Raw genomic sequence first — 54,825 nt, forward strand, 5'->3', positions numbered from 1 at the left:
TGCAGCCGGCGAGAAGCGCGGACGCGGCAGCGAGCGCCTGCAATCGTGCCAGGACAGGTTGTGGTCTCGACATTGGTAGCCCCTCTCAGATGGGCATTCGCCTGGCAGCCCAAACAGTGCAGGTAAGACCATCGTTAGCCCGTGCCGAGCCGCGTGGATCATCCTGCGGGGGTGATATCGGGGGCCGCTGCAGGCACGTATCGGCCCCACAACAGGGGCCCTCCGATCCGCTCCGCCTCGTCGGTAAGCGGGCAGGTTCGGGGCCGGAGGACTCTGTTCCGGCGGGGGGAGGATTGTGGGATGATGCCGTCATGCGCGGCAAAGAACTGATGAATTCGCTGGCTATCTGGAAGCTTGGGGCCTGTTCACATCCACTCGCCTACGGCACGGGCCGGCCGTGAAAACCGCACAGGGCCAGGAACACAAAAATTTGATCGCCCGTGCCCGCTCCGCAGGGCGGGAGGCGCGGAATTCGCTGCCACGCAAGGATTTCGCCGCCCTCACGCTGCCGGAGCGGGACCCTGTCGGAATCCTGGAAGGTCAGCATGCCACCCGTCTGGCTGACCTCATACCGGTGCGAGTGGGGCGGATGCTGGAAACGCCGTTTTCCTTCTACCGCGGTGCCGCAGCAGTCATGGCCCATGACTTGGCCGAATCCCCGGTCACGGGTCACACGCTTTGCTGGATAAAGGACGTGAAGGGTGATGACGGGCGGAAACGGGACTTCTACATCGGCCAGTTCCGTGACATGAAGGGCTCCTTCACCCTGGCGGAGATGAACGACCAGGAGACCTCGGACTACGGCAGTCTGTGCGGGGCCTACTCGCACGGGCCCACTCGCAAAGCCCCGGCAGCGCCTTCCTTCACGGGTATCTGGGCGGCAGCGAAGCCTTCGACGATGCGCTGGCAGATTGAGCCAGAAGCTTTGCGGACCAAACGGAAGCCGACCATGCCGCGCTGGAACAAGCGGTCCAATCGGGGCGGCTGCCCGCTGAACGCGGCGTGTAGCGTCTGGGAGGAATGGCCATGACTTTCTGGGACTTCTTTTGGCTCATGATTTCGTTTCTACTCTATGTGTCCTATCTGGTGGTCCTCTTTCTGATCGTCAAGGACATTTTCGCTGATTCCACACGTACCGGATGGAGCAAGGCAGTCTGGGTGCTGGTTCTGCTTTTTCTGCCGGTTATCGGTGGTCTGGCCTATCTGATAGCCCATGGGCAGTCCATGTCCCTGCGGCAGGCGGCCCGGAACGATGTGGCAAGGGAAAATCTCGACGACTACGTCCGCCGGATGGCCGGGACCAATCCCGCCGAACAGATCGCCCAGGCCAAGACCTTGATGGACGACGGCGCACTGACGGCCGAGGAATTCACCGCGCTCAAGCAACGCGTGCTTCGCCTGTAACGCGGTACGCCGGACATCGGCGGACGCCTCACCCGCGGGAGGTGATGCGCGGCCGCCTTGCCCGGTGCTGGAATTGTGAGGATACCCACCTGAGCAGAAGGAGAATGACATGTGCCGCTGGCTCGCGTATTCGGGTTCTCCCGTGCGATTGGAGGACCTCCTGTACAAGCCCGCCAACTCGCTTGTGATGCAGAGCAAACACGCCCGTATGGGAGTTGAAACCACGAATGGGGACGGTTTCGGCGTCGGCTGGTACGGAACCGCGCCGTTTCCCGGCGTCTTCCACAGCACGGAGCCTGCGTGGCATGACCGAAACCTACGTGAGCTAGCAGGGCAGGCCTCGGCCGGCCGCGTCTTCGCGCACATCCGGGCCACGACCGGCACGGCTGTCCAGCAGACGAACTGCCACCCGTTCCGCCACGGCCGGTGGCTGTGGATGCACAACGGTGTCCTCACCGACTTTCCGAAGATGAAGCGGGATCTGGCCATGGCCGTCGATCCGAGCCTCTTTCCCGAGATCGAGGGATCGACGGACTCGGAAATGTTCTTCTACCTTGCGCTGACCTTGGGCCTGGAGCAGGAGCCACGGGCGGCGGTCGCTGCGGCGGTGGGACTCATCGAAGACGTCGGACGGCGTCATGGCATCGAACATGGGATTCAGATGACGGTAGCAACTACCGACGGCGACACCACGTGGGCGTTCCGCTACTCCAGCGAGGGCACGCCCCGGTCACTCTTTCACAGCACCGACATCGCAACACTTCGCGCCCAGTACCCGGACCACCCGCTGCTCCACGATCTCTCGGACGATACCCGGCTGGTTGTATCCGAACCGCTGGGGGATCTTCGCGGGGCCTGGCAGGAAGTTCCGGAGTCCACCTGCGTTGTGGTGCACGGGGGCGGAGAAGACTTGTTCGCGTTTGCTCCGTCAAGAGCGTAGGGCCGGGATCGGTTCACGACCCCGGGGCACCGGATCATCGCGGTGAACGGCGAGCGCCTGCGGGTTCCTCAGGGAAGGGGGCGGGTTGGAGTCAAATCCTCCGGCGGCCCGCCCGTCACGGAGCCGGTTGCCGGGCCGGAGCCGTTTGCCTGGCCGGCAACGACGGCAGGGCGGCACAGCAGCTCAATCAGGAGAATCACCAGCACCGCAAGGACCGCCGTCCAGATGGCAACGGCCGCCGTCGGGTACTGCCAGAGGATCAGGACCAGCACGGCGACGCCGATGATGACGGCTTCAAGGATCCGCCGGTAGCGGGCCAGCCAGTGTTGCCATGGTCTGGCCTGCCCGGCGCCGACCTTTCCGGTCAGGTAGTCCCCGGCCCGCGCAAGTCCTTGCCGGACGGCCTCGGCCGGGCGCGAATGGCCACTCAGGAATGCGGCTACAGCGATCAGCAGACCCACCACAAAGACAAACCGCACACCGGTTCGGAGCGGTGTCAGGAGGGTATCAACGAGGCTTTGAGCTGCCGCCGGGGAGACTGTGGCCGACGGGATGGTACCCAGAAAGATGTCCAGCCCGATGGCAAGCCCGAGGGCCAGCACTGCCATGGCCACTGCCAGGGCCAACCCCACGCGGCTCGTCGTACGCCGTCTCCAACCCCGCGGCGCCACCGCGATGGCGCCGACGGCGCTCAGCACTGTCACCCAGGCCAGTATGGGGGCCGTCCTGTCCAGCGTACTGATGGCTTCGGTGGCCTTCAGCAGTTCGGGAGACTGCAGCAAGGTGATCTGCGCATCAACCTCAGGGATCCTGGATGCTATGTCCACCCCCTGCTGGACAAGGATGGTCTTGACCCGGGCAATGATCTCTTTGGTGGAGATCGTCACGGTGCCGCTCTCATCGATGGCGACGGTGCCGCCGGTGTTTCCGGTGGCAAGGTTGACGATTCCCTGGTGCGCGACCCGGTTGACCTGGATCCACAGATCCTGGAACTGTGGGCTGGCGACGAATTTGGAGACGGCGGAATGGATGAGCGACTTGGTCTGCTCAGCAATAGCGGGCGCCAGCCCCGAGATCACCGCTGCGACCCGCGGTGCGACGTTGCCGAGTTCCGTCATGGCATCCCGGGTGATGCCTTCAATGTCCACTGCCTCGGTGATCTGGGTGGTGACCTTGTTGGAGATCTCCGCCTGGATGGCAGGGTCCGAGGCCAACGGTGCGACTGTGGCCACGTAGCGACCAGTATCGAGTATTTCGCTTCGCAGATACAGGGCGGGCACAGCCGCGCAAGCAAAGACGGCAGTCAGAACGACGAGGACGATCGCAACTATGCGTCGAGCCAAACCTGCGCCCCCTCCGGGAGGTCTAAGGCTTGTCGTTCTGGCATCGTCGCGTTCGAGCTCCAGCCGCGCAACTTCGGCGCGCAACCGCAGTATTTCCTCCTGCTCAGGGCTGGCCGGGATTCCGGGGGCATCATGGAGTGACATGAGCGCACCCCGCCTGATTGGCGTCTTGTCGCGTGGGCTCGACTGTCGAGCCCAGGCGGACCGGATGAGCCGGCGCCGCCTTCAACGCGTTGATAACGGCGAAACTGCGGGATCGCAACACGGGAACCACCTCCAACGTCTGGGTTTGCGGTGAGGAATGCCTGGCTTTCCCAGGCTGATTTCACATCAGGAGCCGGGCCTTCGCTGTGGCGAATTCGTCATCAGTGAGGAGTCCCGCACTGCGCAGATCGGCGAGCCGAGAGAGCTGGTCCGCCAGTTCCCCTCCGCCTGCCGGCGGGGGAGGGGCTGGCGCGGACGGAACGGGCGGGGTCCGGGCACCAGGGACCGCTGTTTCCTGTTCCCGTCGGGCTGCTGGGCGATTTGCTGCAGCGGCTGTCACCCGTGGAGTGCCCGATATAGCAGCCGTTCGAGAAACCGTTCCGAGCAGCCCGGGGCGGCCGCTTCTGGCAAATGGCATGAGATCGTTCCCTTTGTCGGTATATCCCGTTCAGCTTGTGGTGACGCCATCTGCTTCGATGGCGATGACTGCATCTTCCTGCGGAATTCTCGCCTGCAGTGCCGTCACACCACCTGAGCGCCGCACCTCCTCTGAAAGTCGCTGTGCCCAGCGGTGTTCGACGACGGCGACCAGCGCTATTTCGTTGTCTCCGATTGTTTCCGCTGCCAGCTCAAGGTCGGCGTCGTTGAGAAGAGTCAGCGGCCGGGAATCACGGATCATGCCGGACCACGCCGCTGGCAGGTCATCCTGCAAGTCACGGACGTGCACAACTCCCTGCCCATCCCGGCTGACCAGGGCCAAATCCGCCAAGGCCACCGCACCGGACTTAACCGTCTCGCTGAGTGCTTTGATGACGGAGGCGTCAATGGTTGGTTTCGGAAAGGCACAGATAATCACTTCCAATGGGCCGATCTTCATGCGAGGCTCCTGTTCCCTGGCGGGCAGTCGTGACAATTTTCATTGTCCACGTGGCGTGCGGGCCCAACCCCACCCGCCCAGGGTGATCTGGCGCCCCGGCGCGAGAAACTCCGCTCGCAGCGAGTGCGGGCACCGAGGGCAGCACCCGCCTCCGGGGGTCTGGTCCGGGTGGCGCAGCCGACGTCGCCGCGCGCATTTCACGGCCCCCGTCAATCCCGCGGCAGCTGCACTCAGCGCACAGCGCTCCGCTCATCCGTTCGGGGTGAGCCCCGGCATTACCCGTGCAGCCGCTTTCCTGCCGCGAAAAAGGCGACCTTCGCTATCAAGACGATGGCACCCATTCCAGCGATCATCTGAACCGTCACGACTGCCCGTGCTAGCTGACTGACCGGCGTAATGTCGCCGAACCCCACCGTGGCGAACGTGACCGTGGTGAAGTACAGGGCGTCCGTCCGGCTCAACGGTTGGGTAAAGGCCGACGGGTCCGTCACAGACATCGACACGTACAGCAAAGCGAAGAGACACAGGAACATCAGGATGGTCTCAACGACTGCCTCGGCCGCGCGGATCTGGGGTACTTCGGCGGCGACGATCATCCGCAATTGCAGGGCCCAGGAAACCAGAAACGCGAGTACAACAAGGCCGAGCCGGATCCACGCCCCCGCGGGGCTGCTCTCATTGAATCCGCCTACCGGAAAGGCAAAGTAGAAAAAGAGGATTGCTGCCAGAAAAACCGCCAGCCGCAGGACGGCGACGAGGACAACGTGTCGTCTGGCGGCTTTATCGAGTTCACGGACAAAGACCGGATTCTTTCGGCTCCCCTGCTTAGCGGCCATGACCTGATGGTACTCCCGGGCGGACGCATAGTTCCCGGGCCCTGCGGCACCTAATTCCGGGTCTCTGCGGTACCGCTCGTTTGGCCGGATTTGTGGCTCAGAGGGTGCCATACAAGGACCTTATGCCCCTGTTGAACCCAATTTGGCGCTCCTACGATAAAGACGTGGGACTGACTCGAGTGTCATTATCCGTGCCGGGTCCGCAGTCGAAGACCCGGCCACCTTTACGCGGTCTTGGGGCGTTGGCGCGGCCTCGGCTGCACGGCGCTTTGACTGCAGCCGCCGATGCCCACCGGCTGACCGTCGTCGCGGCCCCGGCCGGCTACGGCAAGACAACCTTCTTGGGCGACTGGGCCCGCGACTGCGATCTGCCCTGCGCCTGGCTGTCGCTCGACCGGTTCGATGCCCAACCGGCACGGCTCTTCCAAGGGGTAGTCGGGGCTATCCAGGCCGCCGCCAGCCAACTCCCCATGCCCGGCAACAACTCTCTGCTGGCCCTGGATCCGAGTCTCGCTGACGATCGGGCTGCGTCTTACGACCTCCTGCTCGGCGCCCTTGAACAACTCACGGAGCCGATGGCGCTGGTCATCGACGATGTCCATCTGGCCGGGCCGGAACTGTCCGGCGGGATCGTCGGGGTGCTCGCCGCTTCAGCCCCGCCGACGCTGCGGCTGGTCCTTTCCGGGCGGGGCCATCCATCCATCCAGTTGGAACGGCACAGGTTCGGGGAAGGTCTCGGGCAGCTCGGTTCTGCTGAGCTCGCCCTAACACAGGATGAAGTTGCCCAGCTTGCCTCTTCGCTGGGACAGGACGCTTCGTTCGATGCTGAACCTCTCTGGAGGGTGACTGCCGGATGGCCAGTCGCCGTCCACGCAAGCCTTACCGCCTTGGCGCAGGGCCGTCATGTGCCGGGCAGGACAACCAACACTCCTCCCGAGAACCTGCCGCTTTCCGACTACATTGCCGAGGAAGTGCTGGACCAGCTTGACGAGCCGCTGGCAGACTTCGTCCTGCGCGCAACAACGTGCGACTGGCTGGGCCGCCGGCTCGCCGTCGAACTTCATGGCCAGCCCGACGGCGGCCTGCTCCTAGAGTCCTGCCTCCGCAACGGTCTGTTCATCGAGGAGTACGAATACCGCGACTGTGAATCCATGTACCGGTGGCACTCCCTGTTCGCTGCGCAATGCCGGCGAATACTGGAACGGAGGGACCCGCTTCTTGCCGAACGTCTCCACCGCATCGCGGCGCGGTACTACCAGGACACGGACGTCTCGGAGTGCGTGAATCAGGCGCTGCAGGGGCAGGCGCCCCGCCAGGCCGTTGTGTCAATCGGAGGGCACTGGCTGGAGCTCCTGCTGCAGAACGGCGCACCCGCCCTTGAGCAAGTGTGTCTGGACCTCCCCGCACCGTGGAGTGCAGACGCCGAGATGCTGATAATCAGGTCCGTCTGCCGGGAACTTGACGGCGACAGCGGCGGGGCCTCGGAACTCAGGCAGCGTGCTATGGCGCGTACGGGTGAACTGGATGCCGCGCGGCGCGGCATGCTCGACAGCTGCCGTGGCCTTTTCGAGCCGGTGCCGGCCACGGCCACCGGCCGGCTGGACTTGCGCCTCGCGGCCGAAGACGCACGGGCACTTCCCGAATTCCCGTCGGAAGCACACCCCGGCACCTCCTCCACAGGCATGTTCCTGCTGGCCCAGGCCGAGTTCAGGCTGCACCGCGCCGGACACCAGGCGACCGTATTGCTCGAATCGGTCGGAGCCGACGTCAGCGGTCAGCAATCGGAGCAGGCGGAAATAGTCGCCGATGCGGATTTGGCTTTGGCGTCCGCCGTCACCGGCGATCTCGTGACTGCCGACGAGCTTGCGACGCACGCGTTGGAGAGGGCGGATGCCTGCGGCTGGACTTCGCAGGACCGAATGGCGTCTGCCTGGCTGGCGCGCGGCATCGCGTATTACTGGCGGGACGAGCTGAAGGGTGCCCGGGCCCATCTAGTCAAGGCCCTGCGACTCGGGGACAAGCTGTCCGCGCTCTGCGCCCTCGGTGTTGTCTATCAGGTTCTGGTTGACTGCGCCTCCGGCGACGGTACGCATCTGGCGGACTCCAGCGCTGCGCTGGAGTCCCTCCACGATCGGGGGCTTTATGGTGTTTCGTGGAATGACTTTTACACCATTGCCCGGGCGAAGCTCGCCGAAGCCAGAGGCGACCTGGACAGCGCGCTTGCTATCGTCGAGCCAATGGGAGCCGGCGGGCACGCGCCGCTGGTGGAAACGCTGCTCGCGGAACTCCTGCGTCGCGGCGGCGAGATCAGCGCAGCCCAGCGCTGCGCCAACGAACTGACCAGTCAGCACCGCAACCGCTACCTCGACACCAGCATGAGCCTGACCGAGGCGCTCCTGGCCCATGGGAACCGGGACGAGGCCAGGACTCACGAGCGGATAGAACATGCTGTCTATCGCGCGGAGCCCCAGTCCATCCTGCGCCCTTTCACCGAGCGGCGGGATGACATCGCGGAGCTGTTGATTCGGCACGCCGTGTGGGGCACCACCCATGAGTCGTTTATCGCGGCCCGAATGGCACACCACGCGCAAGGCCACCCGCACCTCCGGACACGGTCATACTGGACCCTCACCGACCGGGAACGCGAGGTCCTGGCCTATATGCGTTCAGTCATGACTGCGGCCGAGATCGCCGAAGCCCTTTTCATTTCGGTGAACACCGTCAAGACTCACGAACGGTCCATCTACCGCAAACTCGGTGCAGCGGGACGGCGCGATGCACTGAAAACGGCGGCGGAACGCGGGATCGTCTAAGCCGCGCGGCCCAGGTTGCCGGCACGGAATGTCACCCGCTAGGGGTGATGGCCGTCACCGGCAAGGGGCCAACAATCGTGGTACTGGCCCACATTGAAGTCACGTCAACGTTCACGCGTTCCGCCGCAATATTGAGAGCAGGGAAGTCAAATGAGTTTCTGGGAGAACTTTTGGGATATTTTCTGGTGGTTCTTCACCGCATGCGTGTTCTTTGCGTACCTGTTTGGGGTATTTGCAGTCATCGGCGACCTCTTTCGCGACCACGGGCTGAGCGGATGGTGGAAGGCGGTCTGGATCTTCTTCCTGTGCTTCCTGCCCTTCGTGACACTGCTGGTCTATCTGGCCGCCCGCGGCGACGGCATGGCCGAGCGGTCGATCGAACGCGCCCGTCGGGACCAGGACGAAGCTGATTCCTACATCCGCAGGGTCTCTGCCGCGAGCCCTGCCGACGAGATTTCCAAAGCCAAGGCTCTGATGGACGCGGGAACCATCAGCCCGGAAGAGTTTGCGAGGATCAAGACCAGGCTTTTGATCTGACGGCGTGCTTGAGGTGCTCCCGAACCCGGGGGACCGTCGTTTTCCCGGCAGAAGGGCCCCAGGTAAGTGCGCGACTTTCTTAACGACTCCGAAACCATCGCTTTGCTCGCGCTGGCGGTCCATATTTTCCTGGTGGCCATGGCCGCTGTCCTCGTCTCGATGAACCGTCGCCCGTCGTCGGCGATTGCCTGGGTGCTCGCTATCATTTTCATACCACTGCTCGGGGCAGTCGCATATCTCTTTGTCGGATACTCAAAACTGCCCAAGCACCGCCGCGACAAACAACGGGAGGTAAATGACCTGGTCCTGGCACGGACAGAGGGGAGTCCACTGGTCAGCCGTGGAGTTGACTGGCCCGAGTGGCTGCATTCGCTGGTGGCATTGAACCGGAACCTGGGGGCGCTCCCCATGGTCAAAGGCAACAGTGCCGAGCTCCTGCCTGACTACAACGGCACCTTCGATGCCATGATCGCGGAGATCGAGTCGGCCGAGAGCTACGTGCACGTGGAGTTCTACATTCTTGTCCTCGATTCGACCACGGAACCGTTTTTTCAGGCGCTGGCCCGGGCCCGGGCGCGGGGCGTCGCGGTGAGAGTGCTCTCTGATGACCTGGCGGGCCTCATGTTCCCGGGTCGCAAGGAAACCATCAAGTACCTCCGGGATGCCGGGGCGGAATATCACCCCATGCTGCCGCTGCGGCCGTTCCGTGGCCAGTGGCAGCGGCCGGACCTGCGCAATCACCGGAAGATCCTCGTCGTCGATGGTCGCGTCGGATTCACCGGATCGCAGAATGTCATCGACGCCAGTTACCTCAAGAAGGGCAACGTCAAACGCGGGCTGCAGTGGCACGAGCTGATGGTGCGTCTCGAGGGGCCCGTTGTCCGCGAGCTGGATGCGGTCTTCGCTACTGACTGGTACAGCGAAACGGGTGTCCTTTTGCCGTTGGATTCGCCGTCTCGAGTGCTCGACCCAGGGTCAACTCTCATCGACGCACAGGTGTTGCCCAGCGGCCCCAGCTTTGACAATGACAACAATCTGAAGCTCTACGCCGCGCTCATCCATAAGGCGGAGCGCCGTGTCAGCATCACCAGTCCGTACTTCGTGCCGGACGAATCCATCCTGATGGCCATCGTTACGGCCGCAGCCCGGGGACTCAGCGTTGAGCTCTTCGTTTCTGAGGTTGGAGACCAAAGCATGGTCTACCACGCGCAGCGTTCGTACTACGAGGCGCTGCTCCGCGCCGGCGTCAGGATCTACCTGTACCGGGCCCCCCAGGTGTTGCATTCCAAGCATTTCACCATTGACGAGGAGGTTGCGGTGATTGGGTCCAGCAACATGGACGTCCGGTCGTTCAGCCTTAACATGGAGGTGTCGGTCCTGGCGCATGGGCGCGGCTTTGTGGACGCAATCCGCAGGATTGAGGACGGGTACCGGGTCAACAGTTTCGAACTCCAACTCCAGGACTGGGTCCGGCGGCCGGTAGCCCAAAAAGTGTCCGACAATCTGGCCCGCCTGACGGCATCCCTCCAATAGCGCCGGAGCGGCTCGGGCCGGATGGCGCCGCGCCTACCGGGCTGCGTCGGTGAGCAGCTGCCGGAATTCCGCTTCCGTGTTCAGGACCAGTTTCTTGCCATTGAGGAAGAAGGTCGGTGTGCCGGTGACCCCCAGTGCCGTGCCGTCCCCGGCGTCCTTCCGGATCCGTTCCTTGGTGCCCTCGTCCGCCACTGCGGCGTCGTACCTGGCCAGGTCGAGCCCCAGATCCTGCGCATAGCCGCGGAACACGGCGGCCTGGGATTCCTGCTTCCCGCCCCATTGTGGTTGCGTCTCGAAGAGTTTCGCTGCCATCTGCTCGTATTTGCCTTGCTGCGCGGAGGCCTCCACTGCCAGGGCGGCAGTCCCGGAGTTGCGGTGTCCGGGGAGGGGGAAGTAGCGGTTCACGAACGTGATCCGGTCACCGTACTCCTTTTGAGTTCCTCGACGAGCGGGTGGGCGGCGCGGCAGGATTCGCATTCGAAATCCAGGAACTCGACCAGTTGGGCCTTTTCGACTGCTGGGGAGGTGAGACGGTGGCTGTCCCCGCGGACCAGCTGCGCATCGGCGGCCGGCTGCGAAGCTTCTGGTGCGGGCCTGCTGGTCGTCAGGGCCGCGGACCAGACGAGACCGGCAGCGACGATGGCCGCCAGCAGGATCCAGAGAACCAGGCGGACCTTCTTCGCCGGGTCACTCGGGGTCGGGGTTGGTCTTGTCGGGGTCTGGGTCATCACGTGCGGGCTGCTTTCCTGGTCGCGGTGGGCGGTGGGCGGTGGGCGGCGGGTGTCGTTTGAGGCTGCGGATGCAAAGGGGCGTCTGCGACGCTGGATTGCTAGCCGGCGCTTCGTGGCGCAAACATGATCACGGCCACGCCAAACAGGCAGACCACGGAGCCGATGATGTCCCAGCGGTCGGGCCGGAATCCATCGAACATCATGCCCCACGCGAGCGAGCCGGCCACAAAGACGCCTCCGTACGCTGCGAGGATGCGTCCAAAGTGCGCGTCGGGCTGGAGGGTCGCCACGAAACCGTAAGCGCCCAGTGCGAGGACGCCCAGCCCGGCCCACCACCAGTCCTTGCCTTCGCGGACCGACTGCCAGACCAGCCAGGCGCCGCCGATTTCCGCTGTGGCGGCGAGCACGAACAGCAGAACCGATTTTGCGATAGTCACGCCACCATCATGGCAGGGGGCCTGCGGGCCGGTAGCAACTCACGACTCCGGCGGCCAGTTCTGAGGGTCATTGAGGACGCATCCCAGGCGGCTGCATTGCCGGGCACTCACCCTCCAGTCGGGCTGGCTGGAAGCCGCAGCGCGCTCGTCTTTCCAGGTCGGGATGACCCGCGAACCGCACTCCCGGCAAGGCGCCTCCACGTGGGCGCGCCTCTGCGCTTTGTTCATAATTCCCCCCAAGAAACTCACCAGAATATAGCCCTAAATCGAACGAATGTACAAACTAACGGTCCGCTGGCGGCGATCGGGAAGCCGTCAACGACCGATCGTTGCAGGGTGTAAAGTATTGAGATTGTCGTGCGGGGAATACCCGGGCGGTTCCGTCTGTTGAACAGCTATCCGACACGCAATCCGAAGAAGAGAGAATCACGGCAGTGGCAACCGATTACGACGAAGTACGTTCCGACGTCAAGGAATCGCAGGACAGGTCCCTTGAGGCACTGCAATCTGCGAATGCTCCGGACGCCCGCAGCGTGGCACGCGAGCTGGACGAGACGGATTCGCTGGACGACTCGATCGTCCCCGGCGGAGAATTTGTCGCCGAGGAACTCATCGTCCAGGTCATCCCCCAGGCGGAAGATGAATTTACCTGCTATTCCTGTTTCCTGGTCCGGCACCGGTCCCAAATCGCGCGGGAAAAGAACGGCCACGCATACTGCGTGGACTGCGAGGGCTAGTATCAGCTGACAAATCAGCTGCAGCGCCGGCAGCGCACTCTGTGACGGGACCACGGGAGCACCTACAATCGGCGCATGGCTGTACTGGACTGGCTGCTGGATTCCGATCCTTCCGTTCGATGGCAGGCGCTGCAGGATCTTGCTGGCGCGCCTGCCGACGTCGTGGCCGCGGAGCGCGCAAGGGTGGTGGCCGAAGGATGGGGCGCCCGGTTGCTAGCTCTGCGCGGCGAGGACGGCCAATGGTCCGGGGGAGCGTATTTTCCCGCGCAGGGCGGCGACTCCGACGTCGGGCCCTCTGACGGAGCCGACGCGACGGACAGCCCGGAGGATTCCGGCGGCCCCGAAGGAGCCGGCGAAGGGGTGCAGCCCTGGACCGCCACCACCTACAGCCTCCTTCAGTTGCGTGACTTCGGCGTCGACCCCGACAGCGAACAGATGCGCCGGGCCGTGGCCCTTGTGCGGGACAACTGCCGCTGGGAGGAGGGCGGACAGCCTTTTTTCACCGGCGAGGTCGAGCCCTGCATCAACGGCATGGCCGTCGGGCTCGGCGCCTACTTCGGCCAGGACGTCAACGGCGTGGTCGCCCGTCTTGGCAACGAGCAGCTCGACGACGGCGGGTGGAACTGCTGGGCGGAGTACGGCGCCGTCGTGTCCTCGGCCGCGACCACGATCAACGTGCTTGAAGGCCTGCTGGCGCACGAGCAGTCAACCGGCGGGTCCGCGGAATCCCTCGAGGCGCGGCGGCGGGGCGAGCAGTATCTCCTCGAGCGACGGCTGTTCCGCCGCAAAAGCACCGGCGAGGTCATTGATCCGGCGTGGCTGGAGTTCTCCTTTCCGACGCGCTGGCATTACGACGTGCTCCGTGCCCTGGAGTATTTCCGGTCCGCCGGCGGACCTCCCGACCCGCGCCTGGCCGAGGCAATCGAGCTGCTACGGTCCAAGAGGCAGACCGACGGCACATGGCTGCTGGAAAACACCCATCCCGGGCAGGTCCACTTTGAGCTTGAAGACGGAGACGGGCGGCCCAGCCGCTGGAACACCCTGCGAGCGCTGCGGGTCCTGCGGTGGCACCAGGACGGAGCGAGCCCGTAGCCCACACTCCGGGCACGTGACCGCCGCCGTTTCCGGTCGGACTATGCTGCGCCGGTCCATCTGGGCGATGATGCTGCCCGTCGGATGGTCTTGGCGCGGGTGTGGAAGGCGTCGGCCCGCTTAGGCCAGTCGTGGCGGGCCTGCGGGGCCCCGACGCCAGGCGCTGATTCCTGGACCCGGCCCTGCGCTCCGGCCTCGGAGCACAGGTCGCTGATCAGCCCCATCCCGGCGCACTCCCGCACGGCGGCGATGCCAGCCACCGCGGCTGACTTGTCGCGGAACGCCGCCGACACGGCCATCACCGTGCCGTCCGGTGCCTTGAGCCGGAATCGGAACTTCGACTCCGCGTCAACAAACAGTTCAAATGTTCCGGCCATTGCCATCCTCCCGGTTCGGGAAAGCCTGCCCCTCGGCGGCACTACCGTGGATCAGGCCGGGACGCATCACTGCGTCCGTGTCCCGGTGCTCTCGTCGACCGATCGCTGAAGATCAGTTCATCTTGTGATATCCAGTCTGTTGCCGGCCGCCGGGACCCACAAGACAAGGCACGTAAGCCCTGGGTAAAAGCTGTGCAACAACGGCTCAGACGTATTTGGTGAACCAGGCCAGCGTGTCATTCCACGCGGCGGTGGCCTGCGCTTCGACGTAGCGCGGCCCGGTGTCATTGTGGAAGGCGTGGTCGACGCCGGGATAGACGGTGAGCTGGTGCCGGACGTCCGTGGCGGCCAGGGCATCCCTCAGCGCCGGCAGTGCGCCGGTGATCCGCTGATCGAGTTCGGCGTAGACCCCGAAAACCGCCGGCTTGATGGCAGGGACTTTCGCCAGGTCGGGGGAAGGCCCATAGAAGGCCGCCGTCGCCTTCAGCCCGGGAAGCTCCGTCGAGGCCTGCCAGGTGATGCCGCCGCCGAAGCAGTATCCGGTCATGGCGATCCGCCCCTCTTCGACGAACTCCTTTGTCTGCAGGTAATCAAAAGCCGCCGCGAAATCGGCGACATGGCGCTCGGCGCCGGCCGCCGTCAGCGCTCCGGGGACGGCATCGCGGTCCATCCCCGCGGTCCCGCCTTCCCGGCTGAGCAGGTCCAGCGCGAGGGCAGCGTAGCCGGCCTTCGCGAAACGCCGCGCCACGTCCTCAATGTGCGGGGTCAGCCCGCGGTTTTCGTGGCAGATCAGGACCGCAGGTCCGGCGGCCCCCGCCTCCGGCCGGGCAAGGTAGGCGCTGATTTCGGTTCCCCCGGCAGGGAACCGGACGGTCTCTGTCACGATGCCCGGCGCTCCCTCGGGAACCGAGAGCGGGCTCTTAGCTCCGGGCACCGGGCCCAGGGACGCGGTGCCCGTCCCCATGCCCGACGTCGACGGGCTGGGAGTGGGCATGGGGTCGGTGCTGCGCGGGACTTCCTCCGGCGTGCAGCCCACCAGCAGCATCGCCGCCGAGGCTGCGGCCATGCTCCCGGTAATGAAAGCCACCCGGCGCGTGAACGTCCGCTGGCTCAGGGCGCCCGCGCGGTAATCGTCGAAGAATTCCTCGATCAGGTATTTTTCAAACTTCCCAAGCTTGGTCATGAAAGGCCTCCTGGAGTGTGGGCACATCCTCCTCCGAAGTCCCTCATCCGGCAAGGGGAAACCGGCAACGGAAATCCCGGATGGGGCGGCCGCCTACGTGCGGTCCAGCTTTGCCTGCGTCGATGACCAGCCTTGCTGGTGCAGCCGCTCAAAACCGTCGAGGAGGAGGTCAAGGGCGAATTCGAACTCGAACTGGTCGTCGCAGCCGTGCCCGACCACCGACCCTGCATCGTGGTCCATCGACGTGGCAATCGCGACGATGTTCGGATAGCGGGCCGCCATCTGCTCGAGCATGGCGGTCCGGGCTTCCGGTGGAATCTCCGCCGGGGACCCCGCCGTCGGGCCCGCCGGGGCGTCGAACAGCTCCTGGGTGAACCCCCACATGCGGCCGCCGATGGCATGCATTACGTGGTGCGTGAGGTCGGCGGAGAAGCCGCCGGCCAGGAACATGCCGGTGAACGAGTCCATGTAGCCAAGGACGGCGGGCGCCTTGTTGGTCCGCGATTCGATGGCCTGCCGGGCCCAGGGGTGGCGCTGCAGAGCCTGCCTCGCCGACAGCACCCTCAGGCGGACGGCGCTCTTCCAGTCCAGATCCGGCGCCGGGGGGTCGATCTCGCCGATAAGGGCAGCGACCATACCGTCGAGCAGTTCGTCCTTGTTGGCGACGTGCTTGTAGATCGCCATCGGCACCACCCCGAGCTCCTCGGCGAGGCGGCGCATGCTGAGCGACTCGAAGCCCGCGGCATCAGCGAGTGCGACGGCGGCCTGCAGCACGCGCTCCCGGTTCAAGGGCGTGCGGGCTGTGGCCTCCAGCTGCTGGGTCATCCCGACAACCTTTCCCTAGCGGCACCCTCTTGACAAGTGTACGCCGTACACCTACGGTTGGGCCAATCGGGTGTACGCCGTACACCAGCTGAACTGAGGACCAGGCCATGACAGAAAAACCCAGCAATGCCCTCCAGCCCACCGGGCACCCCAGGGAACGTGGCGGACCCTCGTGGGCCGTACCAGTCGCCCTGATCCTCCTGAGCCTCATTCCGGTGATCGCGGGGGCGTCGCGGATGACGGAGCTGGCCGGGGGAGCCGCCCTCACGCCACAGAATGCAAGGTTCTTCGCCTCGCCGGTTCCCGTCGTGGTCCATATTTTCAGTGTCACCATCTACAGCCTGCTCGGGGCATTCCAGTTCGTTCCCGCGCTGCGGGGCAGGCGCGGCTGGCACCGCGTCGCCGGGGGCATTCTCATTCCCGCTGGCCTGTTCGCCGCCCTCTCCGGATTGTGGATGTCGGCCTTCTACCCCCTCCCGGACGGCGACACCGACGTCCCGGTTCGGCTGCTCTTCGGCTCGGCAATGCTGGTCAGCATCGTCCTTGGGGTGATCGCGCTCAAGAACCGGGATTATGTCCGGCACGGCGCGTGGATGACGCGAGGTTATGCGATCGGCGTCGCTGCGGGAACCCAGGCCCTGGTGATTCTTGCCTGGATACTGCTCGTGGGAACGCCCGATGAGCTGACCCGGGCGCTGCTGATGACGGCGGCCTGGGTGATCAACGTGGCCGTGGCAGAGTACGTCATCCATCGGCGCGCCCGACTCTCGACCCGCGCGCACGGTCCTGCCGTCCGCTCCGTCCAAACCGTGCGCTCCGTCCGCTCCGTTCGCTCCGCTGCGGGGGTGGCCCGATGAAGGCCGCCGTGTACCGGCAGTTCGGCCCTCCGGACGTCGTGCGGGTCGAGGAGATAGCCAAGCCACTGCCCGGCAGCAACGAGGTGTTGGTCAAGGTGCATGCGAGCACGGTGAGCGCCGCAGACCACCGCGCGCGCGGCCGCGATGTTCCCCGCGGGCTGGGTTTGCTGGCCGCGCCGGCGCTGGGCATCTTTCGGCCGCGACGCCGCGTGCTGGGCATGGACGTCGCCGGCGTCGTCGAGGCCGTCGGTGCCGATGTCAGCAAGTTCCAGCCGGGCGACGCGGTGATCGCGATGCTCGGCGCCAGCTTTGGCGGGCATGCCGAATATGCGTGTGTCCCCTCGGAAGGCGCCATCACGGCCAAACCCCGCAACATGACGTTCGAGGACGCCGTGACACTCGTTTTCGGCGGCCTCACCGCGCGGGTCTTCCTCGGCCGCGCAGGCGTCAAACCTGGCGACACGGTCCTGGTCAACGGAGCCTCCGGCGCCGTGGGAACGGCCGCCGTGCAACTCGCGAAGCAGCTCGGTGCGCATGTCACGGGCGTGAGCAGCGCAGCCAATGCTGGTTTGGTGGCGTCTCTGGGCGCGGACCGGGTGCTCGACTACTCCGCCGTCGACGTCACGACGGAGGGCAGGACTTACGACGTCGCCATGGACTGTGTCGGCAATCTCCCGTTCGAGCGGGCCGCGGCAGCGATCAACCCCGGCGGGGCACTGCTGCTCGTCGTCGCCGACCTTAAAGCGATACTGCTGGCCCCCTGGCGGAGCCGGGCGAGCGGCAAACGCGTCACCGCGGGCCGCGTTCGGTACACGGCCGAGGATCTGGCGTTCCTCGTCCGCCTTGCGGAACAGGGGCACTACCAGTCGGTCAGGGACCGCAGCTACGACCTTGCCGACGTCGTTGCAGCGCACCGCTTCGTCGACGCGGGGCGCAAGAGGGGCAACGTGGTCCTGCAGATGCCCGCCAGCACAACAGCCCGAGTGTCTTAATTCGACATGCTAATGCCCCACTCCAGCCACAACTCCGTAACATAGGAGAAAGTACAGCCGCCAGCTTGCCAAGCTCATCGAAAAGGACTATTAAGGTGCCCCTCGAATCATTGCCCGTCCTGGACCTTTCCCAATTGAGTGCAGGCCCGGAGGAGGCCTCGCGGTTCCGCGATGACCTGCGCAACGCCATGCACGAGGTCGGCTTCCTCTACCTGGCCGGCCACGGTATTCCGCAGGAGCTGACGGATTCCATCCTCGACGTCTCCCGCCGCTTCTTCGAGCTCCCCGACGAGCAGAAGCTCGCGGTCGAGAACGTCAACAGCCCGCAGTTCCGGGGTTACACGCGGGTCGGCGGCGAGCTCACGGACGGCGCCGTCGACTGGCGGGAGCAGATCGATATCGGCGTCGAGCGTGCTGTCGTGCATCCGGGTCCGGGCGTCGCCGATTACTGGCGTCTCGAGGGGCCCAACCTGTGGCCGGACGCCCTCCCCGAAATGCGGGACATTGTCCTGGAGTGGACCGAGCGGCTGAGTGACATTTCGCTGACCCTTCTGCGTGCCCTGGCGGTGTCCCTTGGGGCGCCCGAAAACACGTTCGACGAGGCATTCGCGGCGCGGGCCTTTCCCCTCCTGAAAATTGTGCGGTATCCGGGGGAGTCCAACCCCGAGCCCAAGCAGGGGGTGGGCTCGCACCGCGACGGCGGCGTCCTGACGCTGCTGCTCGTGGAGCCTGGAAAGGGTGGGCTGCAGGTCGAGTATCAGGGGCAGTGGATCGACGCCCCGCAGGTGCCGGGAACGTTCGTGGTCAACATCGGCGAGATGCTGGAACTGGCAACCAACGGGTATCTCAAAGCGACCCTGCACCGGGTGATGTCGCCCCTGCGCGGTAGCGACCGTATATCGCTTCCGTTCTTCTTCAACCCGGCGCTGGACGCGACCATGCCGCAGCTCGCGGTCAGCCCGGAGTTCCAGGCCAAGGCCCGCGGCCTGTCCGTCGATCCGACGAACAGCCCCATCCTTGAAACCTACGGCGACAATGCCTTGCGCTACCGGCTGCGGGCCCACCCGAACGTCGTCGCCGAGCACCACTCGGACCTGCAGAACAGCTGAGCCGCCCGCTCACGCCGCCGCCGGCTCGATCACGGTGAGGACCGACGCCGGAAGCGGCGCCCCGGAATGCCTGGTCCAGTCAAAACGGGTCGGGAGCCATTGCCAGCGGTGACGGGTAGGCTCCATGTCCTAGAGAAGGTCAACACGTCCTTGGGGGAACCTTGTTCAACCGCATCCAGACCATGATCATGCTGGGACTAGTCCTGATTGCCGTTGGGACGGCCGTCGCCGTTGCCGTGCGCGTCGTGTCATTTTCACGCTACATGCGCCTTGAGGATCTGGGCCTGGATGTGGATCCGGCCTTAGGGACCGGACTGTTCAGCCAGATCGTTGCGCCCACCACGGCCGAACGGACGATGTTCTACGCCGCTGTTGCCCTCATCCCGGTCGGTCTGGTGCTGCTGATCCTCGCGTTGCGCAGACGGCCGCTGGCCGGCGGATGACCGCTGAACCGGTCCACCGGGGGAAGCAACGCGGGGTCAATTCCAGCCCATCCTGCGTTTGGATTATGGGCGCGAGGTGACCCCGCGTTGCTGTGGGGTTGCCCCCGGTCAGCGGCTTGGTCAGCCTTGGGTGATGGTCAGCGGCTTCTGCGGAAGGACGCACGACACTCGATCGAGACCGCCGTCGGCGCCTGCAGCCCGGTTGTTCCTGCCGGTGTCGTCGCACCAGTCGATGTTGAAGGGCATTGCCGTGATGGCCGACTGTCCCGCAGCGGTCCGGGTGGGGACTTCAAAACTGTAGGTGAAGCCCCCTGCATCGCCCATCGGGGCGGTCGCCGTCATCACCTCCACGCCGGCGGCATCCGTCATGGCCACCTGGATGCGGGCGTTCGCCCCGTAGCGCGGGTTGCAGACAGCATCCGGAGCCGTCACGGTCACGGTGTCGCCTGGTTTCGCGCTCGAGGGCGCCACGGAAAATGCCGGCGGGAAACAGGGCAGCTCCCCGTCTCCGGATGTTGAACCCGCGCAACCGGAAACAGCGACCACCAACAGCGCCAGGCACCCTCGGGCGACGACCAGACCCGGGACTCTCCGGCGTCGGGCATGACCGCCGCCGGAGGTGGCGAAGGCGTCGGCTATGCCCATGCCTCCCGTAAACGCGACGAACCAATGGGACGGCGCCGCGAGGACGATCAAAGCCAGGTAGCCGGCGATCACATCGCTCGCGCGCGGAGTTTTCGTGAGGATTGTTGCTATCAAGGCAACGGCAGCCAAAGCGACTCCGACAGCACTCCAGGCGATCACCCGGGGCGCGCCCAGGGACTCACCGGCGTCGGCAAGGGCTGCGTATATTTCGGCAAGCGTTGCACCCGGGACCGCGGCCAGAGGATTCCACACCAGTGTTTGGAACGCGCCGGCGATCGAATAGGCGGCCAGCGCCGCGGATCCTACCCCCGCCGCAAGGACGGCCCTGCCCTTGGGAACATCTCCCCCGTGAACCATGGACAGAAGCTATCACCCGCCGGCAACCTGTTGTGACGCGGAGCCCGGCCCCGGGCCTCCCCGTGAGAACTGCTCGGGATGCGCCCGCAACGTCGGAGCCAGCCTTCCGGGCAAAATGCTGTCCTTGATTTCGCACAATGGTTATCCTGTCGATTATGGACGTGCTGGCAGCCCGCGGTACGGGCCCCCGCTAATGGACTCGACTGGCCACGGCCAGCCGGCCGCGGCGGAGAGGGACTGGCCGCCCGGACCGGTGGTGCTGGGAGTGGCCTGGGAACCGTCTGACTCCCTGATCCGGGCCGGCGCCAGCCTGGCTGCAAGGCTGGACGCCCACCTCATTTGCGCCTACGTGGATCCGGCCAGTTACCTCACGGAGTGGGAACCCGCAGCCTCAAGGACAAGCGCATCGCTGGATCCGGCCGTCAACAATGAGACGGACTTTCCCTCCGGCCACGTACGGGACCTGCTCCAGGCCATTCTGGGCCCGCCGGGCGAGGAATGGTCCTTCCGGGTGCTGAACGGCGCCGTCGCCCAGGCCCTTGGGCGGCTGGCGGCAAGCACGGATGCCTCGCTGCTGATCGTCGGGGGACAACGTCCCGGACGGCTCCATGCCGTGGAACGGATGCTGGAGGGATCTGTCGAAGCGGAGTTGTCCGGTCTGCAACACAGACCCGTGCTGGTCATTCCACCGCCGCGCCGCTAACGCCGGGGGTCCAGGTGGCCGCCTATTTCCAGCGCAGCGGCTCGGGCGGAGACGAGTTCCACGTGCGGAAGAACCGCTCGCGGGATTCCTCGCCGGCCGCTTGTTCCAGGGCATGCAGCCGCCCGTAGGTGAACGCACTTTTGCCGCGGTGGGTGGCGGCCAATTCACGCAACAGCTCCTGGGTGACGACGCTGTCATGGTGATCGCCCAGGCTCTCCTGGATCTCTTCGGCTGCCCGTGCAAGTCTGGTGGCCCGTTTCCCGAATATCGGGGCAGCCGCTTCTGCCGCGTAGCGCAGGCGCTTGGCGCTCTTCCGGACTTCATGGAGTGCGGCGTCCGCGGCTGGACTTTCGGAATCGGCGTCAAGGGCAAGCACCTCCTTCTTCAAGCGTTTGCGCTGCTTCGACACGAGCCGGCCCACTGTCTGCAGGGCTTCCTTCCCGGCAGTCTCGGTCAGCGGCGGGTCCGCCAGGAAGGCATCCAGCGCATCGAGCAGCCGGAAGTAGCGCGCACTCTTCAGCGCAGTCAGACCCTTCGCGCGGGCGTCGTGGGCCGCGGCGTCGAAGTGCTCCTTGATCTGCCGCGCCGCCGGACCCAGCAATAGCTCCGGCGGCTCTGCGCCGACCAACTCCAGCAGACGGGCCTCCATGACCTCGTTGTCCCGTGCCTCACCCACGGTGCCGGCTAGCCATTGGAGTTCTGAGCGCAGCGAGCCGGTGACGTCGCTGTCGGCAAGGTTCCGGAAGGTAGCCAGTGCGGATCGCATCCGGCGGGCGGCCACCCGGAGCTGATGGACGGCGTCCGGCGCGTTTTCCCGGACCCCTGGGTCATGTTTCTTGAGCGCCTCGACCTGCTGAGCCAGATAGGAAAGGAGCACCGCGGACGCCGGTCCCTCGGGTTCTGGTCCGGGGGCAGGTTCACTAACGGCGGGATTCTGCTCGCCCAAGCCGCGGGCGAGTTTGGTTGGCATCGCCGACTTTTGGCGGCCTGCCTCGGCGAGCAGCGCGTCGGCGCCCCTGAGCAGCCGCTTGTGGCCGTCGATCAGCTCGATTTCCCACTCCCGCCACGTCGAGTGTGCCTGCGGGTCCAACAGGGTCTGGGCATCCACGCGGTCATCACTGAAGTCGGCCAGGGCGGTTCCATCTGATGCGAAGAGTCGCCGCGTGGTGCGCCGGGTGTTCAGCCTTGCCACCGGAACCAAGTCCTGGTCCCTCGTATGGACAAGGACGAGTCTTCGTAGCCGCCGAGGCACCGACTCAGGATTCTTGCCGAACGGCACCGTGAATTCCTGACGTTCCCCAACCGCCACGGGGAGTTTCAAGTGCCATCCGTCGTCGTGTCCGCCGGTCCGCCGGCGCAAGGTGATCCCGCGGGACGCCAGTGCCAGACCGGCTGTATCAAAGTAGACGGCGTCAAGGGATTCGTCCTCGGGTGGCCCGACCTGCTCCACCCCCGGCAACGACTCGAGGACCGGCAGTTCATCGTTCTCGCCGGCGTCGTATTTTCGCTCCACCTCGAGCATCTCGGAACCGGCCATGGGCCAGACTAGGCCCCCTGGAGCAGGAACCGCATGAGTCAAAGGTCCCGGAATCGATGCGAGGCAGCGTTCAGCGACGAAACGACCGAGGACGCCTCACCGGCAGGCGGGCGGAACACGGCGTCCGGCTTTGTGGGGACAATGGATGTGTGACTACTCCGGCTGTTCCGCTGCCCCCTGCTCCCGCGCCGTTCAGGCTGGAGGTCATTGGGTCCGGCCTGGCCTTCGGGCCCTCGCTCGGCGATCTGGCCGAGGCGTTACAGGCCGGCGGCCCGGGCGCGACCGCCGTGGTGCAGGCGCCGCCGGGCACGGGCAAGACAACGCTGGTCCCTCCGCTGCTGGCCAACCTCGCCATCGATGCAGCAGGGCAGCAGGGGCGCGCGGCCGGGTCACGCATCATTGTCACCCAACCGCGCCGGGTGGCCGCACGCTCTGCAGCCCGGCGGCTCGCTGCGCTGGACGGCAGCCGGCTGGGGGATCGGGTCGGATACACGGTCCGCGGCGAACGCCAGGCGGGCCCGGGCATGCTGATCGAATTCGTCACCCCGGGCATCCTCCTGAACCGCCTGCTCGCGGATCCGGGACTGGAAACCGCCGGTGCCGTCATCCTCGATGAAGTCCACGAACGCGGCCTCGAAACCGACCTGCTGCTGGGCATGCTCACCGAGGTCCGCCAACTGCGGGGCGACCTCGCACTCGTCGCCATGTCCGCGACCCTGGACGCGCCGCGGTTCGCCGCCCTCATCGGAGCGGGCAGCGACGCGGAGGACCCCGGCGCAACGGGCCCCGACGCCGGCCGCCCGGCGCCGGTCGTCGACTGCCCGTCCGCGCTGCATGCGTTGGCGGTGGACTGGGCTCCGGCCGCGGTGCCACGGCTGGATGAGCGCGGGGTGACGCGGGCCTTCCTGGACCATGTGGCCGACACGGCCGCCTCATCGCATGCTGCAGCACTCGTGTCGGGCCTGGACATTGACGCCCTGGTGTTCGTCCCGGGGGCGTGGGAAGTGTCCTACGTCGCGGCCCGGCTGCGCGGCCGCACACCCGCGGAGGTCCTGGAGCTGCACGGGCAGATCGGCGCGGCAGAGCAGGACCGCGCCGTGTCCGGCCGGGAACCCGGCGGCAGCCCGCGGATCATCGTGTCAACGTCGCTCGCCGAGTCGTCCCTGACCGTCCCGGGCGTCCGGCTGGTCATCGACTCCGGGCTGTCCCGGGAGCCGCGGCGGGACGCGGGCCGTGGAATGTCCGGGCTGGTGAACGTGTCCTGCTCCCGCGCTTCGGCCGAGCAGCGCGCCGGGCGGGCTGCCCGCCAGGGACCGGGACGGGTGGTCCGCTGCTACGACCAGAAGACGTACGGCGCCGCCCCGGCGCACCCGACGCCGGAGATCGCCGTCGCGGACCTCACCAGCGCCGCCCTGGTCCTGGCGTGCTGGGGATCGCCCTGCGGCCGCGGGCTTTCACTGCCGGACGCCCCGCCACAGTCGGCGATGGACGAAGCCGTTGAGGTGCTGCGGGAACTCGGCGCGGTGGCACCGGACGGCCTGGCCACGGATCTCGGCAAGGCGCTGGCCAGGGTACCCGCTGATCCCCGGCTGGCCCGGGCCCTGCTGGACGGGGCAGCCGCCGTGGGGGACCGCACCGCCGCGGAAGCCGTCGCGCTCGTCGCCGGGGACCAGCGCGCGCCCGGCGCCGATCTGCCCCGCCTCCTGGCCGGCCTGCGCACGGGCAAGGATCCGGCGTCCCGGCGCTGGGCGGACGACGTCCGGCGGATGGAGGCGATCGCACGCCGGGAGCGCTCCGGCGTCGTATCCCCACCCCTCACGGCAGCCGTCACCTCCCGCGACGCTGTCGGCGTCGTCGTCGCCCTCGCCTTCCCGGACCGGGTGGCGCGCAGGGTCCCCGGAGAAGGCCCGGAACGCTACCTGCTCAGCTCCGGGACCCGGGCAGGGCTCCCGGCCGGAAGCTCCCTGTCCGGGCACGAATGGATCGCCGTCGCCGAAGTCTCCCGGGCCCAGGGGCGCGACGCGGCCGGGACGGGAGCTGTTATCCGCTCGGCAGCACCCCTGACAGCGGACACGGCCGAAGCCGCCGCCCGGCACCTCCTGAGTGACACCGTGGAGGCCATGTTCAGCCAGGGCCGGGTCACAGCCCGGAAGGTGCGCCGGCTGGGCGCGATCGACCTTTCCTCCACGCCGGTGCGTCCCTCCGTCGCTGAAGGACGCGAGGCAGTAGCCCGGGCGCTGGAAAAGGAAGGGCTGGGAACGATTGGATGGTCGACGGCGGCCGACGCCCTGCGCCGCCGGCTTGCCCTGCTGAACCGGGAACTCGGGGATCCGTGGCCGGATGTGTCCGAGCCGGCGTTGCTGGCCCGCCTCGGTGAGTGGCTCGCGCCGGAACTCGAGGCACTGGCCGGCGGCGCTGCCACGGGCGGGATTGACCTGGCCGATCCCCTGCGGCGTCTGCTGCCGTGGCCCGACGCCGCCCGGCTCGGGGAGCTGGTCCCGGAACGGCTGGAGGTGCCGAGCGGTTCCTGGGTCAGAATCGACTACCCCGACGTCGGTGATGACGGCGCCCGCCCGGTGGTCGCCGTCAAGCTCCAGGAGTGCTTCGGCTGGGACCGGACGCCGCGCCTCGTGGCCGGAAGGGTGCCGGTGCTGTTCCATCTGCTGTCGCCGGCCCGGCGGCCCCTGGCCGTGACGGATGACCTGGCGTCGTTCTGGTCCGGGCCCTACGCGCAGGTCCGCGCCGAGATGCGGGGCCGGTACCCCAGGCACCCCTGGCCGGAGGATCCGTGGTCCGCGCCGGCGACCTCCAGGACCAAGAAACGGAGCTGAAGCGGGGGCGGCTGTTACGTGATTGTGACGCGGCTCACCGCGTGTCGGGTATCCTAGAGGAGGTCATGCAGTCGGCCGCACATGCTCCACAGGGGAATTTCTACATGACTAGCAAACTCGGCATCACCGTCGCCGTTGACCTCAGTTCGGAATCCGCAGTCGTATCACCGTTGGGCCAGCTCACCGTTCGCAACGTCCCAAGCCTTATCGCAGTTGCCCGCCGGACAGGATCATTTGGGTATGGCCTCGGCGTCGTCGTGGACCTGCGCAGCCTGACCGCCGCCGACCCTGAAGCCGTGACGATGATCCGTGATTCGGGATGGCAGGGAACCCATCTGCTCGAATCCGGCCCCGCCGGCCGGGTGCGCGCAGCATGAGGCCGGAACTGGCCCTCGGATACGGTTCCTTCGCCCACGCCCACGGCGCAGACCTGATGTTCGACGCTTTCCGACGCTGGCCCTTGGTGCCCTCCGCGCAACTGGTGCGGCTCCGCTCGGCGCTGCTGCAATGCGTCGAACTCGCCTCACCGGACAACGGCAGGGACCTGTCGGAGTCCGCCGGAAAGCTGTTGCGGCTCGTCACCGAGGAGCTGGACCGCCGCCGCAGCGGCCACCCGGCCGGTCCCGCGCAGCTGCCGGCAGGATTTCGGCGCGCACGGCGCCGCCCTCACGCATAGATGGTCGGTATGGCGGGTTCGCCCCGCTGGAGCCGGTTCACGACGGCGGGCAGTTCGGCCATGGTGTCGGCATGCCGGCTCCGGGCCCGCACCACGGCCCCAGGTCCGGTCCATCCGGGAAGGAGCTCGCCGGCCCGGATGAACTGCTGCAGCAGTGGCCTGCCGCGGGGTTCCTCCGTTGGCGGGTGGCCAACCCCGAGGACCTCGTGGGTGGCCGTGCCGGAGCCGTCGAGCCGGCGTACCGCATGCTTCCGGCCGCCGACGTTGATCTTGTTCCTGGAGCTCTTGGCGACTGCGATGAACTCCCCGGCGTCGTTGGTGCGGCTGACCAGCTTGTAGACCATGCCGGCGGTGGGGGCGCCGGAACCCGTGACCAGTGCCGTGCCGATGCCGTAAGAGTCAGCCGGCGCGGCCTGGAGCGCCGCCACGGAATATTCGTCGAGGTCGGACGTGACGACGATCTTCGTGTGCACGTTGCCCAGGTCGTCCAGCAGCTCACGGACCCACCGGGCCTGCGCCAGCAGATCCCCGGAATCGAGCCGCACCGCCCCCAGCTGGTCGCCGGCGAAGTCGACGGCGGTCCGGACGGCCGCTTCGACGTCGTAGGTGTCCACCAGCAGTGTGGTCCCGGGTCCGAACGAGTCCAGCTGCGCCCGGAACGCGTCGCGTTCGGTGTCGTGCACGAGCGTGAAGGAGTGCGCCGCCGTGCCCACCGTCCGGAGGCCGAAGCGCCGGCCGGCTTCCAGGTTCGATGTTGCGGCGAAGCCCGCGATGACGGCCGCCCGGGCAGCCGCAACGGCGGCTTCCTCCTGGGCCCGGCGTGAGCCCATTTCGATGCAGGGCCGTCCGCCGGCCGCGCTGACCATCCGGGAGGCTGCCGAGGCGATGGCACTGTCATGGTTGAGGACGGACAGCACAAAAGTTTCCAGGATGCAGGCCTCGGCGAAGGTCGATTCCACGATCAGGACGGGGGAGTAGGGGAAGTAGGCCTCGCCCTCGGGGTAGCCCCAGATATCGCCGGAGAACCGGAAGTCCGCCAGCCGGGCCAGGGTGGCGGCATTGACGACGCCGGTCCGGTCCAGGAACTCCAGCTCCGCCGGGCCGAAGCGGAAACTGGCGAGGCCCTCAAGCAGCCGCCCCGTTCCGGCCACGATCCCGTACCGGCGTCCGTCCGGCAGCCCGCGGGCGAACGCCTCGAACACGGTCCTTCGCTCCGCGGCCCCGGAGTGGAGGGCCGCCTGCAGCATGGTCAGTTCGTAGTGGTCGGTGTAGAGGGACGAACTGGGGCGGTCCCAGGCCGGCGAGGTGTCCATGATTCACCCTAGTCCTCGATGGCCGGGCTCTTCAGTTGTCCCGGGTCTTCGAGTACCTTGTCCCCATGGCCAAGGACGAAGCCACCATCACGGTTGACAGCCCCAGCGGACAGCGGAACCTGCGGATCTCCAGCCCCGGCAGGGTCCTGTGGCCGCAGCTCGGGCTCACGAAGCTGGACCTCGCCCGGTACATTGTCGACGTCGGGGACGCCTTCCTGGCGGCGAACGGCAACCGGCCCGTGACCCTCCAGCGTTTCGGCGGCACGATCGAGGGCGAACAGTTCTTCTCGAAGAATCCGCCGCGGGGTGCCCCGGACTTTGTGCGCTCGGTGATGGTGGTCTATCCCAGCGGGCGCTCGCACACGCAGCTCGTGATCGATGAGATTGCCGCCGCGGTCTGGGCGGTGCAGATGAACACGGTGGTCTTTCATCCCTGGGCCTCGCGGACCGGCAACCCGGACAACCCGGACCAGCTCCGGATCGACCTCGACCCGCAGCCGGGTACCGGATTCGAGGACGCCGTGCCTGCCGCGCAGGAACTGCGCTCCGTGCTGTCCGAGGCCGGGCTGGAATCCTTCATCAAGACCTCCGGCAACCGGGGGCTGCATGTGTTCGCCCCGATCGAGCCCGGCCGTGAGTTCCTCGAGGTCCGGCACGCCGTGATAGCCGCCGCCCGCGAACTGGAGCGGCGGATGCCGGACAAGGTCACCACGGCCTGGTGGAAGGAAGAGCGGGGCACCAGGATCTTCGTCGACTTCAACCAGGCGAACCGCGACCGCACCATGGCCGGGGCCTACAGCCCGCGCGCCCTGGCCGGTGCCACAGTTTCCTGCCCTATCGGCTGGGATGAGCTGGATCACGTCACCACCACGGACTTCACCATCACCACGGTGCCGCAGCGACTCAAGGCCACCGGCGACCCGTGGGCCCAGATGCATGCGAAGCCCGGCACGATCGGCGTCCTGCTGAAGTGGTGGGAGCGGGACGTCTCGGACGGGCTGGGGGAACTGCCCTTCCCGCCGGACTTCCCGAAAATGCCGGGCGAACCGATGCGGGTGCAGCCCAGCCGGGCCAGGAACAAGCCGTAGGGCGGGTCACACGCCCAGCAGGCGCTGGCCGTTGAACCAGCAGACCATCCGCAGCCAGTCGTCGTCGAGCCGGGGCTCCTTGTCACGGAGCCGTTCCAGCGCCTCCAGCTGATGGGCGTAGGCGTACGGGATGTTCGGGAAGTCGCTGCCGAGCACAAGCCGCTCCGGCAACGCGGCCAGCCGCGGCAGGAGCTCGGGCGGGAAGGGCGCGGCGGCCTCGAAGAAGTCCGTGAAGACCATGGTGGTGTCCAGGTGAATGCGGGGGTAGGTCTCGGCCAGGTCCAGGAACTCGCCATACTCAGGGGCCCCCAGATGGGCGACGACGGCCGTCAGCTGGGGATGTCGGCGCATGACACCCTCAAGCTTGTCCGGGCCGGTGAAGCCGGGACGGGGAACCGGGCCGCTGCCGACATGCACGACGACCGGAACGCCGGTCTCGGCCATGAGCCCCCAGACGGGGTCGAGGACCGGCTCGCGCAAATCGAATCCGCCCACTTGCGCGTGGATTTTGAAGACCCGGGCGCCGCGGTCCAGTGCCGACCGCACCTGATCCAGGACACCGTCCTCGGGAAAGAACGTGGCGCTCGGGACACAGTCGGGCTCTGCTGCAGCCAGTTCGAGGGCAAAGTCGGTGAGCTCCGCCGCCATGCCCGGGCGGTGCGCGTAGGTCAGTGCGGTGAAATGGCGCAGCCCCAGCTGCCGCAGGCGGGCCAGCCTGCTCGCCTCGTCCGTGCGGTAGGTAATGGGCCAGGGGCGCCCGATGAGGGGGCCGGCCTCGTCGAAGTGCGCCCACACCCGGCGCAGCATCCGCTCCGGAAGAAAATGCGTGTGGATGTCGATCAGGCCCGGAATCCCGAGCCGGCCCCACCACTGCGGCACGTCAGCGTCCCGCATCGTTTCCGCGGGCACGTCAATTGGGTTGTTCACGCCCACAGTCTGCCACGCCGAGCGGTGCGCCGTGCCGTGCGCCGGGCAGTGCGCCGGGCAGGCGCGCCAAACGAGCGGTGCGGCACCGGCCTAGGCTCAGTTCAGCGCCGGATACGTCGCCAGGATGTAATCGGTGGCTGCCGGACCCGTCATGCGGAGCCGGCTGCGGCCGGGAGTGACGCGATGGGCCTTCAGGGCAGCCCAAAAACCCGTAACCGGGTGCGGTGCGGCGTTGTGCAACATGCACCAGCTGATGTAAAGACCGTAGAGCTGGTCTTTCCTCAGCGAGTTGCCGTCGTCGGTTCCTTCGATGGTTGCCTCGGCAAGGAAGCGGTCGATGTGGGCAGAAGCAGTCAGTGAAGCGGCCATGGTTGGCTCTCTTCCGTGCTGTGCGGTGAATGCTGCCGTGCGGCTACAGCAGCGTTTTCTTCGACGCCGTGCACAGGGCGACTAAGGGGTTGGCCCGAAAGCCAGGAGCCGGTGTCATCCCGGCAGGTCTACACTGTAGATATTAGGCGTAGACTACGTGTTAGGCAAGTGGGGCCGCGGTCGCGGCGCCTGGCCCGAAGCTTGAGGAAGTGGCACGCACACCATGACAATCCCGCAGCAAACCGCAGGCGACGCTGCCGGCAGTGGTGCCCGGAAGATCCGCCTCAGCCGCGAGGTTGTTCTCGCCGCCGCGCTAAAAATTGTCGACGACGAGGGGCTGGAGGCGTTGACCATGCGCCGGTTGGGGCAGGCCCTGCACCGGGACCCGATGGGGCTGTACCGTTACGCCGCCAACCGCGCCGCGCTCCTGGACGGCGTCACCGAGCTCGTCCTGGACGAGCTGGCAATCTTCGGCGACGACCCGGACTGGCAGGGACAGCTTCGACGCATCGCCCACGACCTCCGCCTGCTCGCTCTCCGCCATCCCAATGTGGTCCCGTTGCTGGTGACCCGACCGCTCTCCACCCCGCTGGGGCTCCGTCCGCTGGGCACCCTCCGGCCGCTGGAGCAGATTCTGGGTTTACTGATCGACGCCGGCTTCACGGCCTCCAATGCCCTGCACGTCTACCGGGCGTACTACGGTTTTCTCTACGGCCACATCCTCAACGAACTCCAGGAGTTCATCGTGGACCCCGACGAAAACGAGGCCCTGCTGCGCCTTGGCCTGCACCGCCTTCCGCCAAAGGACTTCCCGCGGCTGCGCGCACTGGCTCCCCAGCTCGCCGACTATGACGGAGCCGCGGAACTGGATGAGGGGATAACGATCCTTCTGTCCGGGCTCTCGGCCCACCTTGCCTCCCCGCCGATCAAGAAGGACTGAGGGCACGATGTTCATTCTCTTCGGACTCAAGACAGTGCAACACGCCCTGCGCGGCCGTCCGGCCAGTTGCCGGCGCTGCGGGCAGTTAGTTCACCACGGCCTGGAAGAGCGATCCACCAGGTTCACGCTCTTCTTCGTCCCGGTGTTCACCACGTCGCGGTCCTACCGCATCACGTGCTCGAATTGCGGAACAGTCAACAGCCTGGCGCGGCGGCAGAAGAACTCCCTGGCACGCTAGTGTGAGCGCTGCACGGGTGTGCACAGGTGTGGCCCGGCGGCAACTGAGGGCATTGCCGCCCGGAGGAGTCAGCGGCGTCGGAGGGTGCGCAACACGCCGCGGACCGAGTATCCGACGGCACACACGAGCGGCACCAGTCCGGCGAGGATAGCGATGCTGTTGGGGCGGAACGACGCCTGCCCGTCCCGCCCCCTGCAGTACACGCCCAGCGGGAGTACAAAGCCGCCACCACCGCCTCCGGCAGCTGGCCCTTCGCTGGCCCCGGCAGCCGCACCGGCGGGGCCAGGCCCGGAGTTTCCGCCGCCGCCGAAGCCAAAGGAGACCAGGGCCACCGGGATCAGTTCTTCACCGTCCACGGTCACCGCCGGTCCATAGGCCCTGGACACACCCACGTTCCTAAACGTCTCCGCGAGAGACGACAGTGCTTCAGTCATGCCACGACCATAGGTGCCCTGCGCGGGCGAGCGCCAGAGGCGTTGGCCCCGGAACCGCAGCGCGGCAGGGCCATCCGTCCCCTGTTCGCCTGCGGACCGCCGTATAGATTGGAAGCGGACTAAGGCGCCGGAAGAAGGGCCATGATCATGAGCGATAAGACCGGCGTGGCACCACGCCTGGCGGAAGTGCTCTCCGTCGTCCTGGGCACGGCGGAGATCCCTGTACGGCTGAAGGCCTGGGACGGTTCGGAGGCCGGACCTGCCGGCGCGCCGGTCATCGAGTTCCGCTCGCAGCGGGCGCTCCGCCGGATGCTGTGGTCGCCCGGGCAGCTCGGCCTCAGCCGCGCCTACGTTGCCGGTGACATCGACGCCCCGGGCGACGTTTTCGCGAGCTTCGCCGCTCTGAGTTCCACCGGCAAGTTCACCGAGCCCGGGCCGTTCCGGCGTCCCACTGTCCGCGAACTGGCGAGCATCCTGAAGAACGCCGCCCTGCTCGGTGCCCTCGGTCCGAACCCGGCGCCACCGCTGGAGGAAGCCAGGATCGTCCGCGCCGGCCGGCGGCACACCCGGACGAGGGACGCTGCGGCCATCTCGCACCACTACGACGTCGGCAACAACTTCTACGCCCTGGTCCTCGGCCCGTCGATGGTCTACTCCTGCGCGGTCTGGCCGGACGAAGGCACCGGGCTGGAAGCCGCGCAGGACGCCAAGCTCGATCTGGTCTGCCGCAAGCTGGGGCTGCAACCCGGCATGAGGGTGCTGGATGTCGGTTGCGGCTGGGGGAGCTTCGCCCTGCACGCGGCGCAGAACTACGGAGTCGACGTCGTGGGCGTGACACTCTCGGGGGAACAGGCGGCCATGGCGGGCAAGCGGGTGGCGGACGCGGGCCTGACGGACCGGGTGGCCATCCGCGTCCAGGACTATCGCGACGTCGTTGACGGGCCGTTCGACGCCATCAGCTCCATCGGCATGTCCGAACACGTGGGCCGCGAAAAGATGCCCGGGTACGTCGCGGGGCTGCACGGGCTGCTCCGGCCAGGGGGCCGGCTGCTCAACCACGCCATCTCCTGGAACGCGGGGCCCACTGCTCCGGATCCGGACTCCTTCATCCCCCGCTATGTGTTCCCGGACGGCGAGATGCTGGCGCTGGCGGAGATGGTGGGAGCGCTGGAATCCGGCGGACTGGAAGTCCTCGACGTGGAGGCCCTGCGCCGCCACTATGCCTTGACCCTGCGGGCCTGGATAGGGAATCTGGAGGAGCACTGGAGCGAGGCGGTGCTTCTGGCCGGTGAGGGCCGGGCCCGGGTCTGGCGGCTCTACATGGCCGCCAGTGCCCTGGGCTTCGAGTCCGGAATGACCGGCGTCAGCCAGATCCTGGTGCAGCGGCCCGGCGGCGACCAACCGCCGCTGCGCAGGACCGCCTGGCTCTGACGCCGCGGATGCCTGTGCCTCAGGCGGGACGGTGCGCGGCGATGAAAGCCGCGGCGGATTCCGCCAGTGATGCCCCGACCTCTTCCGTGCTGCGCCGGGTCCCCTTGACGTCGAAGGTGTGGCCGCCGCCGCCGCGCCACTCCAGGGTTGCAGTCGGACCGATCCTTGCCGCGACGGCTTCCAGCAGTTCCGGCGTGGCAAACGGGTCGCGCGTGCCTTGCAGGAAGAGCATCGGCAGGGTCAGCCCGTAGAGGTGCTCATCGCGGAGCTTCTCCGGCTTGCCCGGGGGATGCAGCGGGTAGCCCAGGTAGATGAGTCCGGCCGCGGGCATCCCCTCGGCGACCGCCATCGCGGCCATCCGTCCGCCAAAGGACTTGCCCCCGGCCCAGAGCGGTTCACCCGCCGACCGGGCAGCGGCGTCGGCCATGGCCGCGCGCCAGGCCGCGATCGCTGCCGGCGGCTTGTCGGGGAACTTCCGCCCGGCTTCCCGGTAGGGGAAATTGAAACGGAGGGTGGCGATGCCCAGCCCGTTGAGGGCGCGGGTAAATCCGGCCAGGAAGGGGTGTTCCATGCCGGCCCCCGCCCCGGGGGCGACCACCAGGGTCGCCGCCGGCGTCCCGGGACGGGCGTAGAGGCCCGATATGGCGGACTCACCCACGCTGATGGTGACGGGCAACTCGGGGATGGTCATACCTCCATCATGACGCCTGGACCGGGTGCGGATACCGCCGTGCGATGGCTAGGCTGTCGTTATGAGCAACACCGAGGTGGCACCCCAGGAGATCCTGTGCGAAACGGATCACAGTTGCGTGGGCGTGGAAGTTCTGGTGCCCCGGCAGGTCCCGCTGGGCGGGCCGCGGGCCATGGATGTCAGACGGACGCTGCCGCAGCGCCAGCGGAGCCTCATCGGCGCCTGGTGCTTCCTTGACCACTACGGCCCGGACCGGGTCGGTGAATCTGGGGGCATGCACGTGCCGCGCCATCCGCATACCGGCCTTCAGACGGTCAGCTGGCTGTTCACCGGCGAGATTGAGCACCGCGACTCTGCCGGGTTCCACGCCGCAGTGCGGCCTGGTGAGGTCAACCTGATGACCGCCGGGCGAGGCATCAGCCACTCGGAATTTTCGACCCCACAGACCGACGTGCTGCACGGTGCGCAGCTGTGGGTGGCGCTGCCGGACAGTGTCCGCCAGATGGAGCCCACGTTTGAGCACTACCGCCCCGATCCGCTGTCCGGACCAGGCTGGGTCATGCGGGTGTTCCTGGGATCCATGGCCGGGTCCACCTCGCCGGTCACCACCCACACACGACTGCTCGGCGCTGAAGTACTGCTGGACGCGGGGGCGACCCTGACCCTGGACACCGAGCCGTCCTTTGAACACGGGCTACTGGTTGACGCCGGAGCCCTGATGGTCGACGGCCACCCGGTCGCCAAGGACCACCTCGCCTACCTGCCGGCCGGGCGCACCTCCCTGGCACTGGCTGCCGGCGTCGAACCGTTGCGCGTGCTCCTGATCGGAGGCGAACCCCTGGGCGAGCAGATCGTGATGTGGTGGAACTTTGTGGGACGCAGCCATGAAGAAATCGTCGCGTACCGGGCGCAGTGGCAGGCGGAAATCGGAGCCGAGGAGGCGCCCGCTGCTGCCGGGACGGGATCCGCAGGCCTGCGCTTCGGCACTTTCCCCGCGGGTGAACCCGCACCGCTGCCGGCACCTGCGCTCCCGAACGCCCGGCTCCGGCCCCGGGACTGAGGCCCGTCGCTGGGCTCCATTCGGCCTCTGACCCTCGGGAAACCGGATCCCAACGAGAACCGGAGAGGTGCCGGGTTTCTCCGCGGCGACCCCAACCAAGCAACGCGGGGTCACATCGCGCCCATAAAGGGGCTCCGGAGGGGCCCGGAGTCACCCCGCGTTGTTCCGGGGGCGGGACCGGGTCCGTGGTGTCGTGCCGTCTAATGCATTGGCGACGGGTCCACGTGCGCCCTCGTCGGCCGCGACGGCGCCATCTCCTGGCTGTGCATCCCGGAGTTCGACAGCCCGCCCTTCCTTGCCGGAATCCTTGACCTGGAGAACGGCGGCCGTTTTGAAATCGCCCCGGTCTCCATCCGCTCCGCGGCGCAGCGTACATGGAGGACTCCAGCGTCCTGGTCACCACGCTTGCCTCTGACCGCGGCACCCTCCAGATCACCGACTGCCTGACCCTCCGCTCCGGCGCCGACCTGGTCGAACCCGTGCCCGCGGCCGCAGCGAGCTGCTCCGGCACGTCCAGGCGGTGGGAGGCGACGTGCGCCTCCGTATCCGGCTGGTGCCCATGGCCGGCGCCACCTTTGACGAGCTCGCGGGCTGCTGGCGCTTCGACTGGGACAGCGGCCGTGTGTCGGAGATGTATCTGTGGTCGTCGGTGGAACTCACACCGGACGGGCGCGGACTGTCAACGGAGCTGACGCTGCGGGCTGGGGAGACCATCACGGCCACCCTGCACTGGTCAGGGCAGTTCCGTCTCCGGTAGCATCCGGATCCGAGGAAGCTCATCGGCCAGACGATAGCGGCCTGGCTGCGCTGCGCCTCCGCACTGGACTGCCAGGGGTCCCAGGCGGACCTGATGAAGCGCTCGGCGCTGACCCTCAAGCTGCTGGGCCACGCAGAGACGGGCGCCATCATGGCGGCCGCGACGTCCTCCCTGCCCGAGCGGCCCGGAGCACCGCGCAACTGGGACTGCCGGTACACCTGGGTGCGGGACGCGTCCTTCTCGAATTATGTGTTCCGGTGCATCGGCGACCGCAGCGACGCGGAGGTCTTCCTCGCCTGGGTGCTGACGAATGTGGACAGGGATGGCGCACTCCACGTGATGTACGCCTGGATGGCTCGCAGCCGCCGGAGGTGGTCCAGGACCCGCTGCTGCGCGGCTACCGCGGGTCTGCCCCGGTCCCATGGGGGAACGGTGCCATCCACCAGCAGCAGCACGACGTCTACGGGGAGATCATCGATATCGCGTACCAATGGTCGAGCAGCGGCGAGCGCGTGGACGCACGGCTCTGGGCCGCCTGGTTCCCATCGTTGAATTGGCGATCACCAGCTGGCGGAACCCGGACAGCGGCCCCCGGGAGATCCGGGCCATGGGTCGCCCGTTCACCTACTCTGCTGCGCTCTGCTACGTTGCCGTGGACGGGGCCATCCAGATTGACCACAAGGTAGGCTGCCCTACCCGAAGGGGAGGTGGGAGGCCGCGGCGAGGGAGAGCTGCGTGGCCACGCTGACGCAGTCACGGAACCCGGAACTGCAGACCTTCACCGAACACCTCGGCGGCAGCGGCGGCGTCGACGCGGCACTCTTGACGCTGCCGGTCCGCAACGTCATAGGCTTCGACGATCCGCGGAAGGTCGCCACCGCCGAGGCCGTCGCCGAGGGCCTGGACGTCGGGAACGGGCTGCTCTACGGCTACCTCCCCGAGGTGTCCCCGGACGGACTCCCAGGAGGCGAGGGCGCATTCCTGCTGTGCGCCGCCCCTCCAGCCTGCCCTTCGGCCGGTGGCGGGAGCCGGGCCCCCGAGGCGAGGAGGGCCTCGATCGCCCGCGCGGGTCCCGGGCGTGAGGGCCAACATGCCTGCCCCAGGCGGCAACCCAGGCCGCGGAGCAGAGCCAGTTGCCCGGGATCCTCGATGCCTTCGGCGATCGCCTCCAGGATTTGAGCTAGTACGACAGTCCCACGATGCCCTCGAGCCGGGCGGCGGTCGTCGGCGTCCCCGGAGAGGAAGGAGCGGTCTCTCGAGGATGTCCGCGGGCAGGTCGGCCAGCGTGCTCAGCGACGAATAGCCGGTCCCGAAGTGGTCGACGGCGATGCGGACCCCGAAGCTCTTCAACCGGTTGAGCGCGGCCATGCCCCCGTCGACGCTGCTGGCCACTGCCGTTTCGGTGACCTCCAGGACGACCTTGTCCGCCTGCGAAGCGGGATCCCTCAGGATGGTTTCAATCGCCGCCAGGTTCGGGGGCTGGGCAGCTGGAGGGAAGAGAGGTTGATGGAGACCCACAGGTCTCCGCAGTGGCTCATCGCGGCCCGCCAGGAGGCGGCCTGGCGGCTCGCGGTGCCCAGTACCCAGCGGCCAATCGCTTCCCTGTCTCCGGTCTCTTCGGCCAGCGGCATGGCTACCGCGGTGGCAAGTTCCGCGCGGAGGGCTGCGCGCTGCGCCATCCTGTTGTACCTTTGGCATCGAAGCGCTGGTAGCGTCCCTTGCCGCCCTGCTTGGCCATGTACATTGGCGAAGTCCGCCTGTCGCGAGAGCTCGGCGGGCTCTCCGGTTTCGGGCTGACGAACCCATACTCACTGAAACCTTCAAACGCACCTCACCGACAGAGAACGGTGGCCGCAGCGCGTCATGAATCCGTTCCGCGATAGCGGCTGTGACCGATCCGTCGGCGTCGTCCGCGACGACGATCGCAAACTCATCCCCGCCGAGGCGGGCGGCGAGGTCGTGGGCCCGCACGCAACCCTTTAGACGGCCGGCAAGCTGGACCAGGAGCGCGTCGCTGCCTTCGTCCCCGAGTGAGTCGTTGACGTCTTTGAAGTCGTCGATGTCAATGATCAGCAGGCCCTCGCGCCGGACCCTGCGTCCGGCGGCGGGCTTGAAGGAGGCCGCAAGTCGCTCCGTCAACGCCGCACGGTTTGCCAGCCCGGTCAGCGGATCAGGGGAGGCGCGGTGGGTCAGCGCCTGGTGGCTGTCGAGGACCGCGGCGGCCATGGAATTGAACGCCCTGGCCAGTTCGCCGAGTTCGTCGTGTCGGACGACGTCGATGCGGTGGCTGTAGTCTCCGGTTTGCAGTTTCAGAACGCCGCTGTGCAGGCCCTCGATGGGCCGGATCAGGAACCTGACCATTCTGCCGCGGACGTACACGACGCCGGCCGCCGCCAGCCCGAACAAGGCGCTGCGGGCGGCGATGACCATTGCTGGAGTCCGGCACTGGAGGCCAGCCCGGATTCCAACGACTCCAGGGCTGACCCCTGGATCCCGTCGAGCAGGGAACGGACGCCGCCGCCCGGCTCCGCGAGACCCGGAGACTCCGCCACCTGGTTTACCGTGAGGGCCTGCAGCTGGCCATCCCACAGGCCGTGTTCCGCGAGGCCGTTCTGCCACTCCGCGCGCGCCTGGCTCGCGGCGGCGCTCATGTCCCGCTCAGCCGACAGGAACCGGATGGCGTCATCGAAGCGGCGGTCAAGCTCCTGCCGCTGTTGCAGGAACGCCGGGCGGTCGACCCCGGCGCCGGACAGGAGCCCGTGGCCGGCCAGTTCGTGGGAGTCGAGGGCGGAGCGCAGCTCCGCGCCCGTATCCGACACACCTTGGAACTGGGCGGCGGTTTCCTGGACCTGGTCAGCGACGCCCCTGACTCCGACAATTGTTGCCAGGGCCCCCACGAGCAGCGCCACCAGCATCAGGCCGAAGGCCCTCGACCATTCCGTTTTGAGACTCCAGCTGCGCGCCGGGCGTGGGGTTCCGGTGCCAACGCCAACAGCTCCGGTCCCGGACGTGGCGGTGCCGGAGCTGTCAAAAGCAGAAGAGGAGCGTATCGGAACGCGCCGGGCAGGGCATGCGCGGGCGGCGTTCTGGCGGAAATGTGAAGCGGGCCGTTAGCTCATGCAGTCAGCGCAGTACGAATGCCCTGCCTTCTCGCGGGCGAGTTGCGAGCGGTGCCGGACGAGGAAGCAGGAGTAGCACATGAACTCGTCGTCCTTCTGCGGGATGACGGTGACCGTCAATTCCTCGCCGGACAGGTCGGCGCCCGGCAGCTCCACACCTTCGGAGGTGTCAGCCTCATCGAGCTCGCGGGTTACGCTGCGGGCGTCCGGAGCGTTCGCGGAGCGAAGAGCCTCCAGCGAGGCGTTGCGTGATTCCGCAACGTCGGATCGGACTTCGTCATAGTCGGTTGCCACCTGGTAAATTCTCGATTCCGTTGTTCTGGGTTTCCCGGAATTGAACGGTACAGCATCTATCCGTTAATTGGCTGGGTGTACAGGGACGGCGCGCAGTGACGCTCATGACACCGGTAATCACAACAGCGAAGCCCACGCAGCCGGTGTGTGGCTGCCGCCGGGGCCGTTCAGGTGTTCGATGATCTTCGTCCGGATTTCACGTGCCGTTCACGCCACGGTCCTAGGCTTATTCTTCAAGCATCGTCCGCCAGAAGGGATCCGTGATGGCCGATATCGCCGCAGTACTCGGAAGGCTTACGCCAGAGGAATTTGATGGCCTCCGGGCCCTCGGCCCGGCAGGGCACCTGCCGAGGCAGCTCACCGACGCCCTCGACCGTGCGGCCGGCGGTCCGGGCGCGGGCCGTGGGTACTACGTTCCCACCGGCAGCGTCAGTGCCACGGGCGGGCCCCACTTTGTCCTGCGCAGCGACGTCTCCGGCTGGTTGTTCGGTTCCGCTGCCCCGGTGCCACACGCCCACGGCGACGTTTAGCCGCCGGGGCTGATTTCCACCAGGGCGGTTCTGCTAGCTGGCGACCCGGATTAAGAGCGGATCCATCGGCTGCCCGGCGGCATACTGGCCGTCGAAGAGGTCGGACCCTTCCGGCGAGACGACGACGTCGACGTGTTCCCAGACCAGGGAGCCGTCGTCGTGCCGGGGTTGCGACGGGCTGAGGAATGCGACGGCGGTACGGTCCTGGCCGCCGCCGTCGCCGGTGCTGATGGAGAGCACGCCGCTGCCGACCGTGAAGGTGATCCACGGGTCCAGTAGCCGGACCAGCAGCATCCCGTGGTGGCCGGCGAGCCGGACGTCACCCCGGAAGCGCAGCACGCCGGTGCCGCGGGCGACGTCGTAGTCGGAGGATTCGGGGCTGAAGCAGAACAGGGATGATCCGGCCACAGTCGCACCCTCGGTCGCCGAAACGGACCCGTCCGGCAGGCTGGTGATGTAGTCGATGAAGCTGCGCTTGATGCCCCAGATTAGGCCCAGCGCAGGCAGCGGATCGGGCGAAGCGGACGCTGGGCTCACGTATGTTCTCCTGTGGCTGAAAGGCTGGTCCTCTGAGCCTAGCGGCGGATTGCCCGCAGGATGAACTGCCGCCCGGGTGGCATGACATCCGGGGTATTTCTCTGAGGGCGTAGGGAGGGCCGGACTACCTCTGACGGGCCGGTGGTTGACTTGAATAATTACCAGATCCAGGAGGTGCGCTGTGGCCACTGCCACCAACCGGGTCCCCGCCTCTGAGGCGTCCGGGGAGCCGCTCGATTCATACTCCGCTACGGTCATCCGCGTAGCCGCTGCTGTGACCCCTCACGTGGCCGCGCTGGAAGTGGGTGGCGCCGGCCGGCACGGTCAGTTCCGCATGGGTGCCGGCTCCGCCGTCCTGTTCACCTCGGACGGGTACCTCCTCACCAACGCCCACGTGGTGGGTGGCGCCCAGAGCGGCAGTGCGGTGTACTCCGACGGGACCCGCACCGCGGTGGAGGTGGTTGGCTCCGACCCCCTTTCGGACCTTGCTGTCGTTCACGGCAGGGCCCCGACGGCGACCCCGGCGGATCTTGGCGATGCGGAGTCGCTTAAGGTCGGGCAGTTGGTCATCGCCGTCGGGAACCCCCTGGGACTCTCGGGCTCGGTGACCGCCGGTGTGGTCAGCGGACTGGGCCGTTCCATACCGGTCTGGTCCGGCCGTAACAGGCGCGTGATCGAGGACGTCATCCAGACTGACGCGGCACTCAACCCGGGAAGCTCCGGCGGGGCCCTCGCCGACTCGCGCGGAAGAATTGTTGGCATTAACACCGCTGTGGCCGGCGCAGGGCTGGGCCTGGCGGTTCCGGTCAACGCCACGTCGCGGCGGATCATTGCGGCGCTGCTAAAGGACGGCCGTGTCCGCCGGGCCTATCTCGGGCTCGTCAACACCCCGGTCCAGCTGCAGCCCAGTGCAGTGGTCCGGACCGGGCACCGCGAAGGGCTGCTGGTGGTTGAGGTCCTTCCCGGTTCACCCGCCGAGCGGTCGGGACTCCGGGCGGGCGATGTGCTCCTTAACGTGGGCACAAAGCCGGTTTCCAATGCGGAAAGTTTGCAAAAGCTGCTGTTTGCTGAAGCGATTGGCGTACCGCTCGAGCTGGCGGTGCTGCGCGACGGAACGGAAATTCGGGTACTAGCCGTCCCCGAGGAAATGACCGAGAAGTAACAGCGGCGCCGCCGCCTGCGGCCGCCGCAATTTCCCTCACAATTGTTCACGAAGGCGTGATGAAGCCACCTACGAGACACTCTCACGCTTATACGAGTGAAGTTACTTACCCGACATCACCTGTACTCAAATTACTTGCGGCGGATACTTGCCGGCGCCCCGAGATGTACCCGACTTTCCGCGCGGTAAAGGAACGGGTAGGTGCATTCCTTGTTGTGCCCCATTTTGCGTGTAACGGTTTCCCTAGATAGCCGAAGGAAGTGGGTCTCAAGACATCGTTCCAATAATTCCTTCTGGCTCTCCGAAATACGACTAAATGATGCTGGGGATATCGGAGATTATGGTGGACAATTTGGGCGGTTCCACGCCGGCAATTTCGGTTCGACTATTCGGAGCATTCGAGGTCCGGCGAAGTGGCGCGGTACTCAGAGCCGCGGACATGGGAGGCTGCAAGCCGCGGCACATTCTGGAGATCCTGTTGCTGAATCTGGGCACACCTGTTTCCAAGACGCGCCTCGTGGAGCTCCTGTGGGGACCGCAAGCCAGCGACGGCGCGGTCGCCACCCTGGAGAGCTACGTCAGCGGCATTCGCCGGGCGATCCAGCCGGGCAACACCAAGTCCGGTCCCCTCCGCACCGCGAACGCCGGCTACGTGCTGGATCCACAGCTGGTGGAACTCGACCTGTCAGAGTTTCACGGTCTCGTCCGCGCGGCCCGGCAGTCCGCGCCGGCCGAGGCGCACGTTCTCTCAATGCAGGCCCTGGAGCTGGCCGCAGAACCGCTGCTGGGCTTTGAACTCGTCGCCGACTGGGCAGAGGAGGCGCGGACCCGCCACGCGGCCGAGAAAGTCGCGGCCCTGATTCTCGCGGCGGAGACCGCCGCATTCCTCGACAAACCAGAGCTCGCCATTTCGCTGGCACAGACCGCCGTCCGGTCCGAGCCCCTCAACGAACGAGCGTGGACCATCCTTGTCGCGGGATACGAGCAGGCGGGACTGCCCGTGGAGGGCCTGTCCGCCTACGAACGCTGCCGCCGGCTGTTCGACCGCGACCTGGGCTGCGCCCCGGGACCGGCCTTGCAGGCGGCCCACTTGCGATTGTTGCGGCAGCGCGCCGAAGGAAACACCGAGCTCTCGGAAGTCCTGGCGGCGCTGCTGTATCTGGGCGAACGGCTGCACGGACCCAAGTGCACGCAGCTTGCCGCCGAGGAAGCCCGGCGCATGCAGGAGAACGCCGGCCGGGTCCTCGACGCCTTCCTGCAGCAGGCGCTGGCTACGACAGGCTGACCCGGCCTGCCGCCTGATGCAGGCAACCGGCCCGGTTAGTCACCCCGCTTTGACCACCGTAAGCTCGGCCCAGTGGGTGGTGTACCGGGGGACAACATTTCGCGTCTCATAGTCCAGTCCGGCCCACCCCGGGTCCCGGCGTGGCCAAGGCCGATGGAGCCGCGCCCGTAGCGCCGGCTGACCTCCTCCAGCAGCGAGCCGATGCCGCGTTCCTCTTGCGGGTTCTCGAAGACCGCCAGCGGCGACTGGTGTCCGGTGGGGCGAAGATCGGTGACCATGATCCCCGCGCGGACGTACCGGAGGCCGTCGTCGACCTTGGGGAGCAGGGCGTACGCCGCCCTCGCCAAGAGAACCGGGTCAGCGGTGGGCATCGGCAACGGCACACACACCGACGGGTAGGAGCTGGCGTGCCGGCTGTAGTGGGACGTGGCGGCGAACGCGGTCAGCACCTTTGCCTGCAGTTCGTGCCTGGCCAGCCGGGCACTGGAACGAACGGACGATTTCGGAAATTGACGGAGCAGCCAACATTTGGCAGAGCGAGAGCATGCTGGCTCTAGCCGTTCTGCACGACGTCGAAGGTGACGTTGAGCTCCAGCTCACCAATGAAGCCCCGTCGGCGTCCAACATGACGCTGCTCTTCGACGGCATCCTTTCGACGGGGCGCAGGCTTGTTGAGGTCCAGACGGTGTATTTGCACCGCATCACCGGAATCAGAACCCTGACTGAGGAACTGCCGCTTCGCATCTGGGGTGACGACCCACGACAGCCTGAACACGTTGTGATCGAATGTCTGGGACTCGTGGAGCTTTCCTAGAAAGGATCCAGAGCAGCCAGTGGCCTCCGACGTTGAAGCGTCGCTCCGGACACTGTCCCCTAAGACCGGGTCGAAAAGGGGACGAAGTATTCCTGCTGGACCGGCCAGCGGCCCAGCATCTGGGCCGTGCGCAGCGAGGGCAGGTTCCCCGCGTGGATGTGGCCCCAGACGGTGTCCGCACCCGAGCGTTGACCGGTCAGGAACGAGGACTGCACCGCCGGAGCCAAGCCCTTGCCACGCAGACGTTCCGTCAGGAACATGTCCAGCATGCAGACGGCACGTCGGCCAAAGAGCGGCGAGATTGTGGCAGCAGCCAGCCCCGCAAAGCCGTGGTCGTCCCCGAGCGACATCAACAGGCCCTGGTCCGCTGCGTCTTGGAGTCCCTCCTGGTCGGACTCCGAGACAAATGAGGCAAGCTCCGGGGCGTCGGACCGCCACGCTTGATGTTCATGCTGGTAATGGGCGAACACTTCAGCCGCCGCTTCCGGCCAGGAGATCCTCAGGGTCCCGGTCAGGTCCCGGTCGTCCGCCCTTGCCGCCGCGCCGAGGGACCCGGCCATAACTGTTGTCCAGTTTTCTGCGGGGGAGAGCTCGAGCCCGGGCTGCTCCCAGAAGGTGAAACCGCGCGCTCCAACACCGCGGTAGGCCTCGGTAACCTGGGCGGCCACGGCATCAACAGCCTCAGCGTCGCTCACCCGGGCAGTAGTTTTCACCGCCACGAAGGGGAAGCCCGGATCGAGGTTGCGGTATCTGAGGCCTGAAACGACGGTGCGCTCGTCGCTGGCTTCCAGCAGCCGTTCGGTCATGTCCCGGCTGCTGACGCCGACTCCCAGCCGGCCGATCCTGGCCGCCGCGACCTCCGGCGAGGCAAGGGCGGCGAGAGACCCGACGTCGTCGATCTCTGCCTGCGCTGCGTCCCCAGCGTCATACCCGGCAGGAAGATAACCGAGTACCGGGTGTGCAAACGCGGCGAGCTGGTGGTCCGGCAGTCCGAAGGCGTTCATTGATCCCTAGGCTACCCGAGCAGGCCCTTGCCCCAACCGGCCGACGGCATTCGGTTCAGGGCTCCACCACGTCAGCGACCTGAAGAGCCGTCCGTTCAGCAGCCTTCCAAGCGACGAACGCACCAGCCAGCCAGTGACGAAAACCGGACGTGATGTCATTGTCGCCGCCTGGCATGACGCCCGCTTCCCCGGAGCGGCTTCAGCAGATGGTGATGTCGTCTCTACATGGAACCTGCCGACAACCATCGTCGGAGCCTTCGCGATTCTCTCGGTGATCATCGCGGCCTGGGTGTAGCAGATGCCGCGTTGGCCGCCGTCGGCGTGGTCTCGCGGCGCCGTCACCAACCGCCGCGCGTCGGCGTATGTCCCGTTCGGGCATCGTCGGGCATCGCCATTTCGGCCCGCAGGCCCAGGAGCCGGATCGGACGGCCCGCTTCGATTCCGGCTGCGAGGTCCAGGGCCCGCGCAAGGATCTCGTCCCGGTCGAAGGTCTCAGGAATCTTCCTCGCGTGGGTCTTGGTGAGGAACGGCGCGTACCGCACCTTGAGGGTCAGTCCAACTACGGGCCGGCCTTCGGCGACAACATCCTCAAGGACGCGCGCTGTCAGCTCCCGTACGGCGCCGTCCACCTGGGCGGGCTCGGTCAGGTCCCGCTGGAAGGTGGTCTCCCGGCTATGCCCGCGGGCAACCCACGGGGTGTCGTCCACAACGCTGGCACCGTCCCCGCGCCCGAGCTCCGCGTACCAGGGACCCATCCTGGGACCGAACTCCGGGACCAGGTCTTGGGGGTCGGTCGCGGCGAGTTCGGCGACGGTGTTGATGCCAAGTTTGGCCAGCCGGCCCGACACCTTGGTTCCGACGCCCCACAGCTCCCGGGTGGGCCGGCTGCCCATGACCTCGAGCCAGTTCCCGGCGGTGAGACGGAAGACGCCGGCCGGCTTGCCGAAACCGGTGGCGACCTTGGCTCGGACCAGGGTGTCGCCGATGCCCACACTGCAATGCAGCTGCGTTCGTTCGAGGACAGCGGCCTGCACCTGCCGGGCGTAGGCTTCCGGGTTCTCTGTCTCAATGCCGACAAACGCCTCATCCCAGCCCAGCACCTGCACGGTGGCGCCGGGCTGCGCGCGCAGGGTGGCCATCACCGGTTCGGACGCCGCGAGATAAGCCTCGTGGTCGACGGGCAGGATCACCGCGTCGGGTACTTTCCGGGCCGCGATGCGTAACGGCATTCCGGAACCCACGCCGAACGCCCTGGCTTCGTAGGATGCGGTCGACACCACGGCTCGTTCCGTGGGGTCGCCCCGGCCGCCGACGATGATCGGCCTGCCCGCAAGCTCCGGCCGCCGGAGCACTTCGACCGCCGCGATGAACTGGTCGAGATCGACGTGCAGCACCCACCGGATTCCGCTCACGCCACCAGTCTGCCCTAAACATCCCTGGCAAGCATCGGCTCACTACCGAGCTTGGCCGCTGGCCTTCGGTCAGGAGAGCCAGGACGATTCGGCGGCGCCTCCGACCCCTAAGCAGCCGCCGAGTTAGCTTCGTCACGTGACGGTCGTTCCTCAGAAATCCGGGCCCGGCGGGCCCCATACTTGGATTGACCCCGGCGGACTTTGGCCCACCGCCCGGTATGAGGAGGGTCCATGAAAACCTTGAAAATTTTGCAGAGCACCGTGAAAAGCACCGTCACGAACGAGTACTTTCCCTCGGCGGCGGTGTTCGCCGGAGTGGTTCTCTTCTGGGGCATCGGCCTCTTCGGCGGGCTGTCCCTGCTCAGCAACCACCAGACGCTGCTGACCACGCTCAGCTGGTTGCTGTTCGTCTACGCCGCGGCGGTTCTCACGCCCCTCGCGGGACTCGTGGCGGCAGTGGACCTGTCGCGACGCTGGCTGCGAAACCGGGCGTCCGGCGTCGCCACCTCCGCCGAGACCGCGTAGCCGCCAGGGCGCCTATTCGAACCGGGACGGGTCGCCCATGCCGCGCCGGACGATTTCCGCCACGCCGCTGGAGTAGTCGATCACGGTCGTCGGCTCCGCGCCGCAGTCGCCGGAATCAATGACGGCGTCCACCACGTGCTCGAGCCGTTCCTTGATTTCCCAGCCCTGCGTGAGCGGCTCTTCCTCATCCGGCAGCAACAGCGTGCTGGAGAGCAGCGGCTCGCCTAGTTCGGCCAGCAACGCCTGGACCACCGGGTTGTCCGGGATACGCACACCGACCGTTTTCTTCTTCGGGTGCAGCAGCCTCTTGGGAACCTCCTTGGTGGCAGGCAGGATAAAGGTGTAGCTCCCTGGGGTGACGGCCTTGATGCTGCGGAACACGTCGTTGTCGATCTGCACGAGCTGGCCGAGCTGGGCGAAGTCCTTGCAGACCAGGGTGAAATGGTGCTTGGCATCAAGGTGGCGGATGGCCCTGATCCGGTCCAGCGCTTCCTTGTTCCCCAGCTGCGCGCCGAGCGCGTAGCAGGAGTCGGTGGGATAGGCGATCAGCCCGCCGGAACGGACGATCTCCACGGCCTGGCTGATGGAGCGCGCCTGCGGGTTTTCGGGGTGAACATCGAAGTATCTCGCCATGGGACGAGCTTACGCCCGACGGCGGCCCGACCGGCCCACTTGCGGCCCGACCGGCGGCTCGGAGTCCGCCGGCGGCTGAGGCTCGCGGAAGCACGTGCTGCACACCCCGGACGGCCAGCGCCGTGCGCGTCCATGGCGACCAGCATGAAGGCCAGGGCGGTCATGGTCAGCGCGTTGTAGAGCAAGCTGGCGCGGATGGCCCCTCCGGCGCGGCTGCCTTGCCCCGACCCGGCGTCGGGTGCATGCGGCCCGGCGGTCACAGGGCGGCGTGAGACCGCACGGAGGGCGGATCACCATGCGGCCAAGTTGAAGAACAGGATCTGGGGGAGTGCGGGCCACTGGAATCCGGGGACGAGCATCGACACCATGGCGACCAGCATCGCGGCATGGAGTGCGAAGCCGACCCGGGCGGCCGGCGGCGACTTACGGCCGGCACGGACCGCCGCGTACAGCGAGGCTGCCAGCAGCATTGCCGCCAGCGCCCAGCGCAGGACATCGGTTCCGATCACGGTGCCCGGTCAATGCTGCTCGTCGTGGTGGATCCGCTCGTGGAGTTGCCGGAGCGGCTCCCCGCTGCCGCTCCACTGCTTGGCGATGAACTCCGCGGCGATCGACACCGCTGTCTCCTCGGGGGTCCGGGCGCCAAGGTCCAGGCCCACCGGGCTGTGCAGCCGCGCCAGTTCCGCCTCGCCCAGGCCGGCCTCGCGCAGTCTGGCGATCCGGTCCGCGTGGGTCCGGCGCGACCCCATGGCGCCGATGAAAGCGATCGGCGGGCCGCACAGGGCAACTTCCAGCAGCGGTATGTCGAACTTCGGATCGTGCGTGAGGACGCACAACACGGTGCGTTCATCCACCAGGCCCTTGTCCAGCTGCTCGGCGAAGTAGCGGTGCGGCCAGGCGTTGATTACCTCCGCCGCATCGGGAAAGCGTGCGGGGGTGGCGAACACTGCCCGGGCATCGCACACCGTGACGCGGTAGCCCAGGAACGCGCCAAGCCGGGCCAGCGCCGCGGCGAAGTCGATCGCGCCGAAGACCAGCATCCGCGGCGGCGGGGCATAGCTCGCGAAGAAGACCCGCATGCCGGTGTCCAGCCGCTCCCCGTCCGGGCCGTAGCTCAGGACGCCGGACCGGCCCGCGGCGAGCAGGCCCTGGGTGTCATCGCCCACGGCCTGGTTGGCCCGCTCGGAACCGATGTTCCCCTCGAAGCCGTCCGGCCGCACGACCAGGTGCCGTCCCAGCCAGTTGCTGTCCGGGTGTTCGATCACCGTGGCGACCCCGACGCGCCGGTCCCCGGAGATGTCCTGCCGGACGGCGTCGAGTTCCTGGAAGCTGTGCCGGGACACCGGCTCGACGAAGATGTCGATGATTCCGCCACAGGTCAGGCCGACGGCGAACGCGTCGTCGTCGCTGATCCCGTAGCGCACCAGGACTGGAACGCCGTCGGCCTTGACCTGGGTGGCCAGCTCGTACACGGCACCCTCGACGCAACCGCCGGAGACCGAGCCGACCGCTTCGCCGCCGGCGGTGACGAGCATCGACGCGCCGGGGAGCCGGGGCGCTGACTTGAAGGTGCTCACCACGGTGGCCAGGCCGGCGGTGTCACCCTTCTGCCAGCCCGGCATCATGGCTGCCAGGACATCACGCACGGTCGGTCTTCAGCCTTCCGATCGCCCGGACCAGCCGGAACGCGGAGCACCGGCCCGCCCAGTAGGAGAGGCACGCCACCACCGCCACGAGTGCCAGGACCTTCCCGGGGCTGGACAGCTGATCCGCCGCGATGCCCTTTGCCAGGCTGAGGGCGTCCAGGCTCCCGGCGAGGGCAGGCGCCGGGGCGGGCGCGGGAGCAGCCCGGGGTCCGGCGGGCGGGGACATATGGGGAGACACCTGCGGGGCCGCTGCGGGTACGGCGCTCGCCGGCACACCGGGAAGTTCCGTCGCCGGGGCCGGGGCTGTCGCCGCCGCGACCTTGGCCGCGGCGGCTTCCGCCTCCGCCTCGGCGTCGAGCCCGGCCGCGGGCACGGGTTCCGGCAGGTCGCCCGTCTCTGACGTTCCGGCGGCAGGCGCGGTGATCATGGCTTGCAGGTTGCTGGCGAACAGGGCCATCATCTGCTCGGTGACACTGCCAATGACGCCCTTGCCCATCGCGGCGGCCTTGCCGGACAGCGACAGCTCGGCGTTGACGGTGCCGCGCGTGGTGCCGCCGGCCTCCTCCGTCAGCTGCAGGGTGACCGTGGCCTCGGCGGTGCCCTGGCCGCGGGTCTCCTGGGCTTTGCCGCCGAGCACGGCGCGGTGTTCGGCGGCGTTGCGTTCGATCACGTTCAGCAGCCCCTTGTACTGCATGTTCACCGGACCCAGCTTCACGGTCATGCCCACCTGGTAGGCGTCGTCCGAGAGCTTGTTCAGGATCCGTGCACCGGGCACGCAGCCGGCCACACGTTCGAAGTCCATGATGGTGTCCCAGACGGTGTCGATCGGTGCGACGACCGAGAAAGTGCTGTTGATCTGCATTAGGTCCCTCTTCCCTTGCGTGATGACTGGCCGTTGAGTGATGACGGGCTGTCGCCGCGGATTGCGGCCGCGACCTCTGCCAAAGCGGTGTAGCTGTGTCCGCTGACGAAGGCGTCGCAGTACGGCAGGGCCGCGGCCATGCCGCCCGCCAGCGGCCGGTAGTGCGGGGCGGCCTTGCGCGGATTGACCCAGATGATCCGGTGCGCCAGGCGCCGCAGCCGCGCCATCTGGGCCGCCACCTGTCCGGGGTCCTCCTGTGCCCAGCCGTCCGAGAAAATCAGTACCACCGCGCCCCGGGCCAGTCCCCGGCGGCCGTGTTCGTCGACGAAGAGCCGGATACTGTCGGCGATGCGGGTGCCGCCGGCCCAGTCCGGTGCGGCCACGGCGGCACGGGCCAGGGCCGCATCCGGATCGCGCAGCGCCAGCTGCCGGGTCAGGCGCGTCAGCCGGGTGGAAAACACGAATGCCTCGGCGCCGGCTGTTGCCACGGCCCCCTGGAGCAGCGAGACGAAGATCCGGGCATACGGCTCCATGGAGCCGGAGACGTCGCACAGCATCACCAGCTTGCGGCGCTGCTCCCGGCGCCGGGCGTACAGCAGCCGCGTGGTTTCCGTGCCCGAGCGCCGGGCCGCGCGGACCGTGGCGCGGACGTCCAGCCGGGCGCTGCTGTGGGCGGACTTGCGGGTGCGGCGGCTCAGGCGCGTCGGGGTGGCGAGCAGCAGCCGGGACGCCAGCCGCCTGATTTCCAGGACTTCCGCCTCGGTGAGCTGCGCGAAGGACATCCCATGCAGCCGTTCCTCGGTGGAGGCCATGGCCAGCACGGCCTCCCGTTCCGGGGCGTTGCGGTCCGCGCTGTCCGGTCCCGCGGAGGCAACCGCCGGCGCCTTCTGCTGAGGCGCTGTCGCCTGTCCGGGGGCGCGGTCCCCGGCCGGGGAGGGCCGGGTGCGTGCCTGCTCGGGGCTGCCGGGCGGGGCCGGGGGTGCGGCGCTGCCGGTGTGTGCGGACGGGTCGAATCCGCCGCGGAAGACCTCGGCGAAGACGGCGTCGAAGACCGGCAGCTGACCGCGCGCGGACACCAGCACCACCCGGGACACCCAGTAGAGGCGTTCGACGTCGGTGGGCGGGAGCAGGCGCAGGGCCTCGGCCAGCCGGACGGCTCGGTCGGGCGAGCACATCAGGCCGGCCCGGCGCAGGGCGGTGACGAACGCCGCGGACAGGGTGGCGGCCTCCACCGTGGGGGGTGCGGCGGCCGTGTCCCGGGTGGTCCGTGCCATTACCAGGCTCACCCGCCCGTGCCGGCGACGAGCCAGTCGGCCCCGCGGGCGCCGACCAGTTCCAGGTCATCGCGGTTCTTGACAATGGAGCCGAGCGTCCGGTGCGCCGTCGTGGCGTCGATGTGGTCGATGCCCAGCACGGCCAGGGCGGACACCCAGTCGATGGCCTCGGAGATTCCCGGCGGTTTGGCGAGGTCCAGGGTGCGCAGTCTGGTGATCACCGCGGCGGCCTGGAGCGCCAGGGGGCCGCTGCTGGCGGGCACGCGGCGGCGCACGATTTCCGCGATCCGCTCCGGCCCGGGGTAGTCGATCCAGTGGTAGAGGCAGCGCCGGGTCAGGGCGTCGTGCAGGTCCCGCGTCCGGTTGGAGGTCAGGATGACGATCGGGGGGTGGGTGGCCCGGATGGTGCCCAGCTCCGGGATGGTGACCGCGGCCTCGGCAAGGAGTTCGAAGGTGAAGGCCTCGAACTCGGCATCGGCCCGGTCGATCTCGTCCAGCAGAAGGACCGCGGGGCGCGGACCGGGATGTTCAATCGCCTGCAGCAGCGGCCGGCGCAGCAGGTACTCCGGGCCAAAGAGGTCCGTCTCGGTGACGGAGGCATCCCGGACTTCCGCCAGCCGGATTCCGAGCAGCTGGCGCTGGTGGTTCCACTCGTAGAGGGCCTCGCCGGCGTCGATTCCCTCGTAGCACTGCAGCCGGTACAGCGGCGTGTCCAGCAGCTCGGCCAGGGCCTTCGCCGCCTCGGTCTTCCCGACGCCCGCCTCGCCCTCCAGCAGGATGGGCTGCGGCAGCCGGACGGCCAGGAACAGCGCCGTGGCCAGCCCGACGTCGGCCAGGTAGTCCCTGCTGTCCAGCGCCTCCATCAGCGAGGCGACGTCGGGAACCCTGCGCTGGACGTCCTCCTCCGCGCCGGTGCGCGCCGCGGTGGTCATAGCGCGCCCTCCAGACCGGCGAGGACCCGGCGGTAGTCCTCTTCCGTGTCAACGTCCGGCGGGACGGGTCCTGAAACCCGGAGTTCGACGACGTCGCCGGCCCGCTGCTCCAGCAGTTTCCAGACTCCCTTGTCGCCGTGCAGGGCGCCCAGTTCCGGGAGCATCCGCCGGGTGAATGCGAGGGGGTGGCCGACGCCGTCGTCGTAACGGCAGACGGCGATGCCGGGGGCGCCCTGGCCGGTGTCCGGCCCGCCGGCGAACACCAGCTCCAGCAGGGGCCGGACGGTGTCGGCCCGGACGCCCGGCTGGTCCCCGAGCAGCAGGACGACGGCGTCCGTGTCCGGTCGGAGCGCGGCGATGCCGGCGGCGATCGAGGAGGAACAGCCCGCGCCGAAGTCAGGGTTGAGGACGATCTCGCAACCGGTCGTGTCGACCGTACGCTGCACCTCCCCGGCGGCACCTCCCAGAGCCAGCACGGTCTGGTCGAAGCCGCAGTCGCGGGCGGCCGCGAGCGCGGCGTCGAGGAGGACACCGTGGCCGTAGGGGAGCAGCTGTTTGGGCCGGCCCAGGCGCCGCGACGCCCCGGCCGCCAGGATCAGCCCCGCCGTCCGGTGCGCGGGGGCTGGGCGTTCAGGGGGTGAGGGCATAGCGCTCCGGATCTTTGCGGAAGGCCGCCCGGCAACCGGGCGAGCAGAAGTACACGGTGACGCCGTGGTGCTCGAGCTGCAGCGAGGCGTCCGCGGCGACGGTCATGCCGCAAACGGGGTCCACCGCCGTCGCCGGGGTGTCAGCAGCGGCAGCAGCAGCACCAGCCGCCGGGGCCGGGGATGCCGTGGCCGGCGCAGCCGCCGTCACCGTGGCGGCGTGCCGGGACCTGGCCCGCTCCTGGATCAGCTCGGCGAGGATCGAGAGCGCGATCTCACCGGGGGTGCGGGCGCCCAGCTGCAGTCCGGCGGGGGTGAAGACGCGCGATCGCAGCGCCGGGTCGACGTCGAGGGATTCCAGCACGGCGGCCCCCCGGGTTCCGCTGGCCACGAGTGCGACATAGGGCACCCCGGCGCGCAGGGCCGCCTCGAGCGCGACTTCCTCCGCCTTGCCGTGCGAGGCCACGATCAGCGCCGCGTCGTCGGCCCGCGGCGCCACTGATTCCCCGTCGGTGAGTTCCACGGCCAGGCCCACGCCGGCGCCGAGGGTCTCCAGGGCCCGGGCCACGGGCGTGGTGCCGACGACGACGACCCGGGGCGCCGGGATGTGCGGCTGGAGGAAGATTTCGATCGCCCCGCCGCTCAGGCAGGGGTTGGAGACCTCGACGGCGCCTTCCCCGGCGGTGCGGGACGGCTCGCCCGGGACCACACGCAGCAGCAGGGGTTCCTGGGAGGACAGGACCTGCCGGCTGTACTCGCGCACCGAGGACTCGACGCAGTTTCCGCCGACGAAACCCTGGATCTCGCCGCTGGACAGCACCAGGGCGGTGTCCCCGGCGTGGGCGCTGGTGGGATGCTGGGCGCGGACCACCGTGGCGTGCACGAACGGCTCGCGGCGGGAGGCGAGGTCGTTCGCCCGGGCCGTGAGGGAGTCTGTTGTTGTGGTCATCCTAGATCGGCGGCCTTGCCCGGCCCTGCATTGCGGCCCAGACCCGGGCCGGGGTGCAGGGCATGTCCATGTGAACCACCCCGTACGGGGCCAGCGCGTCCACGACCGCGTTCACGATCGCCGGGGGAGAGCCGACGGTGGCGGACTCGCCGATGCCTTTCGCGCCGATGGGGTGGTGCGGGGACGGGGTGATGGTGAAGCCGGTCTCCCAGTCAGGGACTTCCATCGCGGTGGGGATCAGGTAATCCATGAAGGACCCGCCCAGGCAGTTGCCGTCGGCGTCGAACTCGATGATCTCCATCAGGGCCATTCCGACGCCGTCGGTCAGCCCGCCGTGCACCTGGCCCTCGATGATCATCGGGTTGATCCGGGTGCCGCAGTCATCCACGGCGATGAAGCGGCGCACCTTGACGTGCCCGGTGCCCGGATCGACGTCGACCACGCAGATGTAGGCCCCGAAGGGGAACGTGAGGTTCGGCGGGTCGTAGGTGACCTCGGCGTCGAGGTTGCCGTCGACCCCCTCGGGCAGCGCCATGGTGCCGTGGGCCGCCATGGCGATTTCGGAGATGGTCTTCCCGGCGCCGGGATCGCCCTTGACGAACCAGCGGCCCTTCTCCCATTCGAGGTCCTCCGGCCGGGTCTCCAGCATGGCCGCGGCGATCAGCTTCGCCTTCTCCCGCACCTTCCGGGCGACGAGCGCGACGGCGCCGCCGCTGACCGGCGTCGAACGGCTCCCGTAGGTGCCGAGGCCGAACGGTGTCTGGTCGGTGTCGCCGTGGACGACGTCGATGTCCTCCGGCGGGATGCCGAGTTCCTCGGCGACGATCTGCGCGAAGGTGGTCTCGTGGCCCTGGCCCTGGCTTTGCACCGAGAGCCGGACGACGGCCTTGCCGGTGGGATGGACCCGCAGTTCGGCGCCGTCGGCCATGCCGAGGCCCACGATGTCGAAGTGTTTGCGCGGGCCGGCGCCCACCGTTTCGGTGAAGAAGGAGATGCCGATCCCCATCAGTTCGCCGCGCTCCCGCTTCTCCCGCTGCTCGCGGCGGAGCTCGTCGTAGCCGGCCAGCTGCATGGACAGCCGCATGGCCGGTTCGTAGTTGCCGGAGTCGTAGACCCAGCCGGTCTTGTTGGCGTAGGGGAACTGTTCGGGCTTGATGAAGTTCTTCAGCCGCAGTTCCGCCGGGTCCATCTCCAGCTTGCGGGCCAGGATGTCCACCATCCGCTCGACGAGGTACACGGCTTCGGTGACGCGGAAGGAGCAGGCGTAGGCGACGCCGCCGGGTGCCTTGTTCGTGTAGACGCCCGTGACGGAGCAGTAGGCGGCCTTGATGTCGTAGCTGCCGGTGAAGATGGAGAAGAAGCCGGCCGGGTACTTGGTGGGCTGGGCGGTGGCGTTGAACGCGCCGTGGTCGGCCAGGACGTTGGTGCGCACCGCGAGGATCTTCCCGTCCCTGGTCGCCGCGATCTCGCCCTGCATGATGTAGTCGCGGGCAAAGGAGGTGGACATCAGGTTCTCCGAGCGGTCCTCCACCCATTTCACCGGCTTGCCGGTGACGATCGACCCGACGACGGCGAGGATGTAGCCGGGGTAGATGCCGACCTTGTTGCCGAAGCCGCCGCCGATGTCCGGGGACACCACGCGGATCTTGTGCTCGGGGATCCCGGCGACGATCGCGAACAGCGTGCGGTGCGCGTGCGGGGCCTGGGTGGTTTCGTAGAGGGTCAGTTTGCCGTCGACGGCGTCGAAGTCGGCGATCGCCCCGCAGGTCTCCATCGGCGCGGGGTGCACCCGCGGGTAGACCATCTCCTGGGAGACGACGACGTCGGCGCTCGCGAAGACGGCTTCGGTTCCGGCCTTGTCGCCCATCTCCCAGTCGAAGATGTGGTTGTCCGTCTTGCCCTCGATCTCGTCGCGGACCACCGGGGCGCCGGCGTC

At 67.7% G+C, this 54,825-nt stretch carries 60 protein-coding genes and 4 pseudogenes (2 of these 64 only partly in view); 29 read left to right on the plus strand and 35 right to left on the minus strand.

All coding sequences use genetic code 11. The annotated features are described in order from the left end of the window. Positions 1–73, minus strand: partial view of a hypothetical protein gene (locus QK291_RS02995; RefSeq protein ID WP_282379045.1) — the 5' end (the start) only. It extends 389 nt beyond the left edge of the window; only the first 73 of its 462 coding nucleotides appear in the window; its start codon is at positions 71–73; its stop codon lies beyond the left edge, outside the window. 324 nt (positions 74–397) lie between these two features. Between QK291_RS02995 and QK291_RS03000 the strand changes: the two genes are divergently transcribed. The 3 genes from QK291_RS03000 (at position 398) to QK291_RS03010 (ending at position 2,344) form a co-directional block, all read left to right on the plus strand. Beyond that, entirely contained in the window at positions 398–1,030 is a 633-nt protein-coding gene (locus QK291_RS03000) for a DUF2252 family protein (RefSeq protein ID WP_282379047.1), read from the plus strand. Continuing rightward, positions 1,027–1,404, plus strand: a complete 378-nt coding sequence (locus QK291_RS03005; protein WP_282379049.1) for a PLD nuclease N-terminal domain-containing protein — start codon at positions 1,027–1,029, stop codon at positions 1,402–1,404. Before QK291_RS03000 ends, QK291_RS03005 begins: the two co-directional genes overlap by 4 nt. 109 nt (positions 1,405–1,513) lie before the next feature. Next, complete coding sequence (locus tag QK291_RS03010) at positions 1,514–2,344, plus strand: class II glutamine amidotransferase (RefSeq protein WP_282379051.1); 831 nt, start codon at positions 1,514–1,516, stop codon at positions 2,342–2,344. A gap of 68 nt (positions 2,345–2,412) precedes the next feature. Here QK291_RS03010 and QK291_RS03015 read toward each other — a convergent pair whose 3' ends face one another. From QK291_RS03015 to QK291_RS03025, 3 genes are all read right to left on the minus strand, one after another. Continuing rightward, on the minus strand, positions 2,413–3,576 hold the full coding sequence (locus QK291_RS03015) for a hypothetical protein (protein ID WP_282379053.1): 1,164 nt from the start codon (positions 3,574–3,576) through the stop codon (positions 2,413–2,415). A gap of 763 nt (positions 3,577–4,339) precedes the next feature. After that, positions 4,340–4,768 carry a DUF6325 family protein gene (locus QK291_RS03020; protein WP_282379055.1) on the minus strand — a complete coding sequence of 143 codons (429 nt, stop codon included), beginning with the start codon at positions 4,766–4,768 and terminating at the stop codon, positions 4,340–4,342. Between the two features lie 275 nt (positions 4,769–5,043). Next, positions 5,044–5,604, minus strand: a complete 561-nt coding sequence (locus QK291_RS03025; RefSeq protein ID WP_282379057.1) for a potassium channel family protein — start codon at positions 5,602–5,604, stop codon at positions 5,044–5,046. Positions 5,605–5,873: 269 nt separating this feature from the next. Here QK291_RS03025 and QK291_RS03030 point away from each other — a divergent pair, with 269 nt between their 5' ends. The 3 genes from QK291_RS03030 (at position 5,874) to cls (ending at position 10,487) form a co-directional block, all read left to right on the plus strand. Next, entirely contained in the window at positions 5,874–8,417 is a 2,544-nt protein-coding gene (locus tag QK291_RS03030; RefSeq protein WP_282379059.1) for a LuxR C-terminal-related transcriptional regulator, read from the plus strand. Between the two features lie 150 nt (positions 8,418–8,567). Further along, on the plus strand, positions 8,568–8,954 hold the full coding sequence (locus tag QK291_RS03035; RefSeq protein WP_282379060.1) for an SHOCT domain-containing protein: 387 nt from the start codon (positions 8,568–8,570) through the stop codon (positions 8,952–8,954). 66 nt (positions 8,955–9,020) lie between these two features. Next, positions 9,021–10,487 (plus strand): cardiolipin synthase, encoded by a 1,467-nt coding sequence (gene cls, locus QK291_RS03040; RefSeq protein WP_282379061.1) that lies wholly within the window; start codon positions 9,021–9,023, stop codon positions 10,485–10,487. A 33-nt stretch (positions 10,488–10,520) separates the two neighbouring features. On the opposite strand, the pseudogene QK291_RS03045 reads toward cls, so the two are convergent. Both QK291_RS03045 and QK291_RS03050 read right to left on the minus strand, forming a co-directional pair. Next, a pseudogene (locus tag QK291_RS03045) lies at positions 10,521–11,215 on the minus strand (thioredoxin domain-containing protein). Between the two features lie 101 nt (positions 11,216–11,316). After that, complete coding sequence (locus QK291_RS03050; protein WP_282379063.1) at positions 11,317–11,655, minus strand: YnfA family protein; 339 nt, start codon at positions 11,653–11,655, stop codon at positions 11,317–11,319. Positions 11,656–12,089: 434 nt separating this feature from the next. Between QK291_RS03050 and QK291_RS03055 the strand changes: the two genes are divergently transcribed. Together QK291_RS03055 and QK291_RS03060 are read left to right on the plus strand one after the other, a co-directional pair. Then, the gene (locus QK291_RS03055; RefSeq protein WP_282379065.1) at positions 12,090–12,392 is read left to right on the plus strand and encodes a DUF4193 domain-containing protein; all 303 of its coding nucleotides are present in this window, start codon (positions 12,090–12,092) and stop codon (positions 12,390–12,392) included. A 75-nt stretch (positions 12,393–12,467) separates the two neighbouring features. Next, entirely contained in the window at positions 12,468–13,484 is a 1,017-nt protein-coding gene (locus QK291_RS03060; protein ID WP_282379067.1) for a hypothetical protein, read from the plus strand. Between the two features lie 41 nt (positions 13,485–13,525). On the opposite strand, the gene QK291_RS03065 is transcribed toward QK291_RS03060, so the two are convergent. The 3 genes from QK291_RS03065 to QK291_RS03075 all read right to left on the minus strand — a co-directional run bounded on the left by QK291_RS03065 (position 13,526) and on the right by QK291_RS03075 (position 15,869). Beyond that, positions 13,526–13,861: a DUF1508 domain-containing protein gene (locus QK291_RS03065; RefSeq protein ID WP_282379068.1), complete on the minus strand. Its 336-nt coding sequence runs from the start codon at positions 13,859–13,861 to the stop codon at positions 13,526–13,528. Positions 13,862–14,066: 205 nt separating this feature from the next. Beyond that, positions 14,067–15,044 (minus strand): dienelactone hydrolase family protein, encoded by a 978-nt coding sequence (locus QK291_RS03070; RefSeq protein WP_282379069.1) that lies wholly within the window; start codon positions 15,042–15,044, stop codon positions 14,067–14,069. A 93-nt stretch (positions 15,045–15,137) separates the two neighbouring features. Continuing rightward, positions 15,138–15,869, minus strand: a complete 732-nt coding sequence (locus QK291_RS03075) for a TetR/AcrR family transcriptional regulator C-terminal domain-containing protein (protein WP_282379070.1) — start codon at positions 15,867–15,869, stop codon at positions 15,138–15,140. A gap of 107 nt (positions 15,870–15,976) precedes the next feature. Here QK291_RS03075 and QK291_RS03080 point away from each other — a divergent pair, with 107 nt between their 5' ends. From QK291_RS03080 to QK291_RS03095, 4 genes are all read left to right on the plus strand, one after another. Then, positions 15,977–16,726, plus strand: a complete 750-nt coding sequence (locus QK291_RS03080) for a DUF2306 domain-containing protein (protein ID WP_282379071.1) — start codon at positions 15,977–15,979, stop codon at positions 16,724–16,726. Then, positions 16,723–17,718, plus strand: a complete 996-nt coding sequence (locus QK291_RS03085; protein WP_282379072.1) for an NAD(P)-dependent alcohol dehydrogenase — start codon at positions 16,723–16,725, stop codon at positions 17,716–17,718. Before QK291_RS03080 ends, QK291_RS03085 begins: the two co-directional genes overlap by 4 nt. A gap of 95 nt (positions 17,719–17,813) precedes the next feature. After that, the gene (locus QK291_RS03090; RefSeq protein WP_282379073.1) at positions 17,814–18,827 is read left to right on the plus strand and encodes a 2-oxoglutarate and iron-dependent oxygenase domain-containing protein; all 1,014 of its coding nucleotides are present in this window, start codon (positions 17,814–17,816) and stop codon (positions 18,825–18,827) included. Between the two features lie 161 nt (positions 18,828–18,988). Continuing rightward, positions 18,989–19,270 (plus strand): hypothetical protein, encoded by a 282-nt coding sequence (locus QK291_RS03095; RefSeq protein WP_282379074.1) that lies wholly within the window; start codon positions 18,989–18,991, stop codon positions 19,268–19,270. 120 nt (positions 19,271–19,390) lie between these two features. On the opposite strand, the gene QK291_RS03100 is transcribed toward QK291_RS03095, so the two are convergent. Continuing rightward, positions 19,391–20,272 carry a hypothetical protein gene (locus tag QK291_RS03100; protein ID WP_282379076.1) on the minus strand — a complete coding sequence of 294 codons (882 nt, stop codon included), beginning with the start codon at positions 20,270–20,272 and terminating at the stop codon, positions 19,391–19,393. 193 nt (positions 20,273–20,465) lie between these two features. Between QK291_RS03100 and QK291_RS03105 the strand changes: the two genes are divergently transcribed. After that, positions 20,466–20,975, plus strand: coding sequence for a universal stress protein (locus tag QK291_RS03105; RefSeq protein WP_282379078.1), 510 nt, complete (start codon positions 20,466–20,468; stop codon positions 20,973–20,975). 22 nt (positions 20,976–20,997) lie between these two features. Here the strand turns inward: QK291_RS03105 and QK291_RS03110 are convergent, their stop codons facing one another. Continuing rightward, positions 20,998–22,512, minus strand: coding sequence for a CYTH and CHAD domain-containing protein (locus QK291_RS03110; RefSeq protein ID WP_282379079.1), 1,515 nt, complete (start codon positions 22,510–22,512; stop codon positions 20,998–21,000). Positions 22,513–22,661: 149 nt separating this feature from the next. On the opposite strand from QK291_RS03110, the gene hrpB reads away from it, so the two are divergent. The 3 genes from hrpB (at position 22,662) to QK291_RS03125 (ending at position 26,019) form a co-directional block, all read left to right on the plus strand. Beyond that, entirely contained in the window at positions 22,662–25,343 is a 2,682-nt protein-coding gene (gene hrpB / locus QK291_RS03115; RefSeq protein WP_282379080.1) for an ATP-dependent helicase HrpB, read from the plus strand. 104 nt (positions 25,344–25,447) lie between these two features. Further along, on the plus strand, positions 25,448–25,720 hold the full coding sequence (locus tag QK291_RS03120; protein WP_282379082.1) for a hypothetical protein: 273 nt from the start codon (positions 25,448–25,450) through the stop codon (positions 25,718–25,720). Continuing rightward, on the plus strand, positions 25,717–26,019 hold the full coding sequence (locus QK291_RS03125) for a hypothetical protein (protein ID WP_282379084.1): 303 nt from the start codon (positions 25,717–25,719) through the stop codon (positions 26,017–26,019). The genes QK291_RS03120 and QK291_RS03125 overlap by 4 nt, the downstream gene beginning before the upstream one ends. On the opposite strand, the gene QK291_RS03130 is transcribed toward QK291_RS03125, so the two are convergent. Beyond that, the gene (locus QK291_RS03130; protein WP_282379086.1) at positions 26,010–27,332 is read right to left on the minus strand and encodes a nicotinate phosphoribosyltransferase; all 1,323 of its coding nucleotides are present in this window, start codon (positions 27,330–27,332) and stop codon (positions 26,010–26,012) included. The genes QK291_RS03125 and QK291_RS03130 overlap by 10 nt on opposite strands. 65 nt (positions 27,333–27,397) lie before the next feature. On the opposite strand from QK291_RS03130, the gene ligD reads away from it, so the two are divergent. After that, positions 27,398–28,420, plus strand: a complete 1,023-nt coding sequence (gene ligD / locus QK291_RS03135) for a non-homologous end-joining DNA ligase (protein ID WP_282379087.1) — start codon at positions 27,398–27,400, stop codon at positions 28,418–28,420. A gap of 6 nt (positions 28,421–28,426) precedes the next feature. Here the strand turns inward: ligD and QK291_RS03140 are convergent, their stop codons facing one another. After that, positions 28,427–29,347: an amidohydrolase family protein gene (locus QK291_RS03140; RefSeq protein WP_282379088.1), complete on the minus strand. Its 921-nt coding sequence runs from the start codon at positions 29,345–29,347 to the stop codon at positions 28,427–28,429. Between the two features lie 96 nt (positions 29,348–29,443). Continuing rightward, complete coding sequence (locus tag QK291_RS03145) at positions 29,444–29,716, minus strand: hypothetical protein (protein ID WP_282379089.1); 273 nt, start codon at positions 29,714–29,716, stop codon at positions 29,444–29,446. A 223-nt stretch (positions 29,717–29,939) separates the two neighbouring features. Here QK291_RS03145 and QK291_RS03150 point away from each other — a divergent pair, with 223 nt between their 5' ends. Then, positions 29,940–30,656, plus strand: a complete 717-nt coding sequence (locus QK291_RS03150) for a TetR/AcrR family transcriptional regulator C-terminal domain-containing protein (protein WP_282379091.1) — start codon at positions 29,940–29,942, stop codon at positions 30,654–30,656. Between the two features lie 7 nt (positions 30,657–30,663). Then, on the plus strand, positions 30,664–30,894 hold the full coding sequence (locus QK291_RS03155) for a zinc-ribbon domain-containing protein (protein WP_282379094.1): 231 nt from the start codon (positions 30,664–30,666) through the stop codon (positions 30,892–30,894). Between the two features lie 68 nt (positions 30,895–30,962). On the opposite strand, the gene QK291_RS03160 is transcribed toward QK291_RS03155, so the two are convergent. Further along, positions 30,963–31,328 carry a hypothetical protein gene (locus QK291_RS03160; protein ID WP_282379096.1) on the minus strand — a complete coding sequence of 122 codons (366 nt, stop codon included), beginning with the start codon at positions 31,326–31,328 and terminating at the stop codon, positions 30,963–30,965. Positions 31,329–31,475: 147 nt separating this feature from the next. Here QK291_RS03160 and QK291_RS03165 point away from each other — a divergent pair, with 147 nt between their 5' ends. Next, on the plus strand, positions 31,476–32,759 hold the full coding sequence (locus QK291_RS03165) for a class I SAM-dependent methyltransferase (RefSeq protein WP_282379098.1): 1,284 nt from the start codon (positions 31,476–31,478) through the stop codon (positions 32,757–32,759). Between the two features lie 19 nt (positions 32,760–32,778). Here QK291_RS03165 and QK291_RS03170 read toward each other — a convergent pair whose 3' ends face one another. Then, positions 32,779–33,450, minus strand: a complete 672-nt coding sequence (locus tag QK291_RS03170; RefSeq protein ID WP_282379100.1) for an alpha/beta family hydrolase — start codon at positions 33,448–33,450, stop codon at positions 32,779–32,781. Positions 33,451–33,511: 61 nt separating this feature from the next. Here QK291_RS03170 and QK291_RS03175 point away from each other — a divergent pair, with 61 nt between their 5' ends. After that, positions 33,512–34,510 carry a pirin family protein gene (locus tag QK291_RS03175; protein WP_282379102.1) on the plus strand — a complete coding sequence of 333 codons (999 nt, stop codon included), beginning with the start codon at positions 33,512–33,514 and terminating at the stop codon, positions 34,508–34,510. Between the two features lie 532 nt (positions 34,511–35,042). Continuing rightward, a complete protein-coding gene (locus QK291_RS03180; RefSeq protein ID WP_282379103.1) occupies positions 35,043–35,267 on the plus strand; it encodes a hypothetical protein in 225 nt (74 codons plus the stop codon). 245 nt (positions 35,268–35,512) lie between these two features. On the opposite strand, the gene QK291_RS03185 is transcribed toward QK291_RS03180, so the two are convergent. Next, positions 35,513–35,758, minus strand: coding sequence for a hypothetical protein (locus QK291_RS03185; protein ID WP_282379105.1), 246 nt, complete (start codon positions 35,756–35,758; stop codon positions 35,513–35,515). A 244-nt stretch (positions 35,759–36,002) separates the two neighbouring features. Between QK291_RS03185 and QK291_RS03190 the strand changes: the two genes are divergently transcribed. Next, a complete protein-coding gene (locus QK291_RS03190) occupies positions 36,003–36,446 on the plus strand; it encodes a hypothetical protein (protein ID WP_282379495.1) in 444 nt (147 codons plus the stop codon). 138 nt (positions 36,447–36,584) lie between these two features. On the opposite strand, the pseudogene QK291_RS03195 reads toward QK291_RS03190, so the two are convergent. From QK291_RS03195 to QK291_RS03215, 5 genes and pseudogenes are all read right to left on the minus strand, one after another. Further along, positions 36,585–36,785: pseudogene (locus QK291_RS03195) on the minus strand (hypothetical protein); the annotation flags it as partial. After that, positions 36,713–36,946, minus strand: coding sequence for a hypothetical protein (locus QK291_RS03200; protein WP_282379497.1), 234 nt, complete (start codon positions 36,944–36,946; stop codon positions 36,713–36,715). The gene QK291_RS03200 and the pseudogene QK291_RS03195, both read right to left, overlap by 73 nt. 160 nt (positions 36,947–37,106) lie before the next feature. Then, a pseudogene (locus QK291_RS03205) lies at positions 37,107–37,697 on the minus strand (GGDEF domain-containing protein); the annotation flags it as partial. Then, positions 37,613–38,182, minus strand: coding sequence for a hypothetical protein (locus tag QK291_RS03210; RefSeq protein ID WP_282379107.1), 570 nt, complete (start codon positions 38,180–38,182; stop codon positions 37,613–37,615). The gene QK291_RS03210 and the pseudogene QK291_RS03205, both read right to left, overlap by 85 nt. A gap of 195 nt (positions 38,183–38,377) precedes the next feature. Next, entirely contained in the window at positions 38,378–38,680 is a 303-nt protein-coding gene (locus QK291_RS03215) for a DUF4193 domain-containing protein (protein WP_282379109.1), read from the minus strand. Between the two features lie 263 nt (positions 38,681–38,943). Between QK291_RS03215 and QK291_RS03220 the strand changes: the two genes are divergently transcribed. Further along, on the plus strand, positions 38,944–39,210 hold the full coding sequence (locus QK291_RS03220; protein WP_282379111.1) for a hypothetical protein: 267 nt from the start codon (positions 38,944–38,946) through the stop codon (positions 39,208–39,210). 33 nt (positions 39,211–39,243) lie between these two features. On the opposite strand, the gene QK291_RS03225 is transcribed toward QK291_RS03220, so the two are convergent. Then, complete coding sequence (locus tag QK291_RS03225; RefSeq protein WP_282379113.1) at positions 39,244–39,747, minus strand: HtaA domain-containing protein; 504 nt, start codon at positions 39,745–39,747, stop codon at positions 39,244–39,246. A gap of 181 nt (positions 39,748–39,928) precedes the next feature. On the opposite strand from QK291_RS03225, the gene QK291_RS03230 reads away from it, so the two are divergent. Together QK291_RS03230 and QK291_RS03235 are read left to right on the plus strand one after the other, a co-directional pair. Then, on the plus strand, positions 39,929–40,909 hold the full coding sequence (locus tag QK291_RS03230) for a trypsin-like peptidase domain-containing protein (RefSeq protein ID WP_282379115.1): 981 nt from the start codon (positions 39,929–39,931) through the stop codon (positions 40,907–40,909). A 439-nt stretch (positions 40,910–41,348) separates the two neighbouring features. Beyond that, complete coding sequence (locus tag QK291_RS03235) at positions 41,349–42,194, plus strand: BTAD domain-containing putative transcriptional regulator (protein WP_282379117.1); 846 nt, start codon at positions 41,349–41,351, stop codon at positions 42,192–42,194. A 39-nt stretch (positions 42,195–42,233) separates the two neighbouring features. Here the strand turns inward: QK291_RS03235 and QK291_RS03240 are convergent. After that, positions 42,234–42,685, minus strand: a pseudogene (locus QK291_RS03240) (DUF4113 domain-containing protein); the annotation flags it as partial. A 53-nt stretch (positions 42,686–42,738) separates the two neighbouring features. On the opposite strand from QK291_RS03240, the gene QK291_RS03245 reads away from it, so the two are divergent. After that, a complete protein-coding gene (locus QK291_RS03245; protein WP_282379119.1) occupies positions 42,739–43,008 on the plus strand; it encodes a hypothetical protein in 270 nt (89 codons plus the stop codon). Between the two features lie 59 nt (positions 43,009–43,067). Here QK291_RS03245 and QK291_RS03250 read toward each other — a convergent pair whose 3' ends face one another. Beyond that, positions 43,068–44,012 carry a hypothetical protein gene (locus tag QK291_RS03250; RefSeq protein ID WP_282379121.1) on the minus strand — a complete coding sequence of 315 codons (945 nt, stop codon included), beginning with the start codon at positions 44,010–44,012 and terminating at the stop codon, positions 43,068–43,070. Positions 44,013–44,145: 133 nt separating this feature from the next. Here QK291_RS03250 and QK291_RS03255 point away from each other — a divergent pair, with 133 nt between their 5' ends. After that, a complete protein-coding gene (locus tag QK291_RS03255; protein WP_282379123.1) occupies positions 44,146–44,307 on the plus strand; it encodes a hypothetical protein in 162 nt (53 codons plus the stop codon). A gap of 43 nt (positions 44,308–44,350) precedes the next feature. On the opposite strand, the gene QK291_RS03260 is transcribed toward QK291_RS03255, so the two are convergent. Then, complete coding sequence (locus tag QK291_RS03260; RefSeq protein WP_282379469.1) at positions 44,351–45,406, minus strand: DNA polymerase IV; 1,056 nt, start codon at positions 45,404–45,406, stop codon at positions 44,351–44,353. 249 nt (positions 45,407–45,655) lie between these two features. Between QK291_RS03260 and QK291_RS03265 the strand changes: the two genes are divergently transcribed. Beyond that, positions 45,656–45,949: a hypothetical protein gene (locus QK291_RS03265; protein ID WP_282379125.1), complete on the plus strand. Its 294-nt coding sequence runs from the start codon at positions 45,656–45,658 to the stop codon at positions 45,947–45,949. A 12-nt stretch (positions 45,950–45,961) separates the two neighbouring features. On the opposite strand, the gene QK291_RS03270 is transcribed toward QK291_RS03265, so the two are convergent. From QK291_RS03270 to QK291_RS03310, 9 genes are all read right to left on the minus strand, one after another. Continuing rightward, positions 45,962–46,582 (minus strand): L-threonylcarbamoyladenylate synthase, encoded by a 621-nt coding sequence (locus tag QK291_RS03270; protein ID WP_282379127.1) that lies wholly within the window; start codon positions 46,580–46,582, stop codon positions 45,962–45,964. Between the two features lie 290 nt (positions 46,583–46,872). Beyond that, positions 46,873–47,091: a hypothetical protein gene (locus tag QK291_RS03275; RefSeq protein ID WP_282379129.1), complete on the minus strand. Its 219-nt coding sequence runs from the start codon at positions 47,089–47,091 to the stop codon at positions 46,873–46,875. A 9-nt stretch (positions 47,092–47,100) separates the two neighbouring features. Further along, a complete protein-coding gene (locus QK291_RS03280; RefSeq protein ID WP_282379131.1) occupies positions 47,101–48,228 on the minus strand; it encodes an XdhC/CoxI family protein in 1,128 nt (375 codons plus the stop codon). Next, a complete protein-coding gene (locus tag QK291_RS03285; RefSeq protein ID WP_282379133.1) occupies positions 48,221–49,090 on the minus strand; it encodes an SRPBCC family protein in 870 nt (289 codons plus the stop codon). Before QK291_RS03285 ends, QK291_RS03280 begins: the two co-directional genes overlap by 8 nt. Then, entirely contained in the window at positions 49,090–50,364 is a 1,275-nt protein-coding gene (locus tag QK291_RS03290; protein ID WP_282379135.1) for a VWA domain-containing protein, read from the minus strand. The genes QK291_RS03285 and QK291_RS03290 overlap by 1 nt, the downstream gene beginning before the upstream one ends. A gap of 8 nt (positions 50,365–50,372) precedes the next feature. Then, the gene (locus tag QK291_RS03295) at positions 50,373–51,296 is read right to left on the minus strand and encodes a MoxR family ATPase (RefSeq protein WP_282379137.1); all 924 of its coding nucleotides are present in this window, start codon (positions 51,294–51,296) and stop codon (positions 50,373–50,375) included. Next, complete coding sequence (locus QK291_RS03300) at positions 51,293–51,943, minus strand: nucleotidyltransferase family protein (protein WP_282379138.1); 651 nt, start codon at positions 51,941–51,943, stop codon at positions 51,293–51,295. Before QK291_RS03300 ends, QK291_RS03295 begins: the two co-directional genes overlap by 4 nt. Further along, complete coding sequence (locus QK291_RS03305; RefSeq protein ID WP_282379140.1) at positions 51,927–52,889, minus strand: XdhC family protein; 963 nt, start codon at positions 52,887–52,889, stop codon at positions 51,927–51,929. Before QK291_RS03305 ends, QK291_RS03300 begins: the two co-directional genes overlap by 17 nt. 1 nt (position 52,890) lies before the next feature. Continuing rightward, positions 52,891–54,825: the 3' portion of an aerobic carbon-monoxide dehydrogenase large subunit gene (locus QK291_RS03310; RefSeq protein WP_282379141.1), read on the minus strand. Its footprint extends 459 nt past the window's final position; the window shows 1,935 of its 2,394 coding nt (coding positions 460–2,394); its start codon lies beyond the right edge, outside the window; its stop codon occupies positions 52,891–52,893.

Source organism: Arthrobacter sp. AL12, assembly GCF_029960645.1.
Classification (GTDB): Bacteria; Actinomycetota; Actinomycetes; order Actinomycetales; family Micrococcaceae; genus Arthrobacter.

Coding starts and splice junctions, on each gene's coding strand:
- QK291_RS03005 (WP_282379049.1), top strand. CDS start 1,027: ATGACTTTCTGGGACTTCTTTTGGCTCATGATTTCGTTTCTACTCTAT.
- QK291_RS03010 (WP_282379051.1), top strand. CDS start 1,514: ATGTGCCGCTGGCTCGCGTATTCGGGTTCTCCCGTGCGATTGGAGGAC.
- QK291_RS03020 (WP_282379055.1), bottom strand. CDS start 4,768: ATGAAGATCGGCCCATTGGAAGTGATTATCTGTGCCTTTCCGAAACCA.
- QK291_RS03025 (WP_282379057.1), bottom strand. CDS start 5,604: ATGGCCGCTAAGCAGGGGAGCCGAAAGAATCCGGTCTTTGTCCGTGAA.
- QK291_RS03035 (WP_282379060.1), top strand. CDS start 8,568: ATGAGTTTCTGGGAGAACTTTTGGGATATTTTCTGGTGGTTCTTCACC.
- QK291_RS03060 (WP_282379067.1), top strand. CDS start 12,468: ATGGCTGTACTGGACTGGCTGCTGGATTCCGATCCTTCCGTTCGATGG.
- QK291_RS03065 (WP_282379068.1), bottom strand. CDS start 13,861: ATGGCCGGAACATTTGAACTGTTTGTTGACGCGGAGTCGAAGTTCCGA.
- QK291_RS03070 (WP_282379069.1), bottom strand. CDS start 15,044: ATGACCAAGCTTGGGAAGTTTGAAAAATACCTGATCGAGGAATTCTTC.
- QK291_RS03075 (WP_282379070.1), bottom strand. CDS start 15,869: ATGACCCAGCAGCTGGAGGCCACAGCCCGCACGCCCTTGAACCGGGAG.
- QK291_RS03080 (WP_282379071.1), top strand. CDS start 15,977: ATGACAGAAAAACCCAGCAATGCCCTCCAGCCCACCGGGCACCCCAGG.
- QK291_RS03085 (WP_282379072.1), top strand. CDS start 16,723: ATGAAGGCCGCCGTGTACCGGCAGTTCGGCCCTCCGGACGTCGTGCGG.
- QK291_RS03100 (WP_282379076.1), bottom strand. CDS start 20,272: ATGGTTCACGGGGGAGATGTTCCCAAGGGCAGGGCCGTCCTTGCGGCG.
- QK291_RS03105 (WP_282379078.1), top strand. CDS start 20,466: ATGGACTCGACTGGCCACGGCCAGCCGGCCGCGGCGGAGAGGGACTGG.
- QK291_RS03110 (WP_282379079.1), bottom strand. CDS start 22,512: ATGGCCGGTTCCGAGATGCTCGAGGTGGAGCGAAAATACGACGCCGGC.
- QK291_RS03120 (WP_282379082.1), top strand. CDS start 25,448: ATGACTAGCAAACTCGGCATCACCGTCGCCGTTGACCTCAGTTCGGAA.
- QK291_RS03125 (WP_282379084.1), top strand. CDS start 25,717: ATGAGGCCGGAACTGGCCCTCGGATACGGTTCCTTCGCCCACGCCCAC.
- QK291_RS03130 (WP_282379086.1), bottom strand. CDS start 27,332: ATGGACACCTCGCCGGCCTGGGACCGCCCCAGTTCGTCCCTCTACACC.
- ligD (WP_282379087.1), top strand. CDS start 27,398: ATGGCCAAGGACGAAGCCACCATCACGGTTGACAGCCCCAGCGGACAG.
- QK291_RS03145 (WP_282379089.1), bottom strand. CDS start 29,716: ATGGCCGCTTCACTGACTGCTTCTGCCCACATCGACCGCTTCCTTGCC.
- QK291_RS03150 (WP_282379091.1), top strand. CDS start 29,940: ATGACAATCCCGCAGCAAACCGCAGGCGACGCTGCCGGCAGTGGTGCC.
- QK291_RS03155 (WP_282379094.1), top strand. CDS start 30,664: ATGTTCATTCTCTTCGGACTCAAGACAGTGCAACACGCCCTGCGCGGC.
- QK291_RS03160 (WP_282379096.1), bottom strand. CDS start 31,328: ATGACTGAAGCACTGTCGTCTCTCGCGGAGACGTTTAGGAACGTGGGT.
- QK291_RS03165 (WP_282379098.1), top strand. CDS start 31,476: ATGAGCGATAAGACCGGCGTGGCACCACGCCTGGCGGAAGTGCTCTCC.
- QK291_RS03170 (WP_282379100.1), bottom strand. CDS start 33,450: ATGACCATCCCCGAGTTGCCCGTCACCATCAGCGTGGGTGAGTCCGCC.
- QK291_RS03175 (WP_282379102.1), top strand. CDS start 33,512: ATGAGCAACACCGAGGTGGCACCCCAGGAGATCCTGTGCGAAACGGAT.
- QK291_RS03200 (WP_282379497.1), bottom strand. CDS start 36,946: ATGGCGCAGCGCGCAGCCCTCCGCGCGGAACTTGCCACCGCGGTAGCC.
- QK291_RS03210 (WP_282379107.1), bottom strand. CDS start 38,182: ATGCTGGTGGCGCTGCTCGTGGGGGCCCTGGCAACAATTGTCGGAGTC.
- QK291_RS03220 (WP_282379111.1), top strand. CDS start 38,944: ATGGCCGATATCGCCGCAGTACTCGGAAGGCTTACGCCAGAGGAATTT.
- QK291_RS03235 (WP_282379117.1), top strand. CDS start 41,349: ATGGGAGGCTGCAAGCCGCGGCACATTCTGGAGATCCTGTTGCTGAAT.
- QK291_RS03245 (WP_282379119.1), top strand. CDS start 42,739: ATGCTGGCTCTAGCCGTTCTGCACGACGTCGAAGGTGACGTTGAGCTC.
- QK291_RS03250 (WP_282379121.1), bottom strand. CDS start 44,012: ATGAACGCCTTCGGACTGCCGGACCACCAGCTCGCCGCGTTTGCACAC.
- QK291_RS03265 (WP_282379125.1), top strand. CDS start 45,656: ATGAAAACCTTGAAAATTTTGCAGAGCACCGTGAAAAGCACCGTCACG.
- QK291_RS03270 (WP_282379127.1), bottom strand. CDS start 46,582: ATGGCGAGATACTTCGATGTTCACCCCGAAAACCCGCAGGCGCGCTCC.
- QK291_RS03285 (WP_282379133.1), bottom strand. CDS start 49,090: ATGCAGATCAACAGCACTTTCTCGGTCGTCGCACCGATCGACACCGTC.
- QK291_RS03290 (WP_282379135.1), bottom strand. CDS start 50,364: ATGGCACGGACCACCCGGGACACGGCCGCCGCACCCCCCACGGTGGAG.
- QK291_RS03295 (WP_282379137.1), bottom strand. CDS start 51,296: ATGACCACCGCGGCGCGCACCGGCGCGGAGGAGGACGTCCAGCGCAGG.
- QK291_RS03300 (WP_282379138.1), bottom strand. CDS start 51,943: ATGCCCTCACCCCCTGAACGCCCAGCCCCCGCGCACCGGACGGCGGGG.
- QK291_RS03305 (WP_282379140.1), bottom strand. CDS start 52,889: ATGACCACAACAACAGACTCCCTCACGGCCCGGGCGAACGACCTCGCC.